Genomic DNA, 49,396 nt, shown 5'->3' on the forward strand with positions numbered 1-49,396 from the left:
GACGGCTGGACGTGGCCGGTTCGCTCGCTCGCCTCGACCCGACCGCGTTGGTGCAGCGCGCCGTCGTCGGTCAGGTCGTACGCGATGACCGAGGCGTCCAGTTCGCCGACGAGGTAGCAGCGCCGCCCGTCGGGGTGACGGGCCAGGTGCCGGGGCCCCGTGCCCGGCGCCGTGCGGATCCGAGGCCCTCGGGGCACCAACCGCCCGCTCGCGCCGTCCAGGTCGTACCGGTAGACCGAGTCGGTGCCGAGGTCGACGGCGAGCAGCGGCCCTCGGCCCGGCCCCGGCGAGACCATGTGGCTGTGCGCCCGCTCCTGACGCTCCAGGTCGGGGCCGTGCCCCTCGTGCACCACCAGGTCGCTGCGCTCACCGGGCACGCCCCGTGCATCGAGCGGGAAGACCGCGACGCTGCCGCCGCCGTAGTTGGCCGCCACCAGGTGACCCCCGTCGGGCAGTACCGCCAGGTGGCAGGGCTCGGCGCCGCCGGTCGACCAGGCGCCGAGCGGATCCAGCGCGCCGTCGTTGCCGACGCGCCAGGCGCTGACCTGTCCATCCGTCAGCTCGTTGACCGAGTAGAGCACCGGGTGGGTGGGGTGCCGAGCCAGGAACGAGGGGGACGGGGTGGTCGCCACCGTGCCGAGCGGGGTCAGCGCCCCGGTGGCCGGATCCCGGCGGGCCGCGACGATGCCGCTGCCCCGGCCGCCGCTCTGCGCGGTGTAACCCCCGATGTGGACGATCTCGACCTGACCACTCACGTCCAACTCCTCCGCCGGCACTCTGCGTTGATCCAACCAGAGGCTGCCCGCAATGCCGGCCCGTTAACCGGCTTTCCGGCCACGGATCGACGCCGCCGGGCCGGATCGACGCCGCCGGGCCGGAGCGGACGCCCGGGGACGGCATTGGCTGTCCCCGTGCGCTGCGCTCAGCTCAGGCGGCCGGCACCGGCTCGCCGCGCTGCCGGGCCACATGCTCCACCAGCGAGATCAACACCAGCTTGCCGGACTGCCGGTCCCGCGCGTCGCAGAGCACCATCGGCACGTCCGGGTCGAGGTCGAGCGCCCGGCGTACGGTCTCCAGGTTGAAACGGCGCGAGTCGTCGAAGCAGTTCACGCCCACCACGAACGGGATGCCCCGCTGCTCGAAGTAGTCGATGGAGGGAAAGCAGTCGGCCAGCCGCCGGGTGTCGGCGAGCACCACCGCGCCGAGCGCCCCGAAGGCCAACTCGTCCCAGAGGAACCAGAAGCGGTCCTGGCCCGGGGTGCCGAACAGGTAGACCTGGAGGTCGTCGTTGATGGTGATCCGGCCGAAGTCCATCGCCACGGTGGTGGTCGACTTCCCCTCCACCCCGGAGATGTCGTCGGTGCCGATCCCCGCGCCCGTCAACACCTCCTCGGTCTGCAACGGCCGGACCTCGCTCAGCGCGCTGACCAGCGTCGTCTTGCCGGCCCCGAAGCCTCCGGCGATGAGGATCTTCAGTGCCAACGGGATGGTGGTGCCGGTGCCCGCATGGTCATAGCGCACGAAGTCCACTGACCACCGCCTTGAGGATGTCGTTGTCGGGAAGCTGGCCGGCGGCCGGCGGCTCGTGCACCGCGACCAGGCCCCGGGCGAGGAGGTCACCGAGCAGCACCCGGATCACCCCGACCGCCAGGTCCAGCTCGGCCGCCAGCTCGGCCACCGACACCGGCCGGCGGGCCAGCGCGATCAGTTGCCGGTGCTCCGGGAGCAGCCGCGGATCGGCGGCCGGGTCGAGGTCCGACCCGGCCAGTACGAACGCGACCAGGTCGAACCCATCGACGGCGGAGCGCACGCGGCCGCCGGTGAGGGTGTACGGGCGCACTACCGGGCCGGCGTCGCCGTCCAGCCACTCGTGCTGCGGCCCGGGCGGCTCAGTTCGCATCACCGGCACCCGCCGACGACCTGGCCGGCGCGGTGAGGTTCTCCCCCACCCGGATCACAAGCATCGCCATCTCGTACGCGACCAGGCCGATGTCCGCGTCGGCGTCGCTCACCACGGCCAGGCAGGTGCCCTGCCCGGCAGCGGTGACGAAGAGATACGCCGACTCCATCTCCACCACGGTCTGCCGGACCGGGCCACCGTCCACGTGCCGGCTCGCGCCCCGGGCCAGGCTGGAGAAGCCGGCGGCGAGGGCGCACAGGTGCTCGGCGTCGGAGCGCTCCAGCTCGGACGAGGAGCCGAGCAGCAGCCCGTCGGCGGAGAGCACCACCGCCTCCCGGGCCGCCGGCACCCGTTCCACCAACTCGTCGAGCAGCCAGTCGAGGCTGGCGCTCTGCTTCGTCGAATGCCGCACTAGGCGTCCCTCTCAGTCGCAGTCAGGGGTTGGAAGTCCGCCGCGGGTGCGACGGCCGGGGTGGTCCCCGGGTCCGTGGCGGGCCCGACAGCCGCCGGGGTGGCCGGAGCACCCGCCGGAGGTGCCGGAGCCGCCGGAGGTGCCGGAGCCGCCGGGGTGATGACGGTGGCGCGGCCTCGTGCGGTGCCGGCCTGGAGTGCGGACATCACCCGGCGCACCTCCTCGGGCGATCGCGGCGTCGGGGCGTCCGCGACGGTCGATCGGGGCCGGGCTGCGGGGGTGCGCCGCCGCACCCGCTGGGGCAGCCCGTCCAGCTCGTCCGTCGCCTCGCCGGCAGGCGGCGTGGCCGGCGCGGTGGGCGGCGGCCCACCATCGCCTGAGGCGTGCGAGCCCGGCCCGTTCGCGCGCGCCACGTCAGGCAGCGTGGTGTCCGTGGGTGGGGCGGACGGGGCGCCCGCCGTGAGGGACCGGCTGCGGCCGGTCCGGGGCCGGGGTACGGCAGCGCGCCGGCTGCTCCGCGCCAGCCGCCGGTCCGAACCGGATGGCGCGGCGTCCAGCCCGGCCGGGTCGGGGCCGGCCGGCGGCTCGGCGGTGACCAGGTCGGCGGGGACCAGCACCACGGCCGTCACCCCTCCTTCGCCGGACGGGCGCAGCCGCACCCGCACCCGGTGCCGGGCGGCCAGCCGGGCCACCACGAAGAGGCCGAGGCGGGCGCTCTGCGCCGGGTCGAACTCGGGCGAGCTGGCCAGCCGGGTGTTCGCGCTCTCCAGCGCCGCGACGGACATCCCCAGCCCCTGGTCGGTGATCTCCAGGGCGTACCCGTTGGCGACCTGCGCACCGGTGACGGTGACCCGGGTGTCCGGCGGCGAGAAGGCGGTGGCGTTCTCGATCAGCTCGGCGAGCAGGTGGATGACGTCGCCGACGGCCCGGCCCAGCACGCCGGCCGGCTGCACGGCGGCGATGTCCACCCGGTCGTACGCCTCGACCTCGGAACTCGCCCCCCGGATCAGGTCCACCATCGCGATCGGGTTGCGCCAACCCCGGCCCGGCGCCGAGCCGGCGAGAATGACCAGGTCCTCGGCGTGCCGGCGGAGCCGGGTGGCCAGGTGGTCCACCTGGAACAGCTCGGCCAGCTCGTCCGGGTCCTCGGCGCGCCGCTCCATGCGGTCCAGCAGGTGCAACTGCCGGTGCACCAGGCCCTGGCTGCGCCGGGCGATGTTGAGGAAGACCTCGTTGAGCCCCCGGCGCAGGGTGACCTCGTCCACCGCGGCCTGGACGGCGGTGCGCTGCACCTCGGTGAAGGCGCGCCCGACCTCGCCGATCTCGTCGTGACCGTATTCCAGTGGGGGCGCCTCCCGGGCGACGTCGACCTGCTCACCGCGGCGCAGCCGGGTCACCACGTCCGGCAGCCGGTGCTCGGCCAGCTCCAGGGCGGCGGTGCGGACGCCGCTGAGCCGTCGGACCAGCGTCCGCCCGACCCGCAGCGCCACCAGCACCGAGATCACCACGGCGACGAGCCCGAGCACCCCGGCGGCGGCCAGCCGGACCAGGATCTGGACCGCCATCGGCACCGAGCGGTCGGTGAGCCCGTCGGCCTCGGCCAGCTCGAAGTCGCGGAGCTGCTGCTGCACCGCGTCGTGGCTGGCCTGCCAGGCCGCCGCGTCCACCGGCGGTCGACCGGACCGGTTGGCCACGAGCAGCGCGTCCTGCATGGTGCGCAGCCGGGTGAACGCCGCACCCTCGGTCAACCGCTGGTACGCGACCCGACCGGCCTCGGGCAGGTCGGCCAGCGCGCTCTCGGTGAGCCACCGCTGGTTGCCGATGGCCTGCACGAGCTGGGTGTGCTCCCCCTCGGCGAAGCGGCCGGCGGTCAGCGCGCCGGCCAGCAGGGCGTCGGCCTGGCCGAGCAGCTCCCGCGAGCGGCCCAGCGCCGTGAGCGCCAGGGCCTGCCGGTTGAGGTCGGGCTCGCTCAGGTTCGCCATGCCGGCGAACGCCTGGAAGGCCGAGGAGACCATGCCGCTGTAGAGGCCGATCGCGCCGGCCCGGTCCACCTTGCGGTCGTCGATGAAGTCCCGGCCGGTCGGCAGCGCCGCAAGGGCGGTGACCAGTTGGTCGACCCGCGCGTCGAGCAGGTCGTCGGCGGCGTCGCGCAGCTCCTCCCCGTCGACCCGGCGACGGAGTTCGGCGATGGCCCGATCGGTGCGCTGCCGCTGCTCCGCCAGGGCTGGCAGCTCGGTCGTGCCGGCGAGCTGCACCACCGAGAGCCGGCGTTCCCGTTGCAGCTCGGTGACCACGGCCTCGCCGGGGCGACCCAGGTCGTACAGCAGCGTGCGGGCGGAGAGCAGGTCCAGTGCGGGACCGAAGGTCAGTGTGGTGGCGAAGATCCACAGCGCCAGCAGCGCGGTCACCGGCGCGACGACCAACGCGGTCAGCTTCGAGCGGATGGGCCAGTCGCGGGTTCTCATCAGACCTCGCCCGTGCAGGGGTGGCAGGAGGGGCGCCGGCACCGCCGGGCAACGCGCCGGCCGGCTGCGCCCGGTCAGGACACCGGGCACCGGCGCGGGCGCCTTGGGCAGGATACGTAATCGCGCGGCGTTGCACTACCGCCTGTCGCGCCGACATCGACGCTCCGAAAGGCCCCGTGCCGGTACGGCGAACGCCCCGCCGGCGGACCGGCGGGGCGTTCGTGGTGCTGCGGTACGGGTCAGGCGTCGGCGGCGATGCCGAGCCCCTCGGCGACCCGCCGGCCGTAGGTCTCGTCGCACTGGCTGAAGTGCCAGACCATCTTCTCCTGGATGTGCTTGTCACACTGGGCCAGCAGCGTGGTCAGGTTGAGGATCAGGTCGTCGCGCTCCCAGTCCGCCATCTCGCGGAAGCGCCGGCCGGCCTGGGAGTAGTTGTTCTGCCGCTCGATCGGAGCCTTCATGATGTGCCCGGAGACGAACGGCCGGTACTCCCGGTAGGACTCGTCGGCCTCCTGGAGGCCGGCGACCGAGGACGGCTCGAAGTTGATGTGCGGGTTGCCGCCCCGGTTGTCCACTCCGTACGACATCTGGCCGCCACCCTGGTTGGTGCTGACCTGGACGTCCTCCCGGGGCCGGTTGACCGGCAGCTGGAGGTAGTTCGGGCCGACCCGGTAGCGCTGGGTGTCCGAGTAGGAGAACGTCCGGCCGACCAGCATCTTGTCGTCGGAGAAGTCGATGCCGTCGACCAGCACACCGGTGCCGAAGGCGATCTGTTCGTTCTCGTTGTGGTGGTCGGTGATGTTGCGGTTGAGCGTCATCATGCCGACCGGCAGGTAGGGGAACTGCTCCTCCGGCCAGATCTTGGTGTCGTCGAGCGGGTCGAAGTCCAGCTCCGGGTGCTCGTCGTCGCTCATGATCTGCACGTTGAGCTCCCACTGCGGGTACTCGCCGCGCTCGATGGCCTCGTAGAGGTCCCTGGAGGCGTGGCCCAGCTCGGTGGCCTGGATCGCGTCCGCCTCGGCCTGGGTCAGGTTGTGCTCGCCCTGCTGGGTCAGCCAGTGGAACTTGACCAGCACACCCTCGCCCTGGCCGTTCACGAGACGGTAGGTGTTGACGCCGGAACCGCGCATGGTGCGGTAGTTCTTCGGGATGCCGTACGGGGAGAAGAGCCAGGTCAGCATGTGCATCGACTCGGGCGTGTTCGACATGAAGTCGAAGATCCGGTTCGGCTCCTGGCGGAAGGTCACCGGGTCCGGCTTCAGCGAGTGGATCACGTCGGGGAACTTGATCGCGTCTCGGATGAAGAAGACCTGGAGGTTGTTGCCCACCATGTCCCAGTTCCCGTCCCCGGTGCGGAACTTGACCGCGAACCCGCGCGGGTCGCGGGCGGCCTCGGACGAGTCCCGGCCGCCGATGACCGTGGAGAACCGGATGGTGACGGGGGTCTTCTCGCCCCTGGTCTGGAACAGCTTGGCCCGGGTGTACGTCGCGGCGGGTTCGTCACCGATCGTCCCGTACGCCTCGAACTCGCCGTGCGCGACGAAACCGCGGGCGTGCACCACCCGCTCCGGGATCCGCTCCCGGTCGAAATGGCTGATCTTCTCGAGGAAGTGGTAGTTCTCCAGCGTGGCGGGGCCGCGCGAACCGACCGTCCGCTGCTGCTGGTTGTTGTGCACGGGGTGGCCCTGCCGGGTGGTGAGGATGGGCCTGCTGGCCTGTGGGTCGCTCATCGCTCTCCTCCAGATGCGTGGACTTGGCCGACTTCACCCACCCAAGCGCGTTTTCTGGAATGAGTCAAGTTTTGGCGGGATCCCGTGCTGTTGGCCTCGTCATCGCGCGAACGGCGACACCGTCCGCGACACCGGACACGGACCGTCGAGGAAAGTCCCCCGGATCGGGATTGGCGATCAGTGCGCCGAGGGAATACGAGGTGACGAAGGAGGAGCCATGTCGCCCACGCAGATAATCGTCATCGTGCTCGTCGTACTGGTGATCGTCGCGGCACTCGCCGTGGCCGTCCGGACACTCGGCCGGCGCCGCGCCCTGCGCAGCCGCTTCGGTCCGGAGTACGACCGGGTGGTGGCGGAGCAGGACAGCCGCACCGCCGCCGAGCGCGAGCTACGCGACCGGGAACGCCGGCACGCCGAGCTCACGCTCACCCCGCTGGACCCGGAGTCCCGGGCACGCTACGCGGCCGCCTGGGAGGAGTTGCAGGTCCGCTTCATCGACTCGCCGGGCGAGACCGTGGGCGACGCGGATGAGCTGGTCACCCGGCTCATCGAGGAGCGGGGCTACCCGACCGGGGACTTCTCCGACCAGATCGCCCATCTCTCCGTCGACCACGCCCGCACGCTGACCCACTACCGGGACGCGCACGAGATCCACCTGCGCAACTCCCGGGGCGAGGCCGGCACCGAGGATCTGCGCCAGGCGGTCGTGCACTACCGGGCACTCTTCGCCGACCTGCTCGGTGAGGAGCCGGTCGGCCACCGCCCGCCCGAACAGCGTCGTCCGGACACCCCGCGCGACGCCACGAGCCGCTGAGGAGGCCACCGATGCGCCAGGAAGAGCCGCAGGTGAGCAACGATCATCCGGAGGCCGTCCGGTCCGCGCCGGTGCCGGTGCCGCCGGCCGGTGACCGGGCCGGTCGCTCGGACGTGCCGGAGGACGCCCTGGACGAGCGGGGCACCTTCGACGACCCGTCAGCGACCGACGAGCGGACCGACGAGGGCGGGTTCCATCAGCCCGGGCCGTTGCCGACCGTCTTCGGCGCCACCACGGTGGCCGACGCGGTGGCCGCGTCCGCGCTGGCCAGCCCGCGTCCGCAGGACCAGCCGGACCCCCGGGCCGAGCGGACCGCCGAGCCCGGCGACGGCGCCGAGGGCGGCGAGCGTGAGGGTCTGCGCGCCGACCCCACCGCCGAACTGCACCGCCGGGACACGGGTCGGGAGACCGACGACGCCCGGGCCGACGCGGACACGTCCGCGCGGACGGTCGCCCCGCCGGGAAGCACGGACGGTGGACCCGAGCGGCGCAGTGATCTGACCACGGCCGGCCGCGACCCGGACGCGGCCGCCTACGGCAGCGCCACGCCGGAGATGGTCGATCCGGACGCCGTCTCGCCGGATGCAGACCCGGTTCTCGCCGCCAGTGGCGGCGGCGCCTCGTTGGAGTCGGCCGGCACGTCGCGACCCGCCGGGTCGACCGTGGCGGCCGAGCCGGTCACGCTGCTCGACGCGGACACGGCGCAGCGTTTCCGGGACCGCTGGCGGGACGTGCAGCTCCGCTTCGTGGACGACCCGAAGGCCGCGGCCGGCGAGGCGCAGTCGCTCGTGGAGGAGGCCATCCAGGCGCTCGCGTCCGCGCTGGCCGCGCAGAAGAACGCGCTGGGCGGGTGGCAGGACGCCGGCTCGGCGGACACCGAGGAACTGCGGATGGCGGTACGCCGCTACCGGGACTTCCTGGACCGCGTACTGGGTCGCTGAGCGGACGACCCCGTGGGTGCCCCGGCCAGCCGGCCGGGGCACCCTCGCACGCTCATGAAGTCGCCCGGTCGGTTCGAGTCCGGCCGAGACCGCCCGGGCGGGGCCGAAGACGACGACTCGCCATCGAGGCGTGAAAACACCTGCACCGGGTAATAGGGCGCGCGCGTATCGAACGGGCGGCGGACGAGGGGTGACGGGTATGGACGACGGCGGCGGTCTCCGGCTCGACATGAACGGCCTGGACTACCTCATCCTGGCCCTCTACTTCGTCACCGTCCTCGGGGTCGGCTTCGCCGCCCGCCGGGCGATCCGCACCAGCGTCGACTTCTTCCTGTCCGGCCGCTCCCTGCCGGCCTGGGTGACCGGTCTCGCCTTCGTCTCCGCGAACCTGGGCGCGCTGGAGATCATCGGGATGGCCGCGAACGGCGCCCAGTACGGCGCGATGACGGTCCACTACTACTGGATCGGCGCGGTGCCCGCGATGGTCTTCCTGGGCATCGTGATGATGCCCTTCTACTACGGCTCCAAGGTCCGCAGCGTGCCGGAGTACCTGCGGCTGCGGTTCAACCGCCCCACCCACCTGCTCAACGCGCTCAGCTTCGCCGTGGCCCAGGTGCTGATCGCCGGGGTCAACCTCTACGCGCTGGCCCTGGTGATGCAGGCACTGCTCGGCTGGCCGCTCTGGACCGCCATCGTGGTCGGCGCGGCGATCGTGCTGGCGTACATCACCATCGGCGGTCTGTCCGGGGCGATCTACAACGAGGTGCTCCAGTTCTTCGTCATCCTGGCCGGCCTCATCCCGGTGACCGTGATCGGCCTGGTGAAGGTCGGCGGGGTGAGCGGGCTGATGGACGCGGTCCGCGACTCCAAGCTCGGCGAGGCGGGCCTGCACGCCTGGCAGGACACCGGCACCACCGCCAACCCCCTCGGCGCGCACTGGATCGGCATCGTCTTCGGCCTCGGCTTCGTGCTCTCGTTCGGCTACTGGACGACCAACTTCGCCGAGGTGCAGCGGGCGTTGTCGGCGAAGAACATGAGCGCCGCCCGGCGTACGCCGATCATCGCCGCGTACCCGAAGCTGTTCATCCCCCTGGTCACGGTCATCCCCGGCCTGGTGGCCCTGGTCACGGTGAAGGGCCTCGGCGCGGAGAGCGGCGACCTCCAGTACAACAACGCGATCCCGCTGCTGATGCGCGACCTGCTCCCCAACGGCGTGCTCGGGGTGGCGGTCACCGGCCTGCTCGCCTCGTTCATGGCCGGCATGGCGGCCAACGTGAGCGGTTTCAACACCGTCTTCACCTACGACATCTGGCAGGCGTACATCCGCCGGGACCGGTCGGACGAGTACTACCTGCGGATCGGCCGGTGGGCGACGGTCGCGGCCGTGGTGATCGGCATCGGCACCGCGTTCATCGCGGCGGGGTTCAGCAACATCATGAACTACATCCAGGCGCTCTTCTCCGTCTTCAACGCGCCGCTGTTCGCCACCTTCATCATCGGCATGTTCTGGAAGCGGATGAGCGCGCTGGCCGGCTTCTGGTCGCTGCTGCTGGGCACCCTGGTGTCGCTGAGCCTCTACCTGCTCTACAAGGGCGGCGTCGTCCACTTCAACTCCGACCTGGAGGAGAGCTTCTGGGGCGCCGGCCTCGCGTTCGCCACGGCGGTGGTGGTCGCCGCGATCATCACCCCGCTCACCGCACCGAAACGCGACGAGGAGCTGCGCGGGCTGGTCTACGGCATGGGCGGTGTCGACCTGAAGGGCGACGTGCTCGCGGGCGACGCCGTCTGGTACCGCTCCCCCGTGCTGCTGGGCGTGATCGCGGTCGCGCTGGCCGCCCTGTTCTACATCCCGGTCTTCTAGGAAAGGGGTTCGGCAGATGAGCAACGACGGCCAGCCGGCACAGGACCCGCTGATCGACGAGACGCAGGAGGAGCAGCGCCGCTCCGCCGCCGCGCGGCTGTTCGACATCCGCCGGGTGATCGGTGGCCTCTTCGTGGCGTACGGGATCATCGTGACCCTGATCGGCATCTTCGACAGCCGGGCCGAGATCGACAAGGCCGAGGGCGTCCGGATCAACCTGTGGGCCGGCCTGGTGATGCTCGCCTTCGGCCTGCTCATGCTGCTCTGGCAGTGGCTGCGCCCGGCCGAGCCGCCCGCCCCGAACGAGCAGAACCCGGGCAGCTGACCGACGGCCCCGCGCGTCGGCCACCGTCGGGTGGTCGGCGCGCGTCGGCCTGCCCGGGACGCGGGGCATGGGCGCGGCCCGAGAGGGTACGCGAGGGGGATCAGGCAACGTGTCGGACACAGGAGGCAGCACCATGACCGATCGCGATCGCCGACCGCCGCTGGAGGAGAGCCCGGAGATGGCCGCGGCGGTGGACGATGACAGCACCGTCCCGCAGCTGCAGACCGGGGGCGGCCCGGACCGGGACACCCCGGCCTTCGCCGAGCCCCGCAACCGGCCGGACGACCTCGCTCCGGACACCGACGACCTGCTCGGCGACCCGTACGCTGCCGGCACCGGGGCGACCGGAACGGGCACCGGCGCCGGCAGGGACAACATCCGTACCGGCGCGGAGCAGCCCTGGGAGCCGGAGGACCTGGTGATGGCCCGCGGGCAGGACCTCACCCCGGAGAACCTGGACAAGGCGCGTCGCGACCTGGCCGAGCAGGGACGGGCCGCCATCGAGCGAACCGTGCCCTGATCCGGGCGTACGGGGTGGGTCCCCGGCCCGACCGTGACGGTCGGGCCGGGGACCCGGGAAACCTGCCGCCGGCAGTGCCTCACCTACTGCCGGGGGCGGGTTGGTGCGGGAGCGGTCCGGTCAGAGCGCCGGGTACGCGTTGCGCATCAGCTGCTGGAACTGGGCGGAGAACCACGCGCCGGAGATCGGCGCGTCCGGCAGCGCCCCGGACGGGTTGTTGCCGTTGCGGGCGTTACCGCCGTAGGTCGGGTCGCACATCCGGTCGAAGCCCTTGCCCTCGTTGTTCGGGATCTCGCGGCTGGAGCCGTCCGACTCACCCGGGGGCTTCACCCAGACGTACGCGTCGATGCCCGGCTCCGGGTTGGCCCGAGGCCGCTCGCCGAGGCCGGCGCCGGACTGGTTGCACCAGTTGCCGAGGTGGACCCTGCGGTCGATCCGGCCCCCGTTGACGTAGGTGTCCACGCTGGTCGTCGCGCCCGGTCCAGTGGGCCGGGCGGAGCCGCCCCAGCCGTTGCGGGAGGTGTCGATCAGCATGCCGATGCCGGAGTTGAAGCCGACCTGGACCAGCTTGTCGCGGAAGGCCTGCGCGAAGGACAGCTCGTCGACGTAGAAGTTCCAGTCGATCCACTTGGACTGCCGCACGGACTGGCCGTTCACGTTGTCAGTGATCTTGATGTACGGCTCCCGCAGGGCGGAGTAGTTCGCCGTGTTGACGATGAACCCGTGCACGTTGTTCACCGTGCTGCCGGAGGCGACCGCAGCGCTCTTGAGCATGTCGGCGGTCGGGCCGAAGTTGCTGTCCCAGCCGATCCAGCCGTGGTGCGCGGCGTCGATGTAGTTGTACACGTTGCCGATCGCGCCCAGCTTGGCCAGGGCGTAGCCGACGCCGTTGACGTACGCGCCGTTGGCCTTGACCGTGTCGCACATCGCCGTGCCGCCAGCCTGCCCCGAGGTGTTGGTCACCAGGTTCGGCAGCGAGTCGATCTCGATGATGTTGATGATCCGGATGTTCCGGTACTTCGGGTCGGCCTGGATCGCGGCGATCGGGTCGATGTACTCGGCCTTGTAGCGGGGCAGTTCGTTCGGGCCCAGCTCACCGTTGGAGGCGAGTGCGGCGCAGTCCCGGCCGGGCAGGTTGTAGATCACGAACTGGATGTAGCCGGCGCCCTGGCGCAGCGCCTCCTCCAGGTGGTCACGCACCCCGAATGCGCCGTTGGAGCTGCTGTCCGGGGTGCCGTTGATCGCGGCGATCCGGTCCAGCCACACAGCGGTCGGGTTGTTGGAGACCCGGCTTCCGCCCGGCTCGGCGTCCGCCTTGGCCTTCCACTCCGGGTTCACGTAGCCGCGGACCCCGGCGTACGGGTTGTCCACCTTGCTGCCGCTGGGCGGTGGCGTGGTCGGCGGCGGGGTGGTCGGCGGGGGCGTGGTCGGCGGCGGGGTCGTCGGCGGCGTGGTGCCGCCGTTGCAGGTCACCCCGTTGAGCGTGAACGCGGTGGGCTTGGGGTTGCTGCCGCTCCACGCGCCGTTGAAGCCGATGCTGGTCGACGCGCCGGTGGCGAGGCTGCCGTTGTACGACAGGCTGCGCGCGGTGACCTGGCTGCCGGACTGGGTGAACTCGGCCGACCAGCCCTGCTGTACCCGCTGGCCGGAATTCGGGAACGTCCAGCCGAGCGTCCAGCCGTTGACCGGGTCGCCGAGGTTCTTGATGGTGATGCTCGCGGTGAAGCCACCGGGCCACTCGTTCGACGAGTAGGCGACGTCGCACTGGGTCGCGGCCTGCGCCGCGGTGACGGGAATCGTCACCAGCCCGCCGGCGACCAGGGCACCCGCGCCGGCGAGCGCGAGGGCCCGGCGTGGGCCGGACAGCCTTCTCCACACATTCATGCCACTGATCTCCTTGGGCGAGACCGGGCTCGCGTACGGCCCGGCGAGACGGCCCGGTGGGCGTCCTGGACGGACGGCCGCCGGCGCCAACGGGGATTCTTCGGGGTGCCCGACCCGGACGGGCGGTGGTGGTGAACGACCGGCACGTGGCCGGTCGGCGGCGGGATGTCGTCCGGCGGACCGGATGCCCTCGACGCCCTGCCTGCGCGGTGTGGCTCCCCGAACCGCGTGCGCCGATTCTTGCATGGGAGCGCTTCCATGGCAATGGCTCGATGCGTGGTGACAGTGACACGTCGGCCCGAGTCGGACGATACCTGCGAGGAGGCCCGAGCGGTGCGAGTGTGCCCGGCGGGGCCGGGACCGGATGACCTGGCCGAGCAGGGCACTGCCAGCGCCGAACATCGCGGGTCGAGCAGAACGCTTGCGGGGCACCCGAGACGGTGCCGAGCGCGACGAAAGCGGCGTAGCACCCTTTAGCCGCGTATCAGCAATAAAGGTCAAAACACGAATGTTTCCCTGCATAGGTCATGAAACCGTCTAACGTCGGTCTTAGCTCGGTTGTCGCCGGGCTCAGGACAACAGGGATGGAGTGACGCAGGTCATGGCTAAGAAGATGCTCGGGAAGGTCGTCGCGGGAGCTGCGCTCGGTGGCGCGTCGCTGCTGGTGTTCACGCCGGGGATCGCGTTCGCCGATGGGCACCACGACAACGGCAAGGACCGTGACGGCAAGGTCCACGCCAAGCCGCACGTCGTGAAGGCCGGCGACGAGGTCAAGCTCCTCGAGATCTGCCCGGATCGCCAGGAGCACGCGTTCGTGTGGTCCAAGGTCACCGGCAAGGTCAAGCTCAAGCCGGTGCACCAGGACCGGGGCGACGACCGCGGCGAGTGGAGCGAGGAGGACTCCTCAGGCCACGACGACAAGGGCAAGGACGAGCACGGCAGGGACGACAAGGGCAAGGACGAGCACGGCAAGGACCACAACGGCAAGGACGAGCACGGCAAGGACGACAAGGGCAAGGACGAGCACGGCAAGGACGACAAGGGCAAGGACGAGCACGGCAAGGACCACAACGGCAAGGACGAGCACGGCAAGGACGACAAGGGCAAGGACGACGAGGGCAAGGACGAGAACGGCAAGGACCACAACGGCAAGGACGAGAACGGCGGCTACGGCGGCGGCGCTGCCGCCGACGACAAGCGGGACGACAACGGCAAGGACTGGAAGGGCGACGAGCACGGCCAGGACGCCGAGGACAGCCGCGACAAGAAGGACTGGGAGTCCAAGGACGAGGACAAGAAGGACCGGGAGTCCAAGGACGAAGACAAGAAGGACCGGGACTCCAAGGACGAAGACAAGAAGGACTGGGAGTCCAAGGACGAAGACAAGAAGGACCGGGACTCCAAGGACGAAGACAAGAAGGACCGGGACTCCAAGAACCACGACGAGTACGGCTCGGACGAGCGCGGCGACCACGGCAAGGACGGCCGGGACGAGGACCGCTGGGAGCACAAGCGGGACTTCGTCTACTACGGCGAGGCCAAGGTCGACAAGGACGCCCGCCCGGGTCGCTACGAGCTCAAGGGCTCGTGCGGCGAGGGTGAGCTCGTCGTCCACCCGCGCGGCGGGGTCGACGGTGGTGACGGTGGCGCGAGCACCGGCACCGACCGTGGCCTGGCCACCGGTGGGGCGAGCCTGCTGGGCGCTGCCGCGCTGGGCGGGATCGTGCTGATGCGTCGTCGGCGGACCGATGGTTCGCTCGTCTGACGTGACGACGACACGGGCCGGCGGCCGTCACGGGAAACCGTGGCGCGCCGCCGGCGCGGTCGTCGTCGTCACCCTCGCCATTGTCGGTGTTGGCATGATCGGCGCCTCCATGAAGACCACGCCTGCTCCCCGCCCGCCGCAGCCGCTGGCCCAGTCTGGTCCCGAGGTCACCGGGCCGGCGGGCACCGGCACCGATGTCCCGCCGGTCGACGGGCAGCCCGTCGCGGAGGGGGACGTCCCGGCTGGGCTGGAGCGATCCGCTCCGACCAGCATCGAGATTCCCCGGATCGGCGTCAACGCGACGCTCATGTCGCTGGGCACCAACGCGGACGGCACCGTCCAGGTCCCCCCGCTGGAGCAGGCCGACAAGGCCGGCTGGTACGAGCCGGGCCCGAGCCCCGGCGAGACCGGCAACGCGGTCATCGTCGGGCACGTGGACTCGGCGAAGCTCGGCCCGGCCGTCTTCTTCGATCTCGGCTCCCTCGTCCCCGGCGACACCATCTCCGTTCGGCGCGCGGACGGCCGACCGGCCGCCTTCAAGGTCGACTCGGTGAAGTCGTACCCGAAGACGTCCTTCCCCACCGAACTCGTGTACGGGCCGAACGACCGGCCCGGCCTGCGGGTGGTCACCTGCGGTGGTCAGTTCGACGAGGCCGCCAAGAGCTACCCGGACAACGTGGTCGTCTTCGCCACCCTGGTGACGTGATCCCCGACAACGAACGCGGTCCGGCCGGTCGGGTCACCCCGACCGGCCGGACCGCGTCCGGCGTACCGACTCAGGCGGCGGCGGAGGTCCGCACCAGCGTGCGGATCTGGCGCAGCAGCACCGACAGGGCGGCGAGATCCGCCCGCGACTCGTCGAACTCCCCCATGGCCCGGCGGGCGCGGTGGATGGAGGTGGCGTTCGACTGCTCCCACTGCTGCACCCGCTCGTGCGGCGGCAGCTCGTCCGGGGTGGAGTCGAGCACCTCCGCGGTGAGCGCGGCGAGCGCGGCGTACAGGTCGTAGCGCAGCGCCATCCGGGCCAGCGTCTGCCAGCGGTCCTCCCGCGGCAGCAGGGAGATCTTCGACAGCAGCGAGTCCACCCGGAACAGGTCGGAGAGCACGAAGTAGACCGAGGCCACCTCGCTGACGTCCCGCTCACTGCGGGTCGCGGTCTCCACCACGTCCATCAGACCGAAGCTGTACATCAGCCGGGTGGCGCGTTCCGCCAGCTCCCGGGGCAGCCCACGCTCGGTCATCGAGTCGATGTGCGCCACGATGGCCTGCCGCTCGGTGCCGTAGAACAGCTCCTCCAGCCCCGGCAACAGCCGGGAGACCCCGTCGCGCAGCCGGGCGATCTCGCCCGGCACGTCGATCGGCGAGCGCCGGTTGGAGACCAGCCACCGCACCGCGCGGTCGAGCAGCCGCCGGGTGTCCAGGTAGACGTTCGTCTGCAGTTCCGGCGCCACCTTGTTGTCCAGCGCCTCGACCGCGTCCCACAGCTCGCGCAGCCCGAACACCTCGCTGACCACCACGTAGGCGCGGATGACGTCGGCCGCGCTGGCCGCGGTCTCCTCGACCACTCGGAAGACGAACGAGATGCCACCCCGGTTGATCGCCTCGTTGACCAGCACGGTGGTGACGATGTCCCGGCGCAGCCGGTGCCGGCCCATCCGGTCGGCGAACCGCTCGCGCATCGGCGTCGGGAAGTAGTTGACCAGAACCTCGGTCGTCCACTCCTCGTCGGCCAGCCCCTCGGTGAGGATCTCCCGTTCCAGGACGATCTTCACGTACGCGAGCAGCACCGCGAACTCCGGCGCGGTCAGGCCGGACTCGCTGCGGACCGCCAGTTCCTCGTCCGGCGGCAGCGCCTCCAGTGCCCGGTCCAACGCGCCCGAGCGCTCCAGATCATTGATCATCCGGCGGTGCACCGGGAGCAGCGAGGCGGCCTGGGCCTGGGCGTTGTTGATCGCCCGTGCCTGGTCGTAGTTGTCCCGCAGCACCAGCTCCGCGACCTCGTCGGTCATCTCGGCCAGCAGCTCGTCCCGGGCAGCCGTGGTCAGCTCCCCGTCGGCGACCGCGGTGTTCAGCAGGATCTTGATGTTCACCTCGTGGTCGGAGGTGTCCACCCCGGCCGCGTTGTCGATGAAGTCGGTGTAGATCCGGCCACCGGTCAACGCGTACTCGATCCGGCCGAGCTGGGTCCAGCCCAGGTTGCCGCCCTCGCCCGCCACCCGGCAGCGCAGGCTGCGCCCGTCCACCCGGATCGCGTCGTTGGACTTGTCGCCCACCTCGGCGTTGGTCTGGCTGGACGCCTTGACGTAGGTGCCGATGCCGCCGTTCCAGAACAGGTCCACCGGCGCGGTCAGGATCGCCTTCATCAGCTCCTGCGGCGACATCTGCGTGACGTCGTCGTCGAGGCCGATGGCCGCCCGGACCTGCGGCGTGATCGGGATGGACTTGGCGGTACGCGAGAAGATGCCGCCGCCCGCCGAGATCAGCTCCCGGTTGTAGTCCTCCCACGAGGACCGGGACAGGTCGAACAGCCGCCGGCGCTCCGCGTACGAGGTGGCCGGGTCCGGGTCCGGGTCCAGGAAGATGTGCCGGTGGTCGAAGGCGGCCACCAGCCGGATGTGCTCGGAGAGCAGCATCCCGTTTCCGAACACGTCGCCGGACATGTCGCCGACACCGACCACGGTGAAGTCCTGGGTCTGGGTGTCCAGGCCCAACTCCCGGAAGTGCCGCTTGACCGACTCCCAGGCGCCCCGCGCCGTGATCCCGATCTTCTTGTGGTCGTAGCCGGCCGAACCGCCGGAGGCGAACGCGTCGCCCATCCAGAAGTTGTGGGCCTTGGAGATCTCGTTGGCGATGTCGGAGAACGTCGCCGTGCCCTTGTCCGCCGCCACCACCAGGTACGGGTCGTCGCCGTCGTGCCGGACCACGTCGACGGGCGGCACGATCTGCCCGCTGGCGATGTTGTCGGTGACGTCCAGCATCGCGCCGACGAACTCCTGGTAGCAGGCGACCGCCTCGTCCCGGTCGCCCGGCTTCTGCTTCAGCACGAAGCCGCCCTTGGCGCCCACCGGCACGATCACGGTGTTCTTCACCATCTGCGCCTTGACCAGGCCGAGCACCTCGGTGCGGAAGTCCTCCCGACGGTCGGACCAGCGCAGCCCGCCCCGGGCCACCGGCCCGAACCGCAGGTGCACGCCCTCGAACCGGGGCGAGTAGACGAAGATCTCGAACTTCGGCCGTGGGGCCGGCAGGTCCGGAAGGGCCTGCGGGTCGAGCTTGAAGGCCACGTACGCCTTCGGCCGCCCGTCCGCGCGCTTCTGGTAGAAGCTCGTCCGCAGGGTGGCCTCGATCAGGGTCAGGTACGAGCGCAGGATCCGGTCCTGGTCGAGGCTGGCCACGTCGTCCAGCGCGGCCCGGATCGTCTCCACCAGCTCACCGCTGCGCTGCTGGCGCTGCTCGGTGCTGAGCTCACCCGGCGCGAACCGGGTCTCGAAGAGCTCCACCAGCAGCGCGGCGAGCTTCGGGTACGCGATGAAGGTCTGCTCCATGTAGTCCTGCGAGAAGACCGTGCCGGCCTGCCGCAGGTACTTGGCGTACGCCCGCAGCACCACCACCTGTCGCCAGGTCAGCCCGCCGCGCAGCACCAGCTCGTTGAACCGGTCCACCTCGGCCTCGCCGCGCCAGGCCGCCGCGAACGCGTTCTCCACGTGCGGGCGCACCTCGGCCAGCTCCTGGTGCCCCTCGGGCAGCAGGAGGCCGAAGTCGTAGAGGTACACCCGGCCGTCGATCCGGTCCACCTCGTACGGGTGCTCGTCGACCACGCGGACGCCGAGCGAGTGCAGCACCGGCAGGACTGCGGAGAGCATCATCGGCTCGCCGTACCGGTAGACCTTGAACCGGACGTCCATGGCCTCGACCAGGTCCGCACCCGGAACGCGGGTGCCGGGCCGGGGTGCGAGCTGCTTGCGGAACAGGTGCATCTCGAGCTGGCCGGGCTCCTCCAGCAGCTCCAGCTTGGCCAGGTCCTTCATCGCCTCGTACGGCGTGTGCCCGTCCTTGTAGCCCTCGGGGAACGCGTCGGCGTAGCGGGCGAACAGGTGCTTGGCCTGCTCGTCGCCGAGCTTGCGCTCCAGCACCAGCCGGTAGTCGTCGTCCCAGAGCCGGGTGGCGTCGGCCAGCTCCTCGGCGAGCAGGTCGGCGTCGATCTCGCCGGGCGGCCGAGTCGGGTCGGTGCGGACGATGAAGTGGACCCGCGCCAGCATCGACTCGGTGACCCGGGTGGTGTAGTCCACCCCGACACCGTTCAGCTCACGCAGCAGGATGTCCTGCATCCGCAGCCGGTTCTGCGTGGTGAACCGGTCCCGGGGCAGGTAGATCAGGCAGGAGATGAACCGCCCGTAGGCGTCCCGGCGCAGGAAGACCCGCAGCTGCCGGCGGCCGGCCATCCGCAGCACGCCGATCACCGCGTGGTACAGGTCGTCGGTCTTGATCTGGAACAGCTCGTCGCGCGGGTAGGTCTCCAGAATCTGGAGCAGGTCCTTGCCGGAGTGGCTGCGCCGGCTCAGGCCGGAACGGTCCAGGACCTCGGCCACCTTCCGGCGCACCACCGGCAGCTCCCGCACGCTGGTGCGGTACGCGGCGGTGGAGAACAGCCCCAGGAAGCGCCGTTCGCCGATCACCTCGCCGGCCTCGTTGAAGATCTTGAAGCCGATGTAGTCCAGGTACGCCGAGCGGTGCACGGTGGCCCGCGAGTTGGCCTTGGTGATGATGAGCAGGCGCTTCTCCAGCACCTTCTCGTGGGCCTCGGGCGTCATCGAGGACAGCGAACGGGCCTCCGGGGAATCCGACCGCAGGATGCCGAGACCGGTGCCGAGCACCGCCTCCAGCGCCTGGCCGTCGACCGCGTCGGCGCCGTCGCCGCCGGGTGCGTCCACCAACCGGTACTCGCGGTAGCCGAGGAAGGTGAAGTGGTCCTGGGCGAGCCAGCGCAGCAGCTCCACCGAGTCCGTGATGTCCTTCTCCGGCACCGGCGGGCGATTGTCCGAGGTACGGGCGGCGGCCAACTCGTCGGCCAGGGCCAGGGCGCGCTGGCGCATCTTCGGCCAGTCCTCCACCGCCTCGCGCACGTCGGTGAGCACCCGCTGCAACTCACGACGCAGACGCTCCCGCTCGGCCGCGTCCCGGACCGGGTCGATCTCGATCCGCATCCAGCTCTCGATGATGTCGCCGGCGATCGCGTCGTCCGGCTCCACGTCCGCGGAGACCTCGGTGAGACGGCCCAGCGGCTCGCGCCGGACGACGACCAGCGGGTGCACCAGCAGGTGCACGTCGAGGTGGTACGAGATGAGCAGCGCGGTCACCGAGTCGACGAGGAAGGGCATGTCGTCGGTGACGATCTCGACGACCGTGTGGTGCTGGTCCTCGTGTGGTTCGTGGATCCGCAGCTTCAGCTCGCCGGGCACCCGCTGCTGGGCGAGATCCCGGTGCGCGCGGGCGGCGTCGAGCATCTCCTCCGCCGTGAAGCCGACCAGCTCCTCGTCCGGGGCGAACCGCCAGAAACGCCCCACCAGGGTCGCGGCGTCGTGGTCGTCGCCGGCGAGCGCGACAGCCTGGGCCACCAGGCGCTCCGCGTTGGGCACCGGTTCGTCGAGCTCGGCGTCCTCCACGTCGTCGGCCAACGCCTCTGTCGGCAGGCCCAGCTCGTAGATGGTGTCAATGCTCGACCCGGTCAGCCCGGTCACTCCCGTGTCGAGCCGGCCGTTGCCGTCCCCGTCGGTCGCGGAATCGAAGCTGTCGTCGTCCCGGCCGGAGTCATCCTGCCGGAGGTCGGGTTCCGGTTTGATCGCCGGACGCCGGTCCATCGGTGCCACTCCCCTCGACCCACCGCGTTGTGGGTCACTCTGCCGCCCAGCCTAGGCCCTACCGCTCTGCGCCTTCGTCGGTGGACCACCGGCCGGACGTCCGGATCGGGACTCTGTCCTTTCACCCGTTGCGGGTCCGAGGTTGGCCGGTTGCGGGATACCCCCCTACGCGATGTTCATCACACCGGCGCGGTCCGTCTTTCCACACGTGGGGCGGCAGCACGGGACGGTCCGGACACCCTGCGCGTACTACCGTGCAGGGGCAGTCCGAGATCGGAAGGACCCGCTCCATGCCCTTGTCCTACCCCCGGCCCCACCGACCGAATCACCGGCGCGGCCTCGCCGCCCTCGCCGCGACCCTGCTCAGCGCCGGTCTCCTGGCCGCCTGCTCGGGCGAGGACGGGCCGCAGCGCACCGTCGACGCCTTCCTCTCCGGCTGGCGCAGTGGTGACCTCCAGGCGGTCGGGCTGGTCGACACCACCGGCGGCAAACTGCCGGCGGCCGAGGTGACGCGCGAGATCAAGGAGCTCTCCGGCGAGCTGGCGGCCACCCCGCCCACGCTGACCCGCCGGGGCGAGCCGAAGGTCACCGCCGACACGGCGACCGCGACCATTCACGTGGAGTGGCCCCTGCCGGGCGACACCCGCTGGGCGTACGACCGGGAGGTGCGGCTCACCCACGGCGACGACGACCAGTGGCAGGTGATCTGGGAGCCCCGGGTGGTTCACGAACAGCTCACCAAGGGTGACCGGCTGGCGCTGCGCCGCGACACCGGTCCCCGGGCCGGGCTGCTGGACGCCGCGGGCCAGCCGATCGTGGCACCCCGCCCGGTGGTCCGGGTGGGCGTGCAGCCCAGCGAGGTCACCGACGTCAAGAAGCTGGTCAAGGACCTCGACGCGGCCTTCAAGGCGATCCGCCCGGCGCTGGTCCCCGCGGTCGACCTGGCGGACCTGCCCGCGCGGGTGGCAAAGGCCCAGCCGGGTGACTTCGTCGAGGTGGTGACGCTGCGCGACGAGGCGTACCGGCAGATCAAGCCCAGGATCTACGACCTGCCCGGCACCAAGTTCATTTCCGACAAGCTCGACCTGGCACCGACCCGGGAGTTCGCCCGGGCGCTGCTCGGCTCGGTCGACCCGGCGCAGGCCGACGACCTGGCCGCGCACCCCGACCGGTACGTCGCCGGTGACCTGGTCGGGCACGGCGGGCTCCAGGGCCGCTACGACGAGCGGCTGCGCGGCGCCCCGGGTGTCACCGTGCTGGTCGAGCGCCCCGCCGAGGACGGCAAGCTCGCGCCCACCGGCGCCGAGCTGTTCCGCCGGGAGCCGCAGCCCGGGCAGCCGTTGAAGACCACCCTGGACGTGGCCGCCCAGAACGCCGCCGACGGGGCGCTGCGTGCCGAGGCGCGCCGGTCGGCGCTGGTGGCGGTGCGGATCAGCGACGGCGCGGTGCTCGCCGCGGCGAACGGCCCCGGGCCGGCCGGGGAGAACCTGGCCTTCGACGCCCAGGTGCCGCCGGGCTCGACGTTCAAGATGGTCAGCGCGCTGGGCCTGCTGGATCGGGGGGCGGTCACCCTGGACGGGCCGGTGAACTGCCCGAAGACCTTCACCGTGGACGGTCGGTCCTTCAAGAACTCGGACAACTTCGCACTCGGCCCGGTGCCGTTCCGCACCGACTTCGCCAAGTCCTGCAACACGGCCTTCGCCGCGCTGGCCCCGAAGCTGGGCGGTGACGGGCTGGCCGCCGCCGGCCGCTCGCTGGGCCTGGAGGGTCAGTGGGACCTCGGCACGGACGCGTTCACCGGCAAGGTGTCGGCGGGCGGCAGCCCGGCCGAGCAGGCCGCCGCCTCCTTCGGGCAGGGCACCACCCTGGTCAGCCCGTTGGCGATGGCCGGCGCCACCGCCGCGGTCGCCCGGGGCCGCTTCGAGCAGCCGAAGCTGCTGGTCGACCCGGCGCCGGCCAAGCCGGCCGCGGCCGGCGAGCCGCTCAAGGCGGAGTCGGTCGCGGCGCTGCGCACGATGATGCGCGAGGTGGTCACCGCCGGCACCGGCAGCGCGCTGAAGGACGTGCCGGGCGGCGAGGTGTACGGCAAGACCGGCACCGCCGAGTACGACGACAACCCGGCCCACACGCACGCCTGGTTCGTGGGCTGGCGGGGTGACGTCGCGTTCGCCGTCTTCGTCGAGAAGGGCGGCGCCAGCACCGCGTCCGCCGTCCCGATCGCCGAGCGCTTCCTGCGCGCCCTCCCGGCCCGCTGACCCACCGAGCGCTGCGCTGATCCACTCGATGTCACCGATGTCGGGGTATCCGAGCCACCTGGACACCCCGACATCGGCGACGCCGTGTCGATCCTGAACAGGCGCCGCCCCTGGTTGGTGCGGCCGGCGGGTCAGGCCGTGTCGGCGTTGGGGCGGTCGGTGGGGTCCGAGGCGGGCGGCGAGGGTCGCCGCAGCAGACCCGGGCCGGCCGACGCGGGCGGGCCGACCGGTTCCCGCTCGACCGGAGGCGCGACGTGCGTGTGCTCCCGGTCCGAGCGGCCCTCGTGGCCCGGGTCACCGCCCACCGGCCCTGCCTGCACCGGCGCGAGGGCGCCGAGCGGCTCCGTCTGCACGGGCGCGAGGGTGCCGAGGGGCCCCGACTCGGCCGGGGCGAGGTCGTCGAAGGGCGGCCGGCGCCCTGCGGGGTGGACGCCGGAGGCGTCGGCCGTGTCACCTGCGGCGGGTCGAGGTTCATCGGGCCGGGCGGGGCCGACCCCGGGACGGCCGTTGCCGCGCCTCGGCGCGGGAGCCGGCCGGGCCGACAGCAACCGGGGCGGCACCGCCTCGGGGGCGGTCACCGGGGCCAGGCCGGCCACGACGGTGTTGACGATCTCGGCCGCGTAGGAGCCGTCCGGGTCGTAGTCGGGGTCGAAGACGGTGAGCTCGACGCCGAGACAGTGCGGGGTGTCGACCAGGCCGGCGAGCAGGATCTCCAGCTCGGCGAAGGCGATCCCGCCCGGGTCCGGAGCGTCCACGGCGGGCATCACCGCCGGGTCGAGCACGTCCACGTCGATGTGCACCCAGTAGCCCGCGCAGTCGGCGAGCTGCTCGTGCGCCCACTGGGCCGTCCGGGCGGCGCCCTCGGCGCGCAGCGCGGGCACCGGCCGGGTGATGATCCCGGCGGCCTGGAGGTCGAGCCGGTACTCGTCCTGCGCCCGGATGCCGAGCACCACCACGTCGATGTCGCGGAAGTAGGGTCGGCGCCCCTCCAACGCGGCCAGGTCGGCCTGCCCGCGCCCGGTGACCAGGGCCAGGTCCTCCCCGGCTGCCGCACCCACGTAGGAGGCGTTGCCGGGGTGCCGGAAGTCGGAGTGCCCGTCCACGAAGACCAGCCCGATCCGCCCGCCGACCGCCTCGCCGAGACGGTGCATGGCCAGCGCCGAGCCGAGCAGCACGGAGCAGTCGCCGCCCAGCACCACCGGGAACTCCCCCCGGTCGATGATCGAGCCGATCCGCTCGGCGAGCGCCAGCGAGTAGTCGGCGATCTCCCGGGCGTGGCACACCCCGTCGCCGGGCCGCCAGTCACCCGGGTCGTACCGGGGTGGGGTGAGGCAGCCGGCGTCGCGGGCCCGCAGGCGGGCCAGCAGGTCGTGGTCGCGCAGGGCGCCGGGCGCCTTGGCGCAGCCGGGGACCGACGTGGACGTCGGCGGCCGCAGACCGAGATTTGTCGGCGCGTCGAGGACGGCGATCCGGCGCATCATGAGCTCCCGTCCTCGGTGGTCGGGCGGGCCGGCCGGAACGCCGGCCCGCGCTGGCGTGCTACGAACTCAGAACAGGGCGCTGGCCAGGGCCCGGCGCGCCGCGGCGACCGCCGGATCATCCGGGCCGGCGATGGTGAACAGGGAGACCAGGTGCTGGCGTACCGTCTCGCGGTCCTCGCCGGCGGTGCGCCGGACCAGGCCGACGAGCCGGGCGTACGCCTGCTCGGCCAGGCCGCTGAGCACCTCGATGTCGGCGGCCAGCAACTGGGCCGCCACGTCGTCGGGGGCGCTCTCGGCGGCGGCCAGCGCGGTCGCCGGGTCGGCGCCGGCCACGCGGCGGGCAACGCCGACCTGGGCCAGACCCGCCTCGGCCGCGGCGTCCGCCGGGCTGTCGGCCAGGATCTTGCGGTACGCCTGCTCGGCGGCGTCGAGATCGCCGCTCATCAGCGCGTCGTCCGCCTCGTCGAGGCGGGGGTCCTCCGGCTCGGCGACGGCCACGCCACCGGCCTTGAGCACGGCCTGGAGCCACTGGCGCAGCTGCGCCTCCGGCACCACGCCGGAGAAGGCGTCGATCGGCTGGCCGCCGACCACCGCGTAGACCATGGGGATGCCCTGGACCCGGAACATCTGGGCGATCCGGGGATTTTCCTGCACGTCGACCCGTGCCAGCACCCACGTGCCGCCGCTCTCGGCGGCCAGCCGCTCCAGCACCGGGGCGAACTCGTCGCTCTCCGGGAAGCCGGCCGCGCCGAAGAAGACGATGACGGGCATGGCCATCGACCGCTCGAGCACGTCCGACTGGATGCTCGCCTCGGTGACGTCGACGATGGCGGCGTTGCCGCCGGCGGCGGGTGCGCCGGGATTACCGGCGGACGGGCCGCCCTGCGGGGGTGTGCCGGGGCGGGTACTGGCTGGTGCGGGGCCACGCAGCGTGCTGAGGTCGACCGCGCCGCGGGTGAAGATCGACGAGGTGATCCGTGGGTCGCTCATGGTTACCTAGTCTCGCACGTGAGCGCGCGATCTCCGCTCACCCGCAACTGGGACGTTGCAACTCTCACGCGCACCGGCCCGGGCCGCCCCCAACCCCCGTGATCACGCACTTTCCGTCCCGGAGACGCGGCATCTGCGGCGACTGTCGGGGCGGCACGTACACGATCGGCGGGGGTTGGCGGACGGGCTCAGAAGCGGGCCGGCTCCCGGTAGGTGCCCCACTCGGCGCGGAGGGCGTCGCAGATCTCGCCGAGGGTGGCTTCGGCGCGGACGGCGTCGAGCATGGCGGGGATCATGTTCTCGTCGGTGCGGCTGACATCGACCATCCGGGCGACCGCCGCGCGGACCGCGGACTCGTCCCGGGCGCCCTTGCGCTCGGCCAGCACCCGGCGCTGCTCCAGCTCCACCTCGTGCGAGATGCGCAGGATCTCCAGCTCCTTGGCGACCGTGCCGGTGTGGCAGTTGACGCCGACGATCTTCTTGTCGCCCTTCTCCAACGCCTGCTGGTAGACGAAGGCCGACTCGGCGATGTGCCCGGTGAACCAGCCGTCCTCGATGCCGCGCAGGATGCCGGAGGTCATCGGGCCGATCTGGTGCGGGCCCTCCCCGCCGAGCTGCCGGATCCGGGCGAAGATCTCCTCCGCCTCGGCCTCGATTTTGTCGGTCAGCGCCTCCACGTACCAGGAGCCGCCGAGTGGGTCGGCCACGTTGACCACGCCGGTCTCCTCCATCAGCACCTGCTGGGTACGCAGGGCGATCTCGGCGGACTCGTCGGTGGGCAGGGCCAGGGTCTCGTCCAGCGCGTTGGTGTGCAGCGAGTTGGTGCCGCCGAGCACGGCGGCCAACGCCTCGACGGCGGTGCGTACGACGTTGTTGACCGGCTGCTGTGCGGTCAGCGACACCCCGGCGGTCTGCGTGTGGAACCGCAGCCAGAGGGCCTTCTCGCTGGTCGCTCCGTAGACGTCGCGCAGCCAGCGGGCCCAGATCCGGCGGGCGGCGCGGAACTTGGCGATCTCCTCGAAGAAGTCGACGTGCGAGTCGAAGAAGAAGCTCAGCCCCGGCGCGAAGACGTTGACGTCCAGCCCGCGGCTCAACCCCAGCTCGACGTAGCCGAAACCGTCGGCCAGGGTGTACGCCAGCTCCTGCGCGGCGGTCGACCCGGCCTCACGGATGTGGTAGCCGGAGACCGACAGCGGCTTGTAGCGCGGGATCTCCCGGGCGCAGTACTCCATCAGGTCGCCGATCAGGCGCAGGTGCGGCTCGGGGTCGAAGAGCCACTCCTTCTGCGCGATGTACTCCTTGAAGATGTCGGTCTGCAGCGTGCCGTCGAGCTTGGACAGGTCGGCGCCCTGCCGCTCGGCGGCGACCAGGTACATGCAGAACACCGGCACGGCCGGGCCGGAGATGGTCATCGAGGTGGTGACGCCGGCCAGGTCGATGCCGTCGAAGAGCGCCTCCATGTCGGTGGCGGTGTCGATGGCGACGCCGCAGTGGCCGACCTCACCGAGCGCCTGCGGGTCGTCCGAGTCGCGGCCCATCAGGGTCGGCATGTCGAACGCGACCGAGAGGCCACCGCCGCCGGCGCCGAGGATCATCTTGTAGCGCTCGTTGGTCTGCTGGGCGTTGCCGAAGCCGGCGAACTGCCGGATCGTCCAGGTCCGCCCGCGGTAGCCGGTCGGGTGCAGGCCCCGGGTGTACGGGTACTCGCCCGGCCAGCCGATCCGCTCGAATCCCGGGTAGGCGGCGCCCTCCGGCGGCCCGTAGACCGGGTCCACCGGCATCCCGGAGAGCGTGGTGAAGTCCGCGTCCCGCTTGCGCGCGGCGTCGTACCGGGCCTGCCAGCGCGCCCGTCCGGCGTCGATCTCGTCGGCATTCATCCGCGGGCCTCCTCCTCGGGTCCTCGACTACACGTCGAGTCTAGAGGCCCCGCCTGAACGATCGCTAAGTCGCCCCGAACCGGCCGGTAACCGGGCGGCCCTCAGGCGCCGGCCACTCCCGGCTTGTTCAGCTCGATGTCGTCCACCGTGACGTTGACCTGGGTGACCGTCAGGCCGTACTTCTCCACCGCCTCGATCACGGCGGCGCGCACCGCCTCGGTCACGTCGGCCACGACCTGCCCGGAGTCGATCACCAGGACCACGTTGATGACCGCCGAGGTGCCGTTGACGTCGGCCGAGACGCCCCGACGGGCGTCGCCCGCCTCGTCCAGGCCGACCTTGTCCAGGATGCTGTTGAAGAACCGCGCCACGTCACCACCGAGATCGGCGACGCCCGGCACCGAACGAGCGGCAGCTCCGGCGATCTTCTCCACGACCTCGTCGGAAACCGACGTGGTGCCCCGGACCGCGCCCGTCGCGGGCTGCACTCCACTGGCGTTCTCCACCGCGTCCGTCATGATCACATCTCCCTGGTCCCGACGCATTGTGGACCGACCGGCTCGTCAGCCCGCTTCGCGGAAGCCTCGCTCCCGGCCACGCGCTGCGAGCGTACTAAAACCGGAGCGGCCCTCACCTCCGGGCGTCCAGCATGGACGACCACCTTCCCGCCTCGCGGGTCGGCCCGCCCCGGGGCCATCCGTCCGCGGCGACTGTTGTCGTTGGCGATATACCTGTGAGTCATAGATATGCCTGTGAGGTATCACGCTCACCGCTTCGCACGGCCTGGCCAGGGCCGAAGCGGCGGGCCGTGTGGCCCCGGCGTCGACGAGCGGGAGGCCCCGGTCAGCGGGCGAGCTGGGCGAGCAACTCGTCGGCCGCCGTGTACGGGTCGATCGCGCCCTCCGCCACCTTGGTGGCGAGCGTGGCCAGCTCCGTACCGTCGCGCAGTGAACCGATCCGGGCGCGGAGCACGCCCAGCGCGATGGCCTCGATCTCGGCGGCGGCCCTCGCCTCCTGGCGGCGGCGCAGCTCACCGTGCTCGACCAGCCAGCCACGGTGCTTGTCGATCGCGGCGGCGATGTCGTCGATGCCCTCACCGCGCGCGGCGACCGAGCGGACCACCTGCGGGCGCCACTGCCCCGGGCCACGCTCGCCGAGGGCGATCATGCCCTGGATGTCGCGGACGGTGGCGTCGGCGCCGTCCCGGTCGGCCTTGTTGACCACGAACACGTCGGCGATCTCCAGGATGCCGGCCTTGACCGCCTGGATCGCGTCACCCATGCCGGGGGCGAGCAGCACCAGCGTGGTGTCGGCCAGCGAGGCGACCTCCACCTCGGCCTGCCCGACGCCGACGGTCTCCACCAGCACCACGTCGCAGCCGGCGCCCTCCAGCACCCGGACCGCCTGCGGTGTCGCCGCAGCCAGCCCGCCGAGGTGCCCCCGGCTGGACATGGACCGGATGTAGACGCCCGGGTCGGTGGCGTGGTCCTGCATCCGCACCCGGTCGCCGAGGATCGCCCCGCCGGTGAACGGGCTGGACGGGTCGACCGCCAGCACTCCGACCCGGTGCCCGCGCGCCCGCAGCGCGCGGACCAGCTCGTTGGTGGTGGTCGACTTGCCCACCCCGGGTGAACCGGTCAGCCCCACCACCTGGGCCTGCCCGGCGTACGGCGCGAGCGCCGCGGCGATCTCCGGCAGCAGGTCGTCGCCGTTCTCCACCAGCGTGATCAGTCGGGCCACCGCGCGGGGGTCACCGTCGCGGGCCCGCTCGACCAGCAGCGGTACGTCCCGGCTCCGGCGCACCGATGGCGCGCCGGTCGCCGGAACATGCGAGGCCGCTTCGCTCACCGGGCGGTCTCAGCCTTACCCGGAACGTGGATGATCAGCGCGTCGCCCTGGCCGCCGCCACCGCAGAGTGCCGCCGCGCCGGTGCCGCCGCCCCGGCGCTTCAGCTCCAGCGCGAGGGTGAGCACCAGCCGGGCGCCGGACATGCCGATCGGGTGCCCCAGCGCGATCGCGCCACCGTTGACGTTGACCTTGTCCGGGCTGATGCCCAGATCACGGGTGGACTGGATGCCGACCTGGGCGAACGCCTCGTTGATCTCGATGAGGTCGAGGTCCTCGACGCTCAGGCCGCCCTTCTTCAGGGCGTGGTTGATCGCGTTGGACGGCTGCGAGTGCAGGGAGTTGTCCGGGCCCGCCACGTTGCCGTGGGCGCCGATCTCGGCGAGCCAGGTCAGCCCCAGTTCCTTGGCCTTCGCCATGCTCATCACGACCACCGCGGCGGCGCCGTCGGAGATCGGCGAGGAACTGCCGGCGGTGATGGTGCCGTCCTTGGTGAACGCGGGACGCAACTTGGCCAGCGACTCGACGGTGGTGTCCGGGCGGATGCCCTCGTCCTCGCTGATCACCAGCGGGTCGCCCTTGCGCTGCGGGATCACCACCGGGGTGATCTCGTCGGCGAAGTGGCCGTTCTTCTGCGCGGCGGCGGCCCGCTGGTGGCTGGCCGCGGCGAAGGCGTCCTGCTCCCCGCGGGAGATGCCGTGCTTCGTGCCGAGCCGCTCGGTGGACTCGCCCATGGAGCAGCAGTCCCAGGCGTCGCTGAGCCCGTCGTGCGCCATGTGGTCCTTGACCACCACGTCGCCGTACTTGTAGCCGGAGCGCTGACCGAGCAGCAGGTGCGGGGCGTTGGTCATCGACTCCATGCCGCCGGCCACCACGATGTCGAACTCGCCGGCCCGGATGAGCTGGTCGGCCAGGGCGATCGCGTCCAGGCCGGAGAGGCAGACCTTGTTGATGGTCAGCGCCGGCACGGACATCGGCACGCCGGCCTCGACCGCCGCCTGCCGGGCCGGGATCTGGCCGGCGCCGGCCTGCAGCACCTGGCCCATGATCACGTACTGGACCTGGTCCGGGCTGACGCCGGCGCGCTCCAGCGCCGCCTTGATCGCGATCCCGCCGAGCTTCGTGGCCGGGAGGTCCTTGAGGTTGCCCAGCAGCCGGCCCATCGGGGTCCGCGCGCCGCTGACGATCACCGAAGCCATGCCTGCCTCCGAGGGGGGTGCCGAGCTGTACGCCTTAACGATTGTTCGGCCAGACTAGCGCCATGGCTGAGAACTCCCCCGCCGAGCCCGGTGCGGACTACGTCACAGACATCGGGCTTCGCAAGATTGACCACGTCGGGATCGCCGTGGCCGACCTGGACGCCGCGATCGACTTCTACCAGCGGACGTTCGGGATGCGCTGCGTGCACACCGAGACCAACGCTGAGCAGGGCGTCCGGGAAGCGATGCTGGCCGTCGGGCCGACCGCCGAGGGCGGCTGCGTGCAGTTGCTGGCCCCGCTCACCCCGGAGTCGACGATCGCCAGGTTCCTGGACCGCAACGGGCCGGGCGTGCAGCAGGTCGCGTACACCGTGGTCGACATCGACGTGGCCTGCGCGGCGCTGCGGGCGCGCGGGATGCGGCTGCTCTACGACGCGCCGCGGCGCGGCACCGCCGACTCCCGGATCAACTTCGTGCACCCCAAGGACGCCGGCGGCGTCCTTGTCGAACTCGTCGAACCCGCGCCCGCCCACTGACCCTTGACCGACTCCAGATCGCTGGTGTGGCGGTGTCCGCACGGTCTCGACACCGCCACACCGGCCAACTGGAGCCGATCAAGCTTGGGGAAGGGTCCGCGAGCACGTGAGTGCGCGGATGGCGGGGTGCTCGGGCACCTTCACGCATCGGCGGATGCAGTTTTTCACAGAGGACTTCCGGCTTTAGCTACCGTTCAGTAACGTCCCGGCCCACAGGAGCGCGACCGGTGCCGGATGTGTCGAATGCCGACATGGTGGTTGTGCCCAACCGGCGCCGACGATGGCAGCACCCGGGCCCGTGCGGGTGCGGACGAACCGGAGGTCACCGTGCAGGACATCCTCGAAGCGATCATGGCGGCGGAGGAATCGAGCGATCCGGACCGCGAGCTCGCCGGCGTCGCCGGGCTGCCCGTTCCGGAGAGTTACCGGGGCGTGGTGGTCCGCGCCGAAGAGGCCCGGATGTTCGACGGCATGGCCACCCGGGACAAGGACCCCCGCAAGGCGCTGCACGTGCAGGAGGTGCCCACACCGGAGCTCGGCCCCGGCGAGGCGCTGGTCGCGGTCATGGCGAGCGCCATCAACTACAACACGGTGTGGACCAGCATCTTCGAGCCGCTGCCCACCTTCAAGTTCCTCCAGCGCTACGGCCGGGTCTCCGAGCTGACCCGCCGGCACGACCTGCCGTACCACGTCGTCGGTTCGGACGCGGCCGGCGTGGTCCTGCGCACCGGCCCCGGGGTGACCCGGTGGGCCGCCGGCGACGAGGTGGTCGCGCACTGCCTCTCCGTCGAGCTGGAGGACGCGGCCGGCCACGACGACACGATGCTCGACCCGCAGCAGCGGATCTGGGGCTTCGAGACCAACTTCGGCGGCCTGGCCGAGCTGGCCGTGGTCAAGGCCAACCAGCTGATGCCCAAGCCGCGGCACCTGAGCTGGGAGGAGGCCGCCAGCCCGGGTCTGGTCAACTCCACCGCGTACCGGCAGCTCGTCTCGCACCACGGGGCCAACATGAAGCAGGGCGACGTGGTGCTGATCTGGGGCGCCTCGGGTGGCCTCGGCGGGTACGCCACCCAGATGGCGCTGAACGGCGGGGCGATCCCGGTCTGCGTCGTCTCCTCACCGGAGAAGGCCGAGCTGTGCCGCCGGATGGGCGCGGAGCTGGTCATCGACCGGGCGGCGGAGGGCTTCCGGTTCTGGAAGGACGAGGAGACCCAGGACCCGGACGAGTGGAAGCGCTTCGGCGAGCGGATCCGCGAGCTGACCGGAGGCGAGGACCCGGACATCGTCTTCGAGCACCCGGGCCGGGAGACGTTCGGCGCGAGCGTCTATGTGGCCCGGCGCGGCGGCACCATCGTCACCTGCGCCTCCACGAGCGGCTTCCAGCACCAGTACGACAACCGCTACCTGTGGATGCACCTCAAGCGGATCGTGGGCAGCCACTTCGCCAACTACCACGAGGCGTGGCAGGCCAACCGCCTGATCGCGCTCGGCAAGGTGCACCCGACGGTGTCCCGCACCTACCCGCTCGAGCAGACCGGGCAGGCGGCGTACGAGGTGCACCGCAACGCCCACCAGGGCAAGGTCGGGGTGCGCTGCCTCGCCCCCGCCGACGGGCTGGGCGTACGCGACGGGGAGCTGCGCGCCCGGCACGAGGACGCGATCAACCGCTTCCGGGGGCACTGACCGAGGCGCCGGCCGGACGGACGAAGCAACCGGACGGCCAATGCGGTGAACGGCCATTGTTCTTCCGACGCCATTAGCGGGATACCCACCCGGATCGAACAAAGGGCCACGGGCACGTCCCGTGGCCCTTTTCCGCGTCACGCTGCGTGGCGTCCGACCTGCCCGGGACCTGCCAAGATCGGCGATTGGTCCGGCCCCGCCGAGCGCGGAAGTTGACCATGTAAAGAGGACACGAAAGCTGCGCACCGCTCTTGCGAAGCACCCTGGGGCGTCTGCCAGTATGTCCCAATGCCCCAGCAGCAGTCCTCCCCTCTCGCGTTCTTCGATAACGCGAACTCGCAGCCAGATTTCACCGTTGGCCTGCGCGGATACAACACTCACCAGGTCGACGACTTCATCGGCCGGATGACCGCCGCGCTGACCCAGTCCGAGCAGGCCCGTGCCGAGGCCGAGCAGCGGATGAACGACGCCCAGCGTCGGCTCCGCCAAGCCGAACAGCGCATGAGTGCGCTGGAGCAGAAGCTCACCGACACGAACAAGCAGCTCGAGGAGAACAGCCGGCCCACCCTCTCCGGGCTCGGCACCCGCGTCGAGCAGATCCTCCGGCTCGCCGAGGAGCAGGCCAACGACCACCGCAACGAGGCCAAGCGCGAGTCGGAGGGCATCCTCTCCGCCGCCCGCCTCGAGGCCCGTGAGATCACCGACAAGGCCCGCGCCGAGGCCGCCGCGATGAAGGCCAGCGCCGAGCGCGAGGCCGGCAACCTGCGCACCGCCGCCGAGCGGGAGGCCGCCGAGGTCCGGGTGCAGGCCCGCCGCGAGGCCGACACGCTGCGCGCCGACGCCGACCGCGAGACCAAGCAGCTGCGTACCGTCACCGCGCACGAGGTGGCCGAGCTGAAGTCGACCGTGGAGCGGGAGGTGGCCACCCTCCGGGCCACCGCCGAGCGCGAGATCACTCAGCAGCGGGCCAAGGCGGCCCGTGAGGCCGAGGAGAAGCGCGCCGAGGCGACCAAGCTGCTCACCGACGCGCGGGACAAGCGCGACAAGGACCTCCAGGCCCTGGAGCTCCAGCTCGCCGAGCGGCGCGAGAAGTCCGAGCGCGAGGAGTCCGAGCGGCACGCCGCCCAGGTGGCGCAGACCCAGAAGATGGTCAGCGAGGCCGAGCAGCGGGCCCGGGCCGCGCAGGAGCGCGCCAAGGAGATCGAGCAGCGCGCCGAGGCCCGTCGGGTCGAGTCGGAGCGCAGCGCCAACGAGACGATCGACAAGGCCAAGGCGCTCTCCGAGAAGACGCTCAACGAGGCCAAGGCCGAGTCGCAGCGCCTGCTCACCGAGGCCCGCACCGAGGCGGAGCTGACCACGCAGGCCGCCCGCCGCGAGGTCGAGGACCTCACCCGGCAGAAGGACGCGGTCACCTCGCAGCTCGGTCAGATGCTCTCCGGGCTGGCCGGCATCGTTCCGGGCGTTCCGGCGAAGGCGGAGGCCAAGCCGGAAGCCAAGAAGGCCGACGGCGGTCAGGAGCGGGTGACCGCGGAGACCGCCGGCTGACGCGAGGCGTCAGGTCGGGGCATCGACGGCGCGAGGTGACACCGGGTGACCGGTCGCACCTCGCGCCGTATGCGTTTCCCACCCCTTGACATCCCGCTCCGCCAACGGAGTGAAGTAGGTCCCACAAGGGGCGTCCGTATCGCCCCAGCAGGGCCCGATGCGTGTGAGGATGGGGGCATGTCGCACGGCGAGGAACTGTTCGCACTCGGCGGGGACGTGACCACGGAGCCCAGCTTCGAGTCCGCTCTGCGGGGTTACGAGAAACGACAGGTCGACCGGTACGTGGCGCGTGCCGAGCACGAGATCGCCACCCTCGCCGGCGAACGGGAGCAGGCGTACACACAGATCCACAAGCTGGCCGGCCAGGTCGAGGTGCTCCAGCGGGATCTCGCCCAGGTGCGCAAGCAGATGAACGTGGTCGACCGGGCCTCGTTCCGGCACCTCGGTCCCCGGGTCGAGTCGATCCTCACCCTCGCCGAGGAGCAGGCCGAGCAGATCCTCTCGGCCGCCAGCGAGGAGATCGAGGCCCGTCGCGCCGCCGCCGAGCACATCATCGAGGAGGCCCGCGAGCAGGCCGCCCGGGCACTGAAGGATTTCGAGCTCGCCCTCGCCGCGCGGCGCGCGGAGGAGGAGCGGCACAGCAGCGCCCTGCGCGCCGAGGCGGAATCGACCCTGCGCTCGGCCAAGGAAGAGTCGGCGAAGCTGCGCAAGACGGCGCAGGACGCGCTGGAGAAGGCCCAGCAGGAGGCCACCCAACTGCGGGACACCGCCAAGGAGATCCACACCCGCGCACAGCAGGAGTCCACAAAGCTGCGCGAGGCGGCCCGCGAGGTGATGGTTACCGCCCGGCAGGAGGCCGGCGAGCTGCGCGAGGCCGCCAAGGAGGTGCACGCCAAGGCCCTTCAGGAGGCCAAGCGGCTCACCGACAGCGCGACCGAGGCCGGCCGGGCCACCCACGCCAAGGCGCAGCGGGAGGCCAAGCAGATCATCGACGACGCGTCGATGGCCGGGCGGGCCACCCGGGCCAAGGCGCAGCAGGAGGCCGAGCGGGTGGTCACGCAGGCCACCGAGTCGACCAAGCGCAGCCGGACGGAGACGGAGTCGTACGTCCAGCGCATGCGCAGCGAGACCGAGGCGTACGTGCAGCACGCGCGGGCACAGACCCAGCAGGAGCTGGGCGCCTGGCGGGCCGGGGTGGAGCAGGAGGTCAACTCCCGACGGGAGACCGCCGACCGGGAGCTGGCCCAGCGGCGGTCAGCCGCCGAGCAGGAGTTCGCCAAGCGCCGCGACGAGCTGGAAAAGCAGTACAAGTCCCGCCTGTCGGAGCTGGAGACCGGGTTCACCAGTCGTCAGCAGGAGCTGGAGACCACCTTCAGCGGCCGTCAGCAGGAGCTGGAGACGAGCTTCACCACCCGTTCCGACCAGCTCGAGACCGAGTACACCACCCGAAAGAACGAGATCGAGCAGGGCGCCGACGCGATCCGGCAGGCGGCCGAGCAGGACGCGCTGACCATGCGCGTGCGGGCCGAGGAGGAGGCCGCCGCGCTGCTGAGCCGGGCCGAGACCGAGGCGGGCGACAAGCGCCGCAAGGCCGACGAGCACGTCGCGGCCTCCCGCCGCCAGTTCGAGGAGTACGCGGCCACCACGCAGCAGCACCTGGCCACCACCCAGCAGCACCTCGCGGCCACCCAGCAGGAGGCGGCGGCCGGCCGGCAGCAGCTCGCCCAGGTGATGCTGGAGATCGCCCAGGCCCAGCAGCAGCTCGCCGACCTGCGGCAGGAGACCTGGAAGTCCCGGCAGGAGTCCGACGAGCTCCAGCGGCAGGTTGCCGAACTGCGGTTGCAGAACGCCACCGGCCCCGTTGCTGCCGACGGCCAGACGCCAAGCGCGCCGGTCACCGGGGACGGCTCGACCCGGCCGGTGGCCGAGCCGCTGACCAGCGTCGACGGTGGCGAGGCCAGCGCTGAAGTGGAGGTCGAGGTGACCGTGCCCGCCGGACCGAGCGAGGACGGCCGGGGCGCCACCCCAACCAAGCTCATCAGCAACAGCGAGAACGGCAAGCGGCCCACCAAGCCGACCACCGAGGAGCGCAGCGCCAAGCCCAGCAGGGTCACCGTCGAGAAGGACTGACCGGCACGGCGACACCCTCGGCGCCAACCCCGGGCGCTCACACGCACCGCGCGCACCGGCCACGGCTCACCACAGGGCGAGTCAGGACCCAGCCGGGTCGGGGGGCGGGTCGATCATCGGGCGGCGGAACGGGCCCCACGCCACGAAGCGTTCGAACAGCTCCCGTGGCGTCGGCCCGTCGTAGGGGTTGAGCTGGTACAGGTCGTGTGCCGCCTCGTGGTAGAGCCCGGCCAGGTAGATGGTCAGGGCCGCAGGGTCCGCGTCGAACTCCGCCTTGAGCAGCAGCCGGGCCTCCGCGCACGGCCACGGCCGGCCGTCGGCCCGGCAGCACCACATCGGCCGCAGCGGAGTGTGCGGCGTCCGGTCACCGCAGGGTCGGGGATGCGCGGGGTACGGCCCGAGCCGCGGCTGTGGCAGCCCGGACATCGGCGTACGGGGGCGGCGAGGCTCGCCGGAGTCCGGCGAGCAGCCAGCGGACGACCTCAGCGCCGACCCGGCGGTCGGGGACCGTCGGAGGCGGACGGCACGGCTGGAGCTGGGCAACGAGGTACCTCCTCGACTGGTGCACGGGCGCGGCCGCCGGGGTGACGGCGGGCCCGGCGCGGCGGGGATTGGAGTGACCGGCAGCAGATCCGGTACGTGACAGTCTGCTGACCACACCACTACGGTCGGAAGGCGTCGACGCCGCCAGAGGCATTACTGAGTCGATCGTGCGGCCCACCGGGCCGACCGGTGGAGACGACCTGCGACCTGCGGAGGCACTGTGGAAGGCGACGCCGCGCCGACGGCCGACATGATCCGCGCTCAACTGCGCCGGCTACGGACCGCCGCCGGGATGAGCCAGGAGGAGTTCGGCCGGCTGGTGCACTACTCCGGCTCGATGGTGTCCGCGCTGGAGCTGGGGCAACGCCCACTGGACCGGCTCTTCCTGGCCCGCGCCGACGAGGTGCTGACCACCGGCGGCCTGTTGGTCTACCTGCTCAAGCTCGCCGAGCGGGATGGCCAGCCGAGCTGGTTCCGGCCCTGGCTGGACGCCGAGCGCAGCGCCCGCCAGCTGCGCTGCTTCCAGCCCACGCTGATCCCCGGCCTGCTCCAGACCGAGAACTACGCCCGCGCCGTCATTCGCTGCGACGACCTGCTCAGCGACGACGAGGTGGAGCGCCGGGTGCACGCACGACTGGACCGGCAGTCGCTGCTGGTCCAGCAGGACCCGCCGCAGTTCATCGCGGTCGTCGACGAGTTGGTGCTGCGGCGTGCCGGCGAGGACGTGCAGGGGCTGATGGTCGAGCAGATCGCGCATCTCATCGCCAGCCTGGAACGGCCACACGTCAGCCTGCACGTCGTTCCGGCCGAGGTCGGGCTGCACGTCGGCCTGTCGGGGCCGTTCAATCTGGCCCGGGGCGTGGACGGTGGCTGGGTAGGGCACATGGAACACCAGATTGACGGCCTCGTCGTCGATGGCGACCATGAGGTGGCTACGCTGCTGGCTCGCTGGGAGATGATCAGGAATGGCGCCCTGTCCCGCCGGCAGTCGATCGAGCTGATGAAGGAAGTTGTGACCTCATGGACCTGACCGACGCCCGCTGGCGGACGTCCACCCGGAGCGGCAACGGAGAGTGCGTCGAGGTGGCGGACAATCTGCCGGGGGTGGTGGGCGTGCGGGACAGCAAGGACCCGGACGGCCCGCTGCTGGTCTTCGCGCCGGCCGCCTGGCGGGCGTTCGTCGCTGTCGCCCGTCGCCCCACCGTCTGACCCGGGAGGTCCCTGGTGCCGCAGCACGGCCCGACGGCCGACGATCCGGACGAAACGCCCGCGTCGGCCAGTCCCCCACCGGCCGAGACGCCACGCCCGGTGCCGATCCCCGACCCGGCGGTCGACCCGGACGAGCCGCCGGCCGTTCCGTCCGGGAAGTTCGGCACGCCGGGGCGTCCGCTGCGGCGCAACAGCTTCCTGATCGGGTTCACCGGCGCGCTCGGCGTGCTGCTGGCGTACACCCTGTATCTGGGGATTCGCAACGCCGGCGGCATCCTGGTGCTGGTGGTGATCGCGCTCTTCCTCGCGGTCGGCCTCAACCCGGCGGTGGTGCGGCTACGCCGCTGGGGCGTGCCGCACGGCCTGGCGGTCGCGGTGGTCGCGCTGACCGTGGTGCTGCTGCTCTGCGGCGGCGTGGTGGCGCTGGTGCCGCCGATCGTGACGCAGTCCGGGCAGTTCATCGACCAGATCCCGAGCCTGGTCGACGAGTTGCGTCGGAACCCGACGGTCAACGACCTGGTGGAACGGTACGACGTGGTGGAGCGGGTGCAGGGCGCGGCCAACGCGGACACCGTCGGCCGGGCGCTCGGCGGGGTGCTCGGCGGCGCCCAACTGATCTTCGGCACGGTGTTCCGGACGCTGACCGTGCTGGTGCTGACCATCTACTTCCTGGCGTACTTCGACCGGCTGCGGTCCCTGGGCTACGCCCTGGTGCCCCGGTCACGGCGCGAGCGGGTGCAGCTGATCGGTGACGAGATGCTGGCCAAGGTCGGCGCCTACATGGTCGGCGCGCTGAGCATCGCGGTGCTGGCCGGCGCGACGACCTTCGTCTTCGCGCTGATCGTCGGGCTGCCGTACCCGTTCGCGCTGGCCGTGGTGGTCGCGGTGACCGACCTGATCCCGCAGATCGGCGCCACTCTGGGCGCGGTGATCGTGAGCCTGGTCGGCTTCGCCACCGACCTGCCGACCGGCATCGCCTGCGCGGTCTTCTTCCTCATCTACCAGCAGGTGGAGAACTACCTGATCTACCCGAAGGTGATGCGGCGCTCGGTGGAGGTCAACGAGGTGGCCGCCCTGCTGGGCGCGCTGCTCGGGGTGGCGCTGCTGGGCGTGGTGGGCGCGCTGATCGCCATTCCCACGGTGGCCGCGCTGCAACTGATCCTGCGGGAGGTGGTGCTGCCCCGCCAGGAGACCCGCTGAACGCCGCGCGGGTCAGTCGGTCTTACCGGCCAGCGGGCCGGGGACGGGCGTGTCGGCGAACGAGGCCACCGTCCGGTCGGCGTACGCGCTGACGTCGCCCTTCTCCATCGGGCCGTCCCAGGTCGTCGGCAGCGGCACCGCGACAGCCGGGTTGACCCGGCGGACGATCTCGTCGAGCACCGTCTCCGCGTCGCCGACCCAGAGGTGCTTGGCGTTCGGCACGCCCACCACCTCGGCCTGCGGCACCGCGGCGAACCGCTCCCGGGCCTCGGCCGGGCGCAGGTAGTCGTCGAACTCGGGCACCAGGGCCACCAGCGGCCGACCGGAGCCGGCCCAGGTGGCCAGGTCCTCGGGAGCGGAGAAGCGCAGCGGCGGGGAGAGCAGGATCGCGCCGGCGATCGCCGGGTCGCAGCCGTACTTGAGCGTCAGGTCGGTGCCGAACGACCAGCCGACCAGCCAGATGTTCGGCAGTTCGGCGAACTCCGCGTACTCGATGGCGGCGGCCACGTCGTAGCGCTCGCCGACGGCCGCGTCAAAGGCCCCCTCACTGGTGCCGCGCAGGCTGCTGGTGCCCCGGGTGTTGAACCGGAGCACGGCCAGGTCCGCCAGCGCCGGCAGTCGCCAGGCCGCCTTGCGGAACACGTGGCTGTCCATCATCCCGCCGTGGGTGGGCAGCGGGTGCAGGCAGATCAGGGTGGCAACCGGCGGCCGGTCGGCCGGTAGGGCCAGCTCACCGACCAGCCGCAGGCCGTCGGCGGTGTGCAGCTCGATGTCCTCCCGGCGACCGGGCAGGATCGACGACGCGCGGATCGGTGTGCTCACCCGTCAAGTCTGTCGCGAAGTCGCGCTCGCCGCCCGTCCGGGCGCGAACAGGGTGATCCAGATCGCTCCGCCGTGGCGCGGGCGCCCCGGCCGTTCGCTCAGTGGCGCGGGGTGCCCCGGCCGCGCTGCACCGCCGGGCCACGCCGCTCCCGGGCACGCCAGCAACCGCTGTGCCAGTGCCGCCGGTCGGTCAGGTCACCCAGGCCGTCCGCCGGCCAGGCCACCAGGTGCGCCACCCCGGGCCGGATCTCCTGGTCACAGCCCGGGCAGCGGTACGTCTTGACCGACGCGCCCGCGCCGATGCCGCGTACCTGCCAGGCGCCGTCGGTCCACTGCTGCACCGAGGCGACGCCCTGCCGGACCCGATCGGCGTCCAGGTTGGCGTTCTCGTCCCGGCGGGGCCGGTTGCGACGGGGGCTCACAGTCACCAAGCGTACGGTCCGGCCGGCGGGCCGGACCGTACGGGCGGTCACCAGGTCTCGGGTTGGTCCAGGTGCTCGGCCACCTGCGCCCCACCCAGCACGGTCGCCGCGTCGGCCTCGGCGTCCCCCATCCAGACGGCGGTCAGATGAGCCCTGGGGAAGCCGAGCAGCTCGAGCGCTCCGATAGGAGAGCGGTAGGCCGCTCTGCCGCCGATAGTCAGGTTCCCCTCCGTGCGACTCGCGACGATGCTGGCCGCGTAATTCAGCCTGACCGCAATCCCCGCCCTGATGCCAGAGGTGATCGATAGCAGCACGTCGAACCCGGCCGGGAACGATGCCACCTTGACTTCGCAGCTGGTGACCTCGGCACCCGCCGGCACCGCGGTGAGCCGCAGCGGACCGCCGCAGTGGTACGCCTGGTCCAGCCGCAGGGAATTGGCCACGGTGTGCAGCTCCCCGTCCTCCGGGGCGACCACGTCAGCCCGGGCGTACAACCCGGGGGTCGGTCGCCAGTGCAGCAGCCAACGTCGGGCGCCGTTGGGCGCCGCGATGCTCGACACGGTTCCGTCGTAGGGGCTGCGACCGAGCAGCTCCGCCATCTCCGACGACAGTCCCTCGGGAGGCGAAAGCCGCAACGCTTCGGCCGACGCGGCCAGCTCCAGGGTGACCGTCCGCCCCCCTGCGTCGAACTGCGCGACCTCCACGCCGGCCTGGACGGCCCACGAGAGGAACCGGGGGCCGCCCCGGGCGATCCCGATGTGCAGCAGGTTCGGGTCGGCGCCAACCATGTCCGGTCGGGCGGCCGCGCCCGGCACACCGTCGGCCAGGGGCGGCACGACGGCCACCGGCCGGCCCGACTCCGACGGAACGTCCGGGTCGATCGCCGGGATCACACCGTGCACGCCCACCGCCCCGGCGGCCACGCCTGCGCCGAGCAGGGCCACGACGCTGAGCATGGCTCCGGCCGCGGCCCGACGGCGGCGGACCCGGGTGCGGCCCCGAGCCACCGCGGCGGCCAGCAGCCGGTCGGTGTCCACGCCGCCCTCGGCGCGTTCTCGCAGGGTGTGGACGATCCGCTCGTCGAGGTCGGTCACGGCCGGCTCCCGTTCGTCGTCGGGACGCCGCAGCGCACCCGGAGGTTGGCGAGTGCCCGCATCGCGTGGGTGCGGACGGTGACCTGCGAGCACTCCAGGATCTGGGCGATGGTCGCGTCGTCGAGGTCCTCGTAGTAGCGCAGCACCAGCACCGCCCGCTGACGGTCGGGCAGGCCACTGACCAGCCGCCACATCTCGTCCCGGTCGGCCGCCTCGCGGCCGAGGTCGCCACGGTGCGGCCGATCGGCGATCGTGTCGGTGGCCAGTTCGCGGTTCGACCGGCGGCGCCACCAGGAGATGTTGGCGTTGACCAGCATCCGGCGCACGTACACGTCGGGCCGGTCGGCCCGGGAGATCTTGCGCCACTGCACGTACGCCCGGGCCAGCACCTCCTGGGTGAGGTCCTCGGCCCGGTGCTCGTCACCGGTGAGCAGTCGTGCCAGCCGGATCAGGGCTGGGCCTCGGCTGCCGACGTACTCCTCGAAGGTCACACCATGCAGACGCCGTCGGCGCCCTCCGGCGTTGACCCGGTCAGCGGTGCGAGTGGTCGCGGAAGCCCCGGCGGGTCTTGCGGCCCAGGTAGCCGGCGGTGACCAGGTGCTCCAACAGCGGCGCGGGAGCGAAGCCCGGCTCGCGCAGCTCCAGGTACAGCTCCCGCTGGATGGCCAGCGAGACGTCCAGCCCGACCACGTCGAGCAGCTCGAACGGGCCCATCGGGTAGCCGCAGCCCAGCTTCATTGCGTGGTCGATGTCGTCGGCCGTGGAGTAGCTGGCCTCCAGCATCCTCACCGCGTCGTTGAGGTACGGGAAGAGCAGCGCGTTGACGATGAACCCGGACCGGTCGCCGCACACCACGCCGGTCTTGCCCAACGCGGCGCAGACCGCCCGGGCGGTCGCGGTGGTCTCCGGGGAGGTGCGGATGGTGCGGACCACCTCGACCAGCGGCATGATCGGCGCCGGGTTGAAGAAGTGCAGCCCCACCACGTCGGCGGGCCGCTGGGTGGCCATCGCCACGTCGATCACCGGCAGCGAGGAGGTGGTGGTCGCCAGCACCACGCCCGGCTTGCAGATCTCGTCGAGGCTGGCGAAGAGGGCCTTCTTCACGCTCAGCTCCTCGACCACGGCCTCGACCACCAGGTCGACGTCGGCGAGGTGGTCGAGCGTGGCGGACCAGCTGATCCGGCCCAACGCGGCGTCCCGGTCGGCCTCGGCGAGCTTGCCGCGCACCACGCCCTTGTTGAGCGAGGTCTTCACCGCCTCGCAGACCTTCGCGGACTTCTCCGCGCCCCGGGTCACCGAGACGACCTCGTAGCCGGCCTTCGCGAAGACCTCGATGATCCCGGTGGCCATCGTCCCGGAGCCGACCACGCCGACCTTCGCGATGGCGCGCGCGCCGTCGGCGAGCGCGGCCTCCGTCGCCAGCGGCGTCGCCTCATCCGGTACGACAACGGGGGAACCGGGCCGCTCGTAGGTGTAGAAGCCCCGACCGGACTTCCGGCCGAGCAGCCCCGCCGTCACCATCTGCTTGAGCAGCGGCACCGGGGCGTGCCGGCGGTCCCGCCCACCGCGCCGGTACATGGTGTCCAGGATCTCGTACGCGGTGTCCAGGCCGATCAGGTCCATCAGCGCCAGCGGACCCATCGGCAGGCCACAACCGAGCTTCATGGCGACGTCGATGTCCTCGCGCGTCGCGTAGTGCGACTCGAACATGCCGACCGCGTGGTTGAGGTAGCCGAAGAGCAGCGCGTTGGCGATGAAGCCGGCCCGGTCGTTGATGGTCACGTCGACCTTGCCGAGCCGGGCGCAGAGCGCCTCCACGTCGGCGACCACCTCGGCGGAGGTGACCACGGTGCGGACCACCTCGACCAGCTTCATGACCGGCGCCGGGTTGAAGAAGTGGATGCCGATGACCTGGTTGGGCCGGTGCGTGGCCACGGAGATCTCGGTGACGCTCAACGAGGAGGTGTTGGTCGCCAGGATCGCCTCGGGCTTGCAGACCCGGTCCAGCTCGGCGAAGATCCGCTGCTTCAGGTCCAGGTGCTCGGGCACCGCCTCGATCACCAGGTCGACCGAGTGCAGGGCGTCCAGCCCGACCGCGAAGTGCACCCGGCTGAGCAGCGCGTCGCGGTCCGCCGGGTCGAGCTTGCCCTTGGCGACCGCCCGATCGGTGGAGCCGGTCAGGGTCACCCGGCCGCGCTCCACGGCCGGCTCGGAGATCTCCACCGCGACGACGTCGATGCCGTTGCGGGCGAAGACCTCGACGATGCCGGCACCCATGGTGCCCAGCCCCACCACACCCACGGTGCTGAACTCGCGCGCCACGACCGGCCTCCCCAGACACTCCGCACGACCGCTGAACGGCCGCTAAGGTTATGCGCGCGAGTCTGCCACGTGACGCTGGGTTGTCGAGACGCCGTGGCATATTTCACCCACGACGCCGCCGGGTGCCCGGGTCGGGCACCGATCTGCGCTCAGTTGGCCGGTACGGCGGTCAGCGCCAGCAACTCCGCGACGAACTCCGCCGGGCGCTCCAGGTGCGGGCTGTGCCCACAGCCGGGCAGCACCACCTCGTGGTACGTGCCGCCGGCCGCCGCGTACCGCTCCAGCACCGCCCGGGTCTGGCCGACCATCGGCTGCGGCGGGCAGTCCGCCTCGCCGGGCCAACCGGGTACGACGCCCAGCGAGCCCAGGTACGCCAGGTCGAACAGCGACGTGTCCGAGACGATCACGTCGGCGTCTCCGCGTACCCAGGTGACCGGAGGCTTGTCGGCGACGGCCACCAGCTCGTCGGCGAGCCGGAACCAGGTCGGCGCGAGCGCGTTGAGCACCCCGCGCTCCCCCGGCGCCATGCCCGGCCAGTTCTCCGAGGCCGCCGCCGTGCCGGGGTAGTTGTCGTCCCCCGTCGCCGTGGAGAGCAGGCTGTCGAGCAGCAACTCCTCGTCGCTGCCCAGGGACGCCGGATCGGCCACGTAGGCCGCTCGCAGCACGGCGAGCGGACTCGTCTGCGCCTCGGTGCCGCGGTCGCCGGCGGCGAGCCGGGCGACGAAGTCCCGGTTCGCCGTGCCACCGCCGGTGCCGGCGAAGTCGGGCGTCGTCGGTGTGCCGGCCAGGTCACGGGTGCCGCCGAAGCCGTACGGGGAGACCGGTGCGGCGAGCAGCAGCGCGCCCACCCGGTGCGGGTGGTCGACCAGCAGTCGCATCGCCACGCCCCCACCGAGGGAGTGCCCGACCACCACCGGGCGGGCGTCGGCCGCGCCGAAGAACGTCGGGTCGTCCAACAGGGCGGCCACGTCGTCGGAGAAGTCCCGCAGGCCCCGGGTCGCGTCCACCGGGGCGGTCTCGGATGCGCCGTAGCCGCGCAGGTCCGGAGCGACCACCCGCAGCGTCGGCGGCAACCGCCGGACCAGCGGCTCCCAGAACAGCGCGGACGAGCAGTTGCCGTGGATCAGCAGCACGGGGATGCCGTCCGGCGGGCCAGCCACCCGTACCGCCTGGATGATGCCGTTCGCCGTCACGGTCCGCTGCTCGGTGTCCACGCGCGGCATGTTGCCACGCCGGTCCGCGCCGGTCCAGGTGTGCGACAGCCATCCGGCGGCGGCGCCCGATGTGGCCGTCCACCAGGAGGTCGGCCGGTCCCCCGACCGGTCGCCGGTGGCGCGCGGACGCCGGCGACCCGCCGGCAGACGGTCAGCGGCGTGCGCTGGGCGGTGTGGCCAACGGCAGCGGCAGCGTCGGCCGGACGTCATGCCGCGTCGGGCCGAAGCTGAGCCCGACCGGATCGGTGTGGGCCACCCCCGGGTCGAACAGGCGCAGCTCGGTGCGGCCGAGCCGGATCACGTCGCCGTCGGAGAGGAGTTCCACCTCGGTGATCCGGCGGTCGTTGAGCCAGGTGCCGTTGGTGGAGCCCAGGTCGCGCAGCGACGCGCCCTCCGGGGCCAGCCACATCTGGGCGTGCTGGCGGCTCAGATGCGGGTCGTTGATGACGACGTGACCGGTCGGCGCCCGACCGATCACCAGCGGCTCGGCCCGCAGCCGAAAGCTCGCGCCGCGCATCGGCCCACCCGCGACCGTCAGCAGCGGCAGCAGTTCCGGATGTTCCTCCATGGACAGTCAGCCCTCCACCCACACCATCACTCCGCGCGTCAGCCTGCCATCAGACGGTAATCGTCAATACCGACCGGCCGGTCAGCTCCACGCCACCTCCCGGCCACCTCTCGTTCCACGGTTCGGGCGGCGGGACCCGACGCAGGGGGTCTGACCTGCCCTGATCAACGAGCGGGCGGGCCGGAGCGACTTCCGTTCCGCCGGCCCGAATCACGCCCTACCGACGAGTAATCTTCGGGTCTAGACTTCCGCCATGACGGCTGTGCATGTCCCCGGCAACCCGGTCATCGACGGGGGCCACCTGGTGTCCACCAGCCCGGCCACCGGCGCCGAGGCCGGTCGCCTCCCGGTCGCCACCGACGCCGACGTACGCGCAGCCGTCGACCGCGCCCGCACCGCCGGCGAGTGGTGGGCCGGGCAGGGCTTCACCGGCCGCCGCGAGCGGCTGCTGCGCTGGCGCGCCCTGCTCGCCAAGCGGATCGAGCAGCTCGCCGAGCTGGTGCACGTCGAGGGCGGCAAGCCGGTCGCCGACGCCATCGTCGAGATCGTCACCGCGATCGAGCACATCGACTGGGCCGCCCGCAACGCCGGCCGGGTCCTCGGCCCGCGGCGGGTGCGGTCCCGGCTCATCCTCGCCGAGTTCTCCGGGCACCTCGAATACCAGCCGTACGGCGTGGTCGGCGTGATCGGGCCGTGGAACTATCCGGTCTTCACCCCGATCGGCTCCGCCGCGTACGCGCTGGCCGCCGGCAACGCCGTCGTGTTCAAGCCGAGCGAGTACACGCCCGCGGTCGGCCAGTGGCTGGTGGACAGCTTCGCCGAGGTCGTACCCGAGCAACCGGTGTTCACCGCCGTGCACGGGCTGGGCGACGTGGGTGCGGCACTGTGCCGTTCCGGGGTGAACAAACTGGCCTTCACCGGCTCCACCACCACCGCCCGGAAGGTGATGGCCGCCTGCGCCGAGACGTTGACCCCGGTGCTCATCGAGGGCGGCGGCAAGGACGCCATGATCGTCGACAGCGACGCCGATCTGGACGCCGCCGCCGAGGCGTGCGTCTGGGGTGGCATGACCAACGCCGGCCAGACCTGCATCGGCATCGAGCGGGTGTACGCCGTCGACCCGGTCTTCGACGCCTTCGTCGACAAGGTGGTGGCCCGCGCGGGTCGGCTGACCGTCGGGCCGGAGGGCACGGACATCGGGCCGATCACCATGCCCGGCCAACTCGACGTGATCCGCCGCCACATCGAGGCCGCCGTCAGCTCCGGCGGGCGTGCCGTGCTCGGCGGCCCGAGCGCCGTGCAGCCGCCGTACGTGCACCCGACCGTGCTGGTGGACGTACCGGAGGAGTCGGCCGCCGTCCGTGAGGAGACCTTCGGGCCGACGCTCACCATCAACCGGGTCCGCGACGCCGACGAGGCCGTCGCCCGGGCCAACGCGCTGTCGTACGGCCTGGGTGGTTCGGTCTTCGGCCGGCGGCGCGCGGTCGCCATCGCCCGACGGCTGCGCTCCGGGATGGCCTCGGTCAACTCCACCCTGACCTTCGCCGGGATGTCCACCCTGCCGTTCGGCGGGGTCGGTGACTCCGGGTTCGGGCGGATCCACGGCGAGGACGGGTTGCGCGAGTTCGGCCGGGCCAAGGCGATCACCCGTCGGCGAGCGCGGTCGCTGCTGCCGTCGATGACGTTCGAGCGGACCCCGACCGACGTGGCCCGACTCGTCAAGGTCGTCAAGGCGATGTACGGCAGGTGAGTGTCGGATAACCGATCTCCACGGAGATCGGCGCATCCACATGTTCTGGCTGCGTGTTCGCGGCGGTACATTGCGTTAAATGGGCCCTAATCGATTGCGCTACCGCCTTGTCGACAGTGACCGGTCGTGGAGCGCTCGGCAACGGCGGCGTCGCTCGGACTGGCTGGCGCGCACGTTCCCGCAGATCGGCGAGATGCACGTAGTCGATCTCGGCGGCCGGCTCGGCACCTGGCACCGCGCCACCATCCGACCCGCCCGGGTGACCGTGATCAACCTGGAGCAACCGCCTGCCGTCGTCCCCGAGTGGGCCCGCGTCGAACAGGCCGACGCCTGCGACCTGCCGCCGCGCCTCGCCACCGGCGACTACGACCTGGTCTTCTCCAACTCGGTGCTCGAACACGTGGGCGGGCACGAACGCCGACTGCGGTTCGCCGCCACCGTCCGCTCGCTGGCCGACCAGCACTGGGTGCAGACGCCCTACCGCTACTTCCCGATCGAGCCACACTGGATCGCGCCCGGCATGCAGTTCCTGCCGGTCCGGCTTCGCACCGCGGTTGCCCGGCGCTGGCCGCTGGGCCACAAGCCGACCCGCAGCCACGACGCCGCCATCCACCAGGTGCTCTGGACCGAGTTGCTGGACCGGTCGCAGATGCGCCACTACTTCCCCGACTCGCGGATGCTCGTCGAGCGGGTCGCCGGCCTACCGAAGTCGTTGATCGCGGTGCGTACCGGGGAGTGAGCCGGTCAGAAGAGGGTCAACTCGTCCTTCTCGATGCCGCGCAGCTTGTCGTAGTCAACGACGACGCACCGGATGCCCCGGTCGGTGGCGAGCACCCGTGCCTGCGGCTTGATCTCCTGGGCCGCGAAGACGCCGGTGACCGGGCTGAGCAGCGGGTCGCGGTTCATCAGTTCGAGATAGCGGGTGAGCTGCTCGACCCCGTCGATCTCACCGCGCCGCTTGATCTCGACCGCGACCGCGCCGGAGTTGGCGTCCCGGCAGAGCAGGTCGACCGGGCCGATGGCCGTCATGTACTCGCGGCGGACCAGCGTGTACCCGTCGCCCAACACGCTCGGGTTGGCCGCCAGCAACTCCTGGAGGTGCGCCTCCACCCCGTCCTTGCGCAGGCCCGGATCAACACCCAGCTCGTACGAGGTGTCCTGGAAGATCTCCTCCAGGGTGATCCGCAGCTCCTCGCCGGCCTTGTTGACCACCCGCCACACGCCCGGGGCCTCCTCAAGCCGACACGGCGGGCTCATCCAGTTCAACGGCTTGTACGCCCGGTCGTCGGCATGGATGGACACCGACCCGTCCGCCTTCACCATCAACAGCCGGGTGGCCGGCGGCAGGTGAGCCGAGAGCCGTCCGACGTAGTCCACCGAGCATTTCGCAATGACCAACCGCACCCGACGAGGGTAGCCGAGCACCCACCGGTCACCGCCGAGCGGCACTGGCGCATCGATGGGATGCTGAGATGGTGCTCGAAGTCCTCACCGGTACCGGTCTCGCCGCCTCGGCGGGGCTGAACGCGTACATACCCCTGCTCACCCTCGGCCTGCTGGCCCGCTACACCGACCTGATCGACCTGCCCAGCGGCTGGACGTGGCTCGGCAACGGGTGGGTCATCGCCATCCTGGCCCTGCTGCTCGCCGTCGAGATGGTCGCCGACAAGGTGCCGGTGGTCGACCACATCAACGACGTGGTGCAGACCGTGGTCCGGCCCACCGCCGGCGGCCTGGCCTTCGGCGCCGGATCGTCGTCGGAGACGGTGACGGTCAGCGACCCGGGAAGCTTCTTCTCCTCCCACCAGTGGGTGCCGGTGGTCACCGGCGTCCTGCTCGCGTTCGGCGTACACCTGCTCAAGTCCGCCGCGCGGCCGGTCGTCAACGCGACCACCGCCGGGTTCGGCGCCCCGGTGGCCAGCACCGCCGAGGACGCCACCAGCGTGGTGGTCTCCCTGGTGGCGATCATCCTGCCGGTGCTGGTGCTCGCCTTCCTGCTCGGGCTCGTGGCGTTCGTCTACTGGTTCCTCCGCCGGCGCTCCGAACGCCGACGCGAACGCGAGGCGGCCCGCGCCGCCGGCTTCCGCGTCTGACGAGGCCGGCGCCAGATCCGAACATGCCGCTGGCCGGCACCCCGGGTTGGGGTGCCGGCCAGCGGTCGGTGTCCTGCGGTCGTGCGTGGTGTTGCGGGTCAGCTGTTCCAGTGCTTGCTGACCAGGTCGGTGGCCTGCTGCTC

The 49,396-nt window shown here is 71.8% G+C and carries 40 protein-coding genes and 1 pseudogene (1 of these 41 only partly in view); 18 read left to right on the forward strand and 23 right to left on the reverse strand.

The window, feature by feature from the left end:
- The 6 genes from AB0K07_RS28130 to AB0K07_RS28155 all read right to left on the reverse strand — a co-directional run.
- Positions 1-755 carry the 5' portion of a lactonase family protein gene (locus AB0K07_RS28130; RefSeq protein WP_363759699.1) on the reverse strand. The gene continues 283 nt to the left of window position 1, outside the view, so the window shows 755 of its 1,038 coding nt (coding positions 1-755); it begins with the start codon at positions 753-755; its stop codon lies beyond the left edge, outside the window.
- A gap of 172 nt (positions 756-927) precedes the next feature.
- Complete coding sequence (locus AB0K07_RS28135; RefSeq protein ID WP_363759702.1) at positions 928-1,530, reverse strand: ATP/GTP-binding protein; 603 nt, start codon at positions 1,528-1,530, stop codon at positions 928-930.
- On the reverse strand, positions 1,511-1,900 hold the full coding sequence (locus tag AB0K07_RS28140; protein WP_363759705.1) for a DUF742 domain-containing protein: 390 nt from the start codon (positions 1,898-1,900) through the stop codon (positions 1,511-1,513). The genes AB0K07_RS28135 and AB0K07_RS28140 overlap by 20 nt, the downstream gene beginning before the upstream one ends.
- Positions 1,890-2,312 (reverse strand): roadblock/LC7 domain-containing protein, encoded by a 423-nt coding sequence (locus tag AB0K07_RS28145; RefSeq protein WP_363759708.1) that lies wholly within the window; start codon positions 2,310-2,312, stop codon positions 1,890-1,892. Before AB0K07_RS28145 ends, AB0K07_RS28140 begins: the two co-directional genes overlap by 11 nt.
- Entirely contained in the window at positions 2,312-4,777 is a 2,466-nt protein-coding gene (locus AB0K07_RS28150) for a nitrate- and nitrite sensing domain-containing protein (protein ID WP_363759711.1), read from the reverse strand. The genes AB0K07_RS28145 and AB0K07_RS28150 overlap by 1 nt, the downstream gene beginning before the upstream one ends.
- Positions 4,778-5,016: 239 nt before the next feature.
- The gene (locus tag AB0K07_RS28155) at positions 5,017-6,507 is read right to left on the reverse strand and encodes a catalase (RefSeq protein WP_363759714.1); all 1,491 of its coding nucleotides are present in this window, start codon (positions 6,505-6,507) and stop codon (positions 5,017-5,019) included.
- A gap of 217 nt (positions 6,508-6,724) precedes the next feature.
- Here AB0K07_RS28155 and AB0K07_RS28160 point away from each other — a divergent pair, with 217 nt between their 5' ends.
- The 5 genes from AB0K07_RS28160 to AB0K07_RS28180 all read left to right on the forward strand — a co-directional run bounded on the left by AB0K07_RS28160 (position 6,725) and on the right by AB0K07_RS28180 (position 10,968).
- Positions 6,725-7,321: a hypothetical protein gene (locus AB0K07_RS28160; protein ID WP_363759717.1), complete on the forward strand. Its 597-nt coding sequence runs from the start codon at positions 6,725-6,727 to the stop codon at positions 7,319-7,321.
- 11 nt (positions 7,322-7,332) lie between these two features.
- Positions 7,333-8,262, forward strand: a complete 930-nt coding sequence (locus tag AB0K07_RS28165; RefSeq protein ID WP_363759720.1) for a hypothetical protein — start codon at positions 7,333-7,335, stop codon at positions 8,260-8,262.
- 199 nt (positions 8,263-8,461) lie between these two features.
- Positions 8,462-10,123: a sodium:solute symporter family protein gene (locus tag AB0K07_RS28170; RefSeq protein WP_363759819.1), complete on the forward strand. Its 1,662-nt coding sequence runs from the start codon at positions 8,462-8,464 to the stop codon at positions 10,121-10,123.
- Between the two features lie 16 nt (positions 10,124-10,139).
- Positions 10,140-10,448 carry a hypothetical protein gene (locus tag AB0K07_RS28175; protein WP_363759723.1) on the forward strand — a complete coding sequence of 103 codons (309 nt, stop codon included), beginning with the start codon at positions 10,140-10,142 and terminating at the stop codon, positions 10,446-10,448.
- 133 nt (positions 10,449-10,581) lie between these two features.
- Positions 10,582-10,968: a hypothetical protein gene (locus AB0K07_RS28180; protein WP_363759726.1), complete on the forward strand. Its 387-nt coding sequence runs from the start codon at positions 10,582-10,584 to the stop codon at positions 10,966-10,968.
- 120 nt (positions 10,969-11,088) lie between these two features.
- Here the strand turns inward: AB0K07_RS28180 and AB0K07_RS28185 are convergent, their stop codons facing one another.
- A complete protein-coding gene (locus AB0K07_RS28185) occupies positions 11,089-12,852 on the reverse strand; it encodes a glycoside hydrolase family 6 protein (protein WP_363759729.1) in 1,764 nt (587 codons plus the stop codon).
- Between the two features lie 601 nt (positions 12,853-13,453).
- Here AB0K07_RS28185 and AB0K07_RS28190 point away from each other — a divergent pair.
- Both AB0K07_RS28190 and AB0K07_RS28195 read left to right on the forward strand, forming a co-directional pair.
- Positions 13,454-14,617: a hypothetical protein gene (locus AB0K07_RS28190; RefSeq protein WP_363759732.1), complete on the forward strand. Its 1,164-nt coding sequence runs from the start codon at positions 13,454-13,456 to the stop codon at positions 14,615-14,617.
- Position 14,618: 1 nt separating this feature from the next.
- Entirely contained in the window at positions 14,619-15,323 is a 705-nt protein-coding gene (locus tag AB0K07_RS28195; protein ID WP_363759734.1) for a class F sortase, read from the forward strand.
- A 70-nt stretch (positions 15,324-15,393) separates the two neighbouring features.
- On the opposite strand, the gene AB0K07_RS28200 is transcribed toward AB0K07_RS28195, so the two are convergent.
- Complete coding sequence (locus AB0K07_RS28200) at positions 15,394-20,475, reverse strand: NAD-glutamate dehydrogenase (RefSeq protein ID WP_363759737.1); 5,082 nt, start codon at positions 20,473-20,475, stop codon at positions 15,394-15,396.
- A 290-nt stretch (positions 20,476-20,765) separates the two neighbouring features.
- Here AB0K07_RS28200 and AB0K07_RS28205 point away from each other — a divergent pair, with 290 nt between their 5' ends.
- Positions 20,766-22,730 carry a penicillin-binding transpeptidase domain-containing protein gene (locus AB0K07_RS28205; protein ID WP_363759740.1) on the forward strand — a complete coding sequence of 655 codons (1,965 nt, stop codon included), beginning with the start codon at positions 20,766-20,768 and terminating at the stop codon, positions 22,728-22,730.
- A gap of 512 nt (positions 22,731-23,242) precedes the next feature.
- Here AB0K07_RS28205 and AB0K07_RS28210 read toward each other — a convergent pair.
- The 6 genes and pseudogenes from AB0K07_RS28210 to AB0K07_RS28235 all read right to left on the reverse strand — a co-directional run.
- Positions 23,243-24,211: pseudogene (locus AB0K07_RS28210) on the reverse strand (arginase family protein); the annotation flags it as partial.
- A gap of 66 nt (positions 24,212-24,277) precedes the next feature.
- On the reverse strand, positions 24,278-25,201 hold the full coding sequence (locus AB0K07_RS28215) for a tetratricopeptide repeat protein (RefSeq protein ID WP_363759743.1): 924 nt from the start codon (positions 25,199-25,201) through the stop codon (positions 24,278-24,280).
- Positions 25,202-25,389: 188 nt separating this feature from the next.
- Complete coding sequence (locus AB0K07_RS28220) at positions 25,390-27,078, reverse strand: methylmalonyl-CoA mutase family protein (RefSeq protein WP_363759746.1); 1,689 nt, start codon at positions 27,076-27,078, stop codon at positions 25,390-25,392.
- A 101-nt stretch (positions 27,079-27,179) separates the two neighbouring features.
- Positions 27,180-27,596 (reverse strand): Asp23/Gls24 family envelope stress response protein, encoded by a 417-nt coding sequence (locus tag AB0K07_RS28225; RefSeq protein WP_363759749.1) that lies wholly within the window; start codon positions 27,594-27,596, stop codon positions 27,180-27,182.
- Positions 27,597-27,921: 325 nt separating this feature from the next.
- Positions 27,922-28,926: a methylmalonyl Co-A mutase-associated GTPase MeaB gene (gene meaB, locus AB0K07_RS28230; protein ID WP_363759752.1), complete on the reverse strand. Its 1,005-nt coding sequence runs from the start codon at positions 28,924-28,926 to the stop codon at positions 27,922-27,924.
- Entirely contained in the window at positions 28,923-30,122 is a 1,200-nt protein-coding gene (locus tag AB0K07_RS28235; protein ID WP_363759755.1) for an acetyl-CoA C-acetyltransferase, read from the reverse strand. Before AB0K07_RS28235 ends, meaB begins: the two co-directional genes overlap by 4 nt.
- 62 nt (positions 30,123-30,184) lie before the next feature.
- Between AB0K07_RS28235 and mce the strand changes: the two genes are divergently transcribed.
- The 4 genes from mce (at position 30,185) to AB0K07_RS28255 (ending at position 36,016) form a co-directional block, all read left to right on the forward strand.
- A complete protein-coding gene (mce, locus tag AB0K07_RS28240; protein ID WP_363759758.1) occupies positions 30,185-30,658 on the forward strand; it encodes a methylmalonyl-CoA epimerase in 474 nt (157 codons plus the stop codon).
- Positions 30,659-30,985: 327 nt separating this feature from the next.
- Positions 30,986-32,341 carry a crotonyl-CoA carboxylase/reductase gene (gene ccrA, locus AB0K07_RS28245; RefSeq protein ID WP_363759822.1) on the forward strand — a complete coding sequence of 452 codons (1,356 nt, stop codon included), beginning with the start codon at positions 30,986-30,988 and terminating at the stop codon, positions 32,339-32,341.
- A gap of 288 nt (positions 32,342-32,629) precedes the next feature.
- Entirely contained in the window at positions 32,630-33,886 is a 1,257-nt protein-coding gene (locus AB0K07_RS28250; protein WP_363759761.1) for a cell division protein DivIVA, read from the forward strand.
- 177 nt (positions 33,887-34,063) lie between these two features.
- Positions 34,064-36,016 (forward strand): hypothetical protein, encoded by a 1,953-nt coding sequence (locus AB0K07_RS28255; protein WP_363759764.1) that lies wholly within the window; start codon positions 34,064-34,066, stop codon positions 36,014-36,016.
- An 81-nt stretch (positions 36,017-36,097) separates the two neighbouring features.
- Here the strand turns inward: AB0K07_RS28255 and AB0K07_RS28260 are convergent, their stop codons facing one another.
- On the reverse strand, positions 36,098-36,442 hold the full coding sequence (locus AB0K07_RS28260; protein ID WP_363759767.1) for a hypothetical protein: 345 nt from the start codon (positions 36,440-36,442) through the stop codon (positions 36,098-36,100).
- A gap of 337 nt (positions 36,443-36,779) precedes the next feature.
- Between AB0K07_RS28260 and AB0K07_RS28265 the strand changes: the two genes are divergently transcribed.
- The 3 genes from AB0K07_RS28265 (at position 36,780) to AB0K07_RS28275 (ending at position 38,968) form a co-directional block, all read left to right on the forward strand.
- The gene (locus AB0K07_RS28265; RefSeq protein ID WP_363759770.1) at positions 36,780-37,589 is read left to right on the forward strand and encodes a helix-turn-helix transcriptional regulator; all 810 of its coding nucleotides are present in this window, start codon (positions 36,780-36,782) and stop codon (positions 37,587-37,589) included.
- Positions 37,580-37,768, forward strand: a complete 189-nt coding sequence (locus AB0K07_RS28270; RefSeq protein ID WP_363759773.1) for a DUF397 domain-containing protein — start codon at positions 37,580-37,582, stop codon at positions 37,766-37,768. The genes AB0K07_RS28265 and AB0K07_RS28270 overlap by 10 nt, the downstream gene beginning before the upstream one ends.
- Before the next feature lie 105 nt (positions 37,769-37,873).
- Positions 37,874-38,968 carry an AI-2E family transporter gene (locus tag AB0K07_RS28275; protein ID WP_363759825.1) on the forward strand — a complete coding sequence of 365 codons (1,095 nt, stop codon included), beginning with the start codon at positions 37,874-37,876 and terminating at the stop codon, positions 38,966-38,968.
- A 12-nt stretch (positions 38,969-38,980) separates the two neighbouring features.
- Here the strand turns inward: AB0K07_RS28275 and AB0K07_RS28280 are convergent, their stop codons facing one another.
- The 7 genes from AB0K07_RS28280 to AB0K07_RS28310 all read right to left on the reverse strand — a co-directional run bounded on the left by AB0K07_RS28280 (position 38,981) and on the right by AB0K07_RS28310 (position 45,410).
- A complete protein-coding gene (locus tag AB0K07_RS28280) occupies positions 38,981-39,790 on the reverse strand; it encodes an alpha/beta hydrolase (RefSeq protein WP_363759776.1) in 810 nt (269 codons plus the stop codon).
- A gap of 98 nt (positions 39,791-39,888) precedes the next feature.
- Positions 39,889-40,218 carry a hypothetical protein gene (locus tag AB0K07_RS28285; RefSeq protein ID WP_363759779.1) on the reverse strand — a complete coding sequence of 110 codons (330 nt, stop codon included), beginning with the start codon at positions 40,216-40,218 and terminating at the stop codon, positions 39,889-39,891.
- 41 nt (positions 40,219-40,259) lie between these two features.
- The gene (locus AB0K07_RS28290) at positions 40,260-41,306 is read right to left on the reverse strand and encodes a hypothetical protein (RefSeq protein WP_363759782.1); all 1,047 of its coding nucleotides are present in this window, start codon (positions 41,304-41,306) and stop codon (positions 40,260-40,262) included.
- Positions 41,303-41,797 (reverse strand): SigE family RNA polymerase sigma factor, encoded by a 495-nt coding sequence (locus AB0K07_RS28295; protein ID WP_363759785.1) that lies wholly within the window; start codon positions 41,795-41,797, stop codon positions 41,303-41,305. The genes AB0K07_RS28290 and AB0K07_RS28295 overlap by 4 nt, the downstream gene beginning before the upstream one ends.
- Before the next feature lie 40 nt (positions 41,798-41,837).
- Positions 41,838-43,628, reverse strand: a complete 1,791-nt coding sequence (locus AB0K07_RS28300) for a 3-hydroxybutyryl-CoA dehydrogenase (RefSeq protein ID WP_363759788.1) — start codon at positions 43,626-43,628, stop codon at positions 41,838-41,840.
- Positions 43,629-43,777: 149 nt separating this feature from the next.
- Positions 43,778-44,851, reverse strand: a complete 1,074-nt coding sequence (locus AB0K07_RS28305) for an alpha/beta hydrolase (RefSeq protein ID WP_363759791.1) — start codon at positions 44,849-44,851, stop codon at positions 43,778-43,780.
- Between the two features lie 142 nt (positions 44,852-44,993).
- Complete coding sequence (locus AB0K07_RS28310; RefSeq protein WP_363759793.1) at positions 44,994-45,410, reverse strand: FHA domain-containing protein; 417 nt, start codon at positions 45,408-45,410, stop codon at positions 44,994-44,996.
- Between the two features lie 253 nt (positions 45,411-45,663).
- Here AB0K07_RS28310 and AB0K07_RS28315 point away from each other — a divergent pair, with 253 nt between their 5' ends.
- Both AB0K07_RS28315 and AB0K07_RS28320 read left to right on the forward strand, forming a co-directional pair.
- Positions 45,664-47,160: an aldehyde dehydrogenase family protein gene (locus AB0K07_RS28315; protein WP_363759796.1), complete on the forward strand. Its 1,497-nt coding sequence runs from the start codon at positions 45,664-45,666 to the stop codon at positions 47,158-47,160.
- 79 nt (positions 47,161-47,239) lie between these two features.
- Positions 47,240-47,899 (forward strand): class I SAM-dependent methyltransferase, encoded by a 660-nt coding sequence (locus AB0K07_RS28320; RefSeq protein WP_363759799.1) that lies wholly within the window; start codon positions 47,240-47,242, stop codon positions 47,897-47,899.
- 5 nt (positions 47,900-47,904) lie between these two features.
- Here the strand turns inward: AB0K07_RS28320 and nucS are convergent, their stop codons facing one another.
- Positions 47,905-48,564 carry an endonuclease NucS gene (nucS, locus tag AB0K07_RS28325; protein ID WP_363759802.1) on the reverse strand — a complete coding sequence of 220 codons (660 nt, stop codon included), beginning with the start codon at positions 48,562-48,564 and terminating at the stop codon, positions 47,905-47,907.
- 71 nt (positions 48,565-48,635) lie between these two features.
- On the opposite strand from nucS, the gene AB0K07_RS28330 reads away from it, so the two are divergent.
- Complete coding sequence (locus AB0K07_RS28330) at positions 48,636-49,253, forward strand: DUF4126 domain-containing protein (protein ID WP_363759828.1); 618 nt, start codon at positions 48,636-48,638, stop codon at positions 49,251-49,253.
- Positions 49,254-49,396: the final 143 nt, after the last annotated feature.

Origin of the sequence: Micromonospora sp. NPDC049301 (genome assembly GCF_040678715.1) — a bacterium.
Classification (GTDB): Bacteria; Actinomycetota; Actinomycetes; order Mycobacteriales; family Micromonosporaceae; genus Micromonospora.

Bases quoted from the DNA above. Each gene is read 5' to 3' on its own strand.
- AB0K07_RS28140 (WP_363759705.1), bottom strand. From the start codon at position 1,900: ATGCGAACTGAGCCGCCCGGGCCGCAGCACGAGTGGCTGGACGGCGAC.
- AB0K07_RS28150 (WP_363759711.1), bottom strand. From the start codon at position 4,777: ATGAGAACCCGCGACTGGCCCATCCGCTCGAAGCTGACCGCGTTGGTC.
- AB0K07_RS28155 (WP_363759714.1), bottom strand. From the start codon at position 6,507: ATGAGCGACCCACAGGCCAGCAGGCCCATCCTCACCACCCGGCAGGGC.
- AB0K07_RS28160 (WP_363759717.1), top strand. From the start codon at position 6,725: ATGTCGCCCACGCAGATAATCGTCATCGTGCTCGTCGTACTGGTGATC.
- AB0K07_RS28165 (WP_363759720.1), top strand. From the start codon at position 7,333: ATGCGCCAGGAAGAGCCGCAGGTGAGCAACGATCATCCGGAGGCCGTC.
- AB0K07_RS28170 (WP_363759819.1), top strand. From the start codon at position 8,462: ATGGACGACGGCGGCGGTCTCCGGCTCGACATGAACGGCCTGGACTAC.
- AB0K07_RS28175 (WP_363759723.1), top strand. From the start codon at position 10,140: ATGAGCAACGACGGCCAGCCGGCACAGGACCCGCTGATCGACGAGACG.
- AB0K07_RS28180 (WP_363759726.1), top strand. From the start codon at position 10,582: ATGACCGATCGCGATCGCCGACCGCCGCTGGAGGAGAGCCCGGAGATG.
- AB0K07_RS28185 (WP_363759729.1), bottom strand. From the start codon at position 12,852: ATGAATGTGTGGAGAAGGCTGTCCGGCCCACGCCGGGCCCTCGCGCTC.
- AB0K07_RS28190 (WP_363759732.1), top strand. From the start codon at position 13,454: ATGGCTAAGAAGATGCTCGGGAAGGTCGTCGCGGGAGCTGCGCTCGGT.
- AB0K07_RS28200 (WP_363759737.1), bottom strand. From the start codon at position 20,475: ATGGACCGGCGTCCGGCGATCAAACCGGAACCCGACCTCCGGCAGGAT.
- AB0K07_RS28205 (WP_363759740.1), top strand. From the start codon at position 20,766: ATGCCCTTGTCCTACCCCCGGCCCCACCGACCGAATCACCGGCGCGGC.
- AB0K07_RS28215 (WP_363759743.1), bottom strand. From the start codon at position 25,201: ATGAGCGACCCACGGATCACCTCGTCGATCTTCACCCGCGGCGCGGTC.
- AB0K07_RS28220 (WP_363759746.1), bottom strand. From the start codon at position 27,078: ATGAATGCCGACGAGATCGACGCCGGACGGGCGCGCTGGCAGGCCCGG.
- AB0K07_RS28225 (WP_363759749.1), bottom strand. From the start codon at position 27,596: ATGACGGACGCGGTGGAGAACGCCAGTGGAGTGCAGCCCGCGACGGGC.
- AB0K07_RS28235 (WP_363759755.1), bottom strand. From the start codon at position 30,122: ATGGCTTCGGTGATCGTCAGCGGCGCGCGGACCCCGATGGGCCGGCTG.
- mce (WP_363759758.1), top strand. From the start codon at position 30,185: ATGGCTGAGAACTCCCCCGCCGAGCCCGGTGCGGACTACGTCACAGAC.
- AB0K07_RS28250 (WP_363759761.1), top strand. From the start codon at position 32,630: ATGCCCCAGCAGCAGTCCTCCCCTCTCGCGTTCTTCGATAACGCGAAC.
- AB0K07_RS28255 (WP_363759764.1), top strand. From the start codon at position 34,064: ATGTCGCACGGCGAGGAACTGTTCGCACTCGGCGGGGACGTGACCACG.
- AB0K07_RS28260 (WP_363759767.1), bottom strand. From the start codon at position 36,442: ATGTCCGGGCTGCCACAGCCGCGGCTCGGGCCGTACCCCGCGCATCCC.
- AB0K07_RS28270 (WP_363759773.1), top strand. From the start codon at position 37,580: ATGGACCTGACCGACGCCCGCTGGCGGACGTCCACCCGGAGCGGCAAC.
- AB0K07_RS28305 (WP_363759791.1), bottom strand. From the start codon at position 44,851: ATGCCGCGCGTGGACACCGAGCAGCGGACCGTGACGGCGAACGGCATC.
- AB0K07_RS28310 (WP_363759793.1), bottom strand. From the start codon at position 45,410: ATGGAGGAACATCCGGAACTGCTGCCGCTGCTGACGGTCGCGGGTGGG.
- AB0K07_RS28315 (WP_363759796.1), top strand. From the start codon at position 45,664: ATGACGGCTGTGCATGTCCCCGGCAACCCGGTCATCGACGGGGGCCAC.
- AB0K07_RS28320 (WP_363759799.1), top strand. From the start codon at position 47,240: ATGGGCCCTAATCGATTGCGCTACCGCCTTGTCGACAGTGACCGGTCG.